This is a genomic window from Micromonospora sp. NPDC000207 (assembly GCF_040300925.1).
In the GTDB taxonomy this organism is placed as follows: domain Bacteria; phylum Actinomycetota; class Actinomycetes; order Mycobacteriales; family Micromonosporaceae; genus Micromonospora.
The window spans coordinates 1-57,671 of the sequence record NZ_JBEPEQ010000010.1 but is presented as its reverse complement, the minus strand read 5'-3'; the positions used below and the strand labels follow the sequence as shown (position 1 = coordinate 57,671).

The following is a 57,671-nucleotide window of genomic DNA, read 5'->3' as shown; positions in this document are numbered from 1 at the left end:
CCGCCGCCGGGGGCGTACCACCCGCGCCCGGACGGCCGGCGTCCCGCGCGGCGGGTCCACCGCCGGGGGCCGCCGGGTGCCGGTGGTCATCGTCGCGGTTCCGACCCGACGGTCACCACCGGCCCGACCTCGGCCCGGTCGACGGTCACAGTGGTGAGCAGCTCCCGGTCGTACCCGACCTGACGCTCGGCACCTGTCAATCGCAGGGACACCGTCCCCGACGTCTCCCCGCTGGACCTGCCGAACCGCAGTTGCACGTCGCCGGGCTCCACGATCCGTCGACCGTCGCGTCCGGTGAAGGAGGCCACGTCGGCGGGCACCCGGAACGTCACGTCCGCCGCCGCGCCCGGCTCCAGCGGCACCCGGGCGTACCCGACGAGCCGGACCACCGGGCGGGTGGTCTGGGCGACCGGGTCGTGCAGGTACAGCTGGACCACCTCGGTACCGGTCCGCAGGCCGGTGTTGCGGACTGTGATCCGTACCGTGGTCTCGCCGTCGACTGGCCAGTCGACAGGCTCGGTCGACGCCCCCTGCACGGCGTCGGGAACCCCTGCGTCGGTCCACTCGAAGGTCGTGTAGCCGAGCCCGTGCCCGAACGGGTACGCCGCCGTGGGGTCCACCGAGGAGACCTCCGACCGGCGGCCCAACGGCGGGGAGAGGTACGTCCCGGGCAGTCCTCCGGCGGTACGGGGCACGCTCACCGGCAGTCGACCGGAGGGGTCCACCGCGCCGGTGAGCACCTCGGCGAGGGCCTGTCCGCCGCGCTGACCGAGGAAGAACGCCTGGACGACAGCGGCGGCACCGTCGAACTCCGGGCCGAGCGCGTACGGCCGCCCGGTCATCAGGACCAGCACCACCGGAGTGCCGGTGGCGAGGACCGCCCGGACCAGGTCGGCCTGCACCCCGGGCAGGCGGAGGTCCTCGGCGTCGCAGCCCTCCCCGGAGGTGCCCCGGCCGAACATGCCCGCCCGGTCGCCGACGGCGAGGAGGCAGACGTCGGCGGCGCTGGCCGCCTCGACAGCCGCGTCGATGCCCGTGGTGTCGTCCCCGGTGACCGCGCACCCCGGTCGGTGCACGAGGTCGGGGAGGAACCGGACGAGTTCGTCGCGCAACGACGGGATCTCCAGGCCCAGCCCGTACTCGGGGTGGACTCCGACGTGGTTGGGGAACGAGTAGCAGCCCAGCAGGGCCGTCGGGTCGTCGGCGACCGGGCCGACCAACGCGACCCGCAGCCCGCAACGCAGCGGCAGCAGCCCGTCGTTGCGCAGCAGCACCACGGACTGACGGGCCAACCGCAGTGCCACGTCCCGGCCGGACTCGTCGTCGAACCGGAGTCGGTCGACGTCGGTCGGCAGCCCCTGCCAGTCCTCGTCGAGCAGGCCCAGCTCGGCCTTCTGGACCAGCACCCGGCGCAGCGCCCTGTCGACCAGCGCCTCGTCGACCCGTCCGGCGCGGACCGCCGCGACCAGACCGGGACCGAAGGCGTCCACGGTGGGCAGCTCGACGTCGATCCCGGCCCGCAGGGCGAGCCGGGCCGCCTCCGTACCGTCGGCGGCCACGCCGTGCACCGTCTGGAGGAACCGGATGGAGAAGTAGTCGGCGACGACGGTGCCGGTGAACCCCCACCGGTCCCGTAACAGGCCGGTGAGCAGCCCCTCGTCGGCGGCGGACGGGAGACCGTCGATCTCGGTGTAGGAGTTCATCACCGAGCGCGCCCCGCCGAGTCGCAGCGCCATCTCGAACGGGGGAAGGATGACGTCGGCGAGTTCCCGGGGACCCATCGACACCGGGGCGAGGTTGCGTCCACCCCGGGAGGTGGAGTACCCGGCGAAGTGCTTGAGGGTGGCGACGATCCCGGCCCGTTCCAGCCCCCGGACGTACGCCGCGCCGGTCGTTCCCACCAGGTACGGGTCCTCGCCGATGGTCTCCTCGGTCCGCCCCCACCGGTAGTCCCGGGTGACGTCGAGGACCGGCGCCAATCCCTGGTGCACTCCGGCGGCCCGCATCGACCTGCCGATCTGCCCGGCCATCTCCTCGACCAGGTCCGGGTCGAAGGCGGCACCCCACCCCAGCGGTGTGGGGTAGACGGTGGCCCGCCAGGCGGCGAAACCGGTCAGGCACTCCTCGTGGACCTGGGCCGGGATGCCGAACCGGTTCGCCGCCACGATCTGCGCCTGGGAGGCCGCCAGCGAGCGGGCGCCCTGCACCGGGTCGACGGGTGCGCTGCCGAAGGGGCGGGTGAGTTGGCCCAACCCGTACCGGATCAACTCGCTCCACTGTGGGGCGTCGTCGCGGAGCATGTCGGCCTGGTGCGGGGCGACCCCCTCGCCCGAGGCGTCGGCGCCGACCCAGACCCCGACGAGTTGGGCGACCTTCTCCTCCAGGGACATCAGCGGAATGAGCGCGTCGGCCCGGTCGGTGGGGGGCAGCTGCGGATCGCGCCAGGCGGCGTCTCCGGACGCCGGACCGGTGTCGACGGGCAACTGACTTCTCATCCGGACCCCTTAGCCTTCGACCGCGTCTGCCCAGGTGGTGGCCGCATCGCCGCCGCCGAGAACAGCCCGAAAGTTTCGGCAACAAGTGCGGTATCTGTTTCGGAAACCTAGGTGTCCGGCCCGAATGTGTCAAGGCCCTCAGATCGACTGTCGACTTTCCCTGTTCACAGCGGATATGCAGTCGACCTCGTACGATGATCACGATTTTCAGGATCTTGGCACCCGGCGCGCGCACCCCCGCGTGCTAAAGTTCCTCGAAACTTTCGCCATGGTCTGGATGAGGCTCCGATGACAGTGCTGCGCCCGCCCACGGCGTCCCCCGCCACTGCCGCCACCATCGCCACCATCGCCGACGAGGTCGGGGTCTCGGTGGCGACGGTCTCGAAGGTCCTCAACGGTCGGTCGGACGTCTCCCCGGAGACCCGGGCCCGGGTCGAGGAGAGCCTGGAACGCAACAGGTACCGGCGACGCAGCCGCCGCCAACCGGCCAGCGCCGGCCAGATCGACCTGGTGTTCCACGAGTTCGACTCCGAGTGGGCCACCGAGATCCTGCGCGGCGTCGAGGCGGTCACCGCCACCGCCGGGATCGGGTTGGCCGTCTCCCAGCTCGGCGGCGCGCACAGCCCCTCCCAGGCGTGGCTGGACGCGGCCCTCGCCCGCCGCCCCCTCGGCGTCCTCTTCGTCCTGTGCCACCTGACCGAGCCCCAGCAGCAGCAACTACAACGGCAGCTGATCCCGTTCGTCGTCGTCGACACCGACAGCGCCACCTCGGCGTCGGTGCCGACAGTCGGCTCGAACAACTGGAACGGCGGGCTCCTCGCCACCCGTCACCTGCTGGAACTCGGCCACCGGCGGGTCGCGATCATCTCCGGACCGCAGGACGTCCTGTGCAGCCGGGCCCGGGCCGCCGGATTCCGGTTCGCCCACGACGAGGCAGGCCTCACCGTCGACCCGACGCTGGTCCGGTACGGAAGCTTCTACGTGGATGCCGGCTACCACCACGGCATGGAGCTGCTCAGCCGACCGGACCGCCCGACCGCCATCTTCGCCGGCTCCGACCTCCAGGCCATGGGGGTCCTGCGGGCCGCACGGCAGCTCGGCCTGCGGGTCCCCGAAGACCTCTCCGTCATCGGGTACGACAACCTGCCCTTCGCCGCCTGGATCGGCCCCGCGCTCACCACAGTCAACCAGCCCCTCCGGGACATGGCCGGGACCGCCGCACAGATGCTGCTCGACCTGGCTCGGGGCACGGAGCTGTCGACCAGCCGGATCGACCTGGTGACCGAGCTGGTCGTCCGGGAGAGCACCGCACCACCGAACCCGCATCCCTGACCGCCCCCGCAGCGAGGCCCGATGCCCCTCTTCGACCTCCCCCTCGACCAGCTCGAACGGTACGTCCCCGCCGTCGCCGAACCCGCCGACTTCGACGTCTTCTGGCAGTCCACCCTCGCCGAGGCCGCCACCCGCCCCGCCCTGGTGGACGTCCGGCCCGCACCGACCGGACTACGACTCGTCGACACCTGGGACGTCACCTTCACCGGGTACGCCGGTGACCCGGTCCGCGCCTGGTACACCCGCCCCCGGGAGGTGGCCACCCCACTGCCCACCGTCGTCGAGTACGTCGGCTACGGGCGGGGTCGGGGCCTGCCCCACGAACGGCTGCTCTGGCCGGTCGCCGGGTACGCGCACCTGCTCATGGACAGTCGGGGTCAGTCCGGCCAGTACGGCCCCGGCGACACCCCCGACCCGTACGGCGCTCCCGGCGGCCCGTCGCCGGTCACCTGGGGGATCCTCGACCCGGACGACTACTACTACCGTCGACTGATCACCGATGCGGTCCGGGCCGTCACCGCCGCCCGTGCGCTGCCCGGCGTGGACGTCCGCCGGGTCGTCGTGACCGGCAACAGTCAGGGCGGGGGTCTCGCCCTCGCGGTGGCCGGACTCGTCGCGGACCTCGCCGCAGTGCTGACCACCGCCCCGTTCCTCTGCCACGTGCAGCGGGCCCTCGACCTCACCGACGCCCCGCCCTACGGGGAGATCGTGCGGTACCTCGCCGTCCAACGGGACGTGGAGACGACGGTACGACGGACCCTCTCCTACGTCGACGGGGTCACCTTCGCCCGACGGGCCGTCGCACCGGCCCACTTCGGCATCGGCCTGCGCGACCCGGTCTGCCCACCGAGCACCGGCTTCGCGGCGTACAACCAGTACGGCGCGGCGAACGGCCGCCCCGTGCCGCCGGAGCGGCGAATCCACACCTATCCGTTCAACGGGCACGAGGGCGGCGAGGCCGTCCACACCCGACGTCAGCTGGACTGGCTGGCCGACACCCTCGCCGGGCGGTGAACCGCCGACGCCCGGCGGCCGGTGGTCTCCCACCGGTGCCGCCGGGCGTCGGAGCAGGTCGAAGCCGACCGGAACGGTCAGTGCCGCCCGGAACGGGTCAGCGGGCGTCGCCGGTGAGGGCGACGAGCGCCTGCGCGGTCCGGAAGTACGGGTTGCGGCCCAGGTCGCCGACGGTGGTGATGTTGAAGGCCTCCTTGAGCAGCTTGGCGTCGCCGTCGCTCACCCCCAGGAGGGCGGCCACCGGGGCGTCGACCAGCTCGGCCACGCTCTTGTCCTGGTACGACTTGTCGACGAGCTTGGTGAAGTCGGCGGTGACGGGCATCGGTACTCCTTTGCAAGACCCGAACGGGACAATCCCCCTCGGATACGGTTGAACTTCACGAATTACATCATCAATGGCCGTCGTAAGTCCACTGTGGAGCGCGGGTGGGCTCAGCCCTCCTCGCCGTCCTCCTCCTCGTCCCCCTCGAAGGCGTCGAAGACCTCGTCGGCGACCATGCCACCGGCGAAGCCCAGGGCCGCGCCACCGGCCACCCCCGCCACCACCGCACCCATCCCGGGTCCCCGACGCTCGTGGTGTTCCTCCTGGTACCCGCCGTGCGGGGCACCGTAGCCGGGCTGGCCGTACGCCGGCTGGCCGTAACCGGGCTGCGCCGGGTAACCGGGCTGGGACGGATAGCCGGGCTGGCCGTAGCCGGGCTGGGACGGATAGCCGGTGGCGGTGCCGTAGCCCCCACCCAGCAGGGACTGACGCTGGTCCAGCGCCTGACGCAGCCAGCCGTCGACCTGGACGGCCCAGTCGGTGCTGTCCGCGTCGGCGTGGGCCACCCGGTACCTGCCGTACGAGTCGTGACCGGGGGTGAAGAGTCCGCCCCGCTTGTCGAACTCCAGGACCACGTCGACGCCGTACTCGTTGGCCACGAAGGTCAGCTCGACCTCGTTGATCCCGTGCGCGTACTGCGGAGCGGCGAAGTACTCGACCTCCTGGTAGAACGGCAGGCTCTGGTGGAGGCCGGAGATGTAGCCGTGTTCCAGGTCGGCGCCCTTGAACTGGAATCCGAGTCGGCCGAACGCCTCCAGGATCCGCTCCTGCACCGGCAGCGGGTGCACCTGCACCGGGTCGAGGTCGCCCTTGTCGACGGCCCCCCGGATCGCGACCTCGGTACGCAGACCCAACGTCATCCCGTGCAGGGGCTGCCCGTACAGGCTGGTGACAGGGGTCTCCCACGGCACCGGGACCTGGAACGGCAGGGCGATGTGCTGCCCCTCGCCCAGGTGGAGGCCACCGGCGACCTGGATCCGGTGGAACTCGACAGCGGCGTCGTGCTCGGTCTCCGCGCCGTCGACCTCGACCCGGGTGACCAGGCCGAGCACGATGTGGTCGATCTCGGCGTCGCTGCTGCCGCCGGTGAGGTTCACCTGCCCGTCGAGCAGCAGACCGGGCCGCGTGTGCGGGTTGGACAGGACCGTGTCGACGCTGGGTGCGCCCACCCCGAACGCACCCAGCATCCGCTTGAAGACCACGTACTTCTCCCTCACCAGCCGGCGTGTCCGCAAGGACCCGACCCGGACGTGAACAGACCTCACCAAAACCCTTGCCAGCAGAGACGATCGTCGTCGTCCTCAGTGGATTCGGGCTTGGCGGGGAAGCTAACACCGCTAACTGAGAGGTTGCTGAGTGCATTCGCTCGACTACTGAGAGGTAACTTGTCGGCACCGGCCGGACAGGGCGGAGCTGTCGAGTCGCAACCACGAGCCCAGGACCGCAATACTCCTGGCATCTGCATGTCGAGAAGCCGATTCAACCTCGCAACAACGAGTCGATAACCTGGCCCGGTGACCACGTACCGGATCAGCGAGGCCGCCGACCTGCTCGGCGTCAGCACCGACACCGTCCGGCGGTGGGTCGACGCCGGACGGCTCCCGGCCGCCCGCGACGACCACGGGCACCGCATCGTCGACGGCGTCGACCTCGCCGCGTTCCTGCGTGCCCAGCGGACCCGCCCCGACGACCGGGCCGAGGAGTCCTCCGCCCGCAACCGGCTACGCGGCATCGTCACCGCGGTCGTCCGGGACTCCGTGATGGCCCAGGTCGACATCCAGGCCGGGCCGTTCCGCATCGTGTCGTTGATGAGCCGGGAGGCCGTCGACGAGCTGGGCCTCGCCGTCGGATCCGTCGCCGTCGCCGTGATCAAGTCGACCACCGTGGTGGTGGAGCGGGCCGCCCCCACCGTCGGCAGCCAGCGAAGGAGCACGTCGTGACGATCCCGAGATTCCCCGTCGCGCCGGTCGCCCTGGCCACTGCGGCGCTGCTCGCCGTCGCCGGATGCGCCACCACCGACCGGCCGGGCGGCGACAGCGACGCCACGACAGTCACCGGCACCGTGACGGTCTTCGCCGCCGCCTCGCTGACCGGCGCGTTCACCACCATCGGTACACAGTTCGAGGCGGCCCACCCCGGGGTCGTCGTCCGGTTCAACTTCGCCGGCAGTTCCGGCCTGGCCACGCAGATCACCGAAGGGGCCCCGGCCGACGTCTTCGCCGCCGCCGACCCGGCCACCATGGTCAGGGTCACCGAGGCGGGCGCCGCCGAAGGCCCGCCCGCCACCTTCGTCAGCAACCAACTGGTCGTCGCCGTCGCCCCGGGCAACCCGAAACGGATCACCGGGCTGGCCGACCTGACCCGACCCGACGTCCAGGTGGCGCTCTGCGCCGAACAGGCCCCCTGCGGGGCGGCGGCCCGGCGGGCCCTGGCCGCCGCCGACGTCGACGTGACCCCGGTGACCCTGGAACGGGACGTCAAGGGGGCGCTGGCCAAGGTCACCCTGGGCGAGGTGGACGCCGCCCTCGTCTACCGCACCGACGTCCGGGCCGCCGAGAGGGTCGACGGGGTCGAGTTCCCCGAATCCGGCGAAGCGATCAACGACTACCCGATCGTCGGTCTCGCCGACGCCCCCAACCCCACCGGGGCGCGGGAGTTCGTCGCGTACGTCCTCTCCGAACCGGGCCGGACGGTCCTCACCCGAGCCGGTTTCCAGACCCCGTGACCACCCCCGCCCCCGTCCACCCCGATCGACGGCGGGTACGCCGACGAGACCGACCCCGGATGCCGGTGGCCCTCCTGGTGCCCGCCGGACTCGGGCTGTTCTTCCTCACTGTGCCGCTGGTCGGGCTGTTGGTGCGCACCCCCTGGTCGACCCTGCCCCACCGACTCACCGAACCGGGCGTCCTCGCCGCGCTCCGCCTGTCGATCCTGGCCGCCACCCTCGCCACAGTGCTCTGCCTGGTGCTCGGCGTCCCCCTGGCCTGGCTGCTGGCCCGGGTCGACTTCCCCGGCCGACGGCTGGTCCGCGCCCTGGTCACAGTGCCGCTGGTCCTCCCGCCGGTGGTCGGCGGTGTGGCCCTCCTGCTGGTCTTCGGCCGCCGAGGGCTGCTCGGCGGGTGGCTCGACCAGACCTTCGGCCTCACCCTGCCCTTCACCACCACGGCGGTGGTGCTCGCCGAGGCGTTCGTCGCGATGCCGTTCCTGGTCATCGCGGTCGAGGGCGCACTGCGCGGGGTCGACACCAGGTACGAGGAGGCCGCCGCGACCCTCGGGGCCGGACGGTGGACCACCTTCACCCGGGTCACCCTGCCCCTGGTCGGCCCCGGGATCGCCGCCGGGGCGGTGCTCGCCTGGGCCCGCGCCCTCGGCGAGTTCGGTGCCACCATCACCTTCGCCGGAAACTATCCGGGCACCACCCAGACCATGCCCCTGGCGGTGTACCTGGCCCTCGAAACCGACCTGGAGGCGGCGATAGTGCTCAGCCTGATCCTGCTCGTCGTCTCGGTGGCGATCCTCGCCGCGCTCCGGGACCGCTGGCTCGGCACCACGTGACCGGCCCGCTGCTCGACGGACACCTCGTCGTCGACCGGGGCGACTTCCGGCTCGACGTACGACTGCACGTCTCCGCCGGGGAGGTGGTCGCCCTGCTCGGCCCCAACGGCGCGGGCAAGACCACCGCGTTACGGGCACTGGCCGGGCTGACCCCGCTGCACGCCGGTCACCTCGTCCTCGACGGCGTCGAACTGGACCGCCCCGGACACCGCCACCCGGTCGGTCCGGAGCACCGCCGCATCGGGGTGGTGTTCCAGGACTACCTCCTCTTCCCGCACCTCGACGTGCTCGACAACGTGGCGTTCGGACCCCGACGGCAGGGACTCGACAGACGGGCCGCCCGTCGTCGGGCCGCCGACTGGCTCGACCGGGTGGGCCTCGCCGACCACGCCCACCGACGGCCCCGGCAGCTCTCCGGGGGGCAGGCCCAGCGGGTCGCCCTGGCCCGGGCGTTGGCAGTCGAACCGACACTGCTCCTGCTCGACGAGCCGCTCGCCGCCCTCGACGCGGGCACCCGACTGGACACCCGGGCCCGACTGCACGGACACCTCGGCGCACACCCCGGCGCGGCAGTGCTGGTCACCCACGACCCCCTCGACGCGTTGGCCCTGGCCGACCGGCTGGTCATCGTGGAACACGGGCGGATCGTCCAGGAGGGCGACGCCACCACCGTCACCACCCGCCCCCGCACCGAGTACGTCGCCAGACTGGTCGGACTCAACCTGCTACGGGCAACGGCCGACGGACACCGGGTCACGGTGCCGTCGGGCCTGACCCTGTCCACCACCGACCGGCTCCACGGCGACGTCTTCGTGGCCTTCCCACCCACCGCCGTGGCCCTCCACCCCGACCGACCCGAACCCGCCGAGAACACCTGGTCGGCCGAGGTGGTCGGGGTGCAACGGCACGGCGACCACCTCCGGGTGGAGCTGACCGGCCCGATCGAGGTGAACGCCGACCTCACCCCACCCGCCGCCGCAGCCCTGAGACTCACCCCCGGCACACACCTCTGGGCAACCCTTCCCCCCACCACCCCCCACACCTACCCGGTGTAAGGAAGGGTCCCTTGTTAACGCTCGCGGTAGAGCCGGGCACCCCTCTCACCGGACGTGCGGCCTCCGGTCCGCGGGCGAACCTCACCGGTCGGTACGGGCTCCAGCCGCGCGCAGCACGGCGACGGTCTCCGGATGCGGGCCGAGGAGTGCCCAGGTCAGTGGGGAACGGCCGAGGCCGTGATCCTCCCGTAGGCCGGGGTCGGCCCCACCGGCCAGCAGTGCCGATACCGTCTCGTGGTGTCCCCAACAGGCAGCGGCGCAGAGTGGCGTGCCCTCCGTACCGTGGCCACTCTCGCGGTCCGGCGACGCACCGGCGGCGAGCAGGAGCCGTACGACAGCGACCTCGTTCTGCACCGCCGCCGCGTAGAGGGCAGTGGTCCCCTCGACGTCCACCGCGTCCGGATCGACACCCGCCCTGAGCAGGTCTGCGACCTGACCGGCCGCGCCGGAACGGGCCGCCTCGACGAGCCGACGCCCGAACTTCCTTCCCCGCCGCCGGTTCACCGATCGATCCCTGCTGACAAGGTGCCCTCCCTAACCCCGGGGGGCGTACATGATGATGGCGACGCCGAGGAGGCAGACGGCGGCACCGGTGAGGTCCCACCGGTCCGGCCGGAACCCGTCCATGACGACGCCCCAGGCCAGCGACCCGGCGACGAAGACCCCGCCGTACGCGGCCAGCACCCGGCCGAAGTTGGGGTCGGGTTGGAAGGTGGCGACGAACCCGTACGCGCCGAGGGCGATCAGTCCACCGGCGATCCACCACAGGCCACGGTTCTCCCGGAAGCCCTGCCACACCAGCCAGGCACCCCCGATCTCGGCGACGGCAGCGAGGGCGAACAGCAGGAGCGAGCGCAGTACTGTCACCTGCCGGACCGTACCGTGTCGGGCGGGTGGCGTCGGTCAGAGCCAGTTGCGGCGCTTGAAGATCAGATAGAGGGTGCCGCAGACCATGCCCATCATCGCCACCGCGAAGGGGTATCCGAACCGCCAGTGCAGTTCGGGCATGAGGTCGAAGTTCATCCCGTAGACGGTGCCGATCAGGGTGGGGGCGAACAGGATCGCCGCCCAGGAGGAGATCTTCTTGATCTCCTCGTTCTGTTCGTAGCTGGCCGCGGTGAGCGCCCGCATCTCCTCGTTCTGCTGCTGGGAGACGAGGGTGGCGTTCACTGTGAGCATGTTCTGCAACAGGTGCCGGAACCCGTCGACCCGCTCCACCACGTGGGTCAGGTGGTCCGCGACGTCCCGGAGTCGGCGTTGGAGTTCGGTGTCGGTGCCGTACTTGGTGTATCCGGCGGCGAGGTTGTCCAGGACGCCGAGGAGGGGGCGGGCGGCCCGCTGGAACTCGATCACCTCGCGGCTGAGTTCGTAGATGCGTCGGCTGACCTTCGGGTCGCCGCCGAACACCTCGGTCTCGATCTCGTCGATGTCGTTCTCCAACCCGGCGACCACCGGGGCGTACCCGTCGACCACCTGGTCGAGGACGGCGTAGAGGACCGCCTCCGGGCCCCGAGCCAGCAGACCCGGGTCGGACTCCATCCGACGTCGCACGGCGGCCAGGTCGGGGGCCTCACCGTGGCGGACGGTGATCACGAAGTCGGGGCCGATGAACAGGTGCAGTTCGCTGAACTCGACGTGCTCGCGGGAGTCGACGTACCGGGCCGCGCGGAGGACCACGAAGAGGGTCTGGCCGTACCGCTCCAGCTTGGGGCGTTGGTGGGCGGTGATCGCGTCCTCGACGGCCAGGTCGTGCAGCTTGAACTCACGGGCCAGCGAGGCGATCTGACCGGCGTCCGGGCGGTAGAGGCCGATCCAGGCCATCGCCCCGTCCTGCTCGTCCAGGCACCGGTACGTCTCGGCGAGGCTCTCCGGGGACGCGTACCGCCGCCCGCCGGTGTAGACGGCGCTGTCGACAAGTCGGCTCTCGGCGGTGGTCCTGACGTTCACCGGTACGGCGGGACGGGGTCGGGGTGCGACGACGGTACCGCTGTTGCCCCACCGTCCGAGGGCGTTGGTGAGGGCGAACGCGCGCAGCTTGGCGGGCATGGGGGACTCCTCGGCCAGGGGTGACGGGATGGTCCGCCCCTGGGCCGACGGCAGGTCAGTCGGGGGTGCTCGCGGGGGCGGCGGTGGTCGTCGAGTTGGTACTCGGAGGTTCGCTACTCATGGCGTGACCACCTCCCCTCGCGTCGTCCCACACACACCGACCCGCACCGATGGCGAGTGCGCCGCGCGAAAGCTTAACCCGCCTTCGCGTCGACTCGTCCACCGCCGTAGCGGAATTCACCTGCCCGTCACAACCACCCCCGTCGCTTGAAGATCAGATAGAGACTGCCGCAGACCAGTGCCATCAGCAGCAGCGCCAACGGGTAGCCCAGTGGCCAGTGCAGTTCGGGCATGAGGTCGAAGTTCATCCCGTAGACGGTGCCGATCAGGGTGGGGGCGAAGAGGATCGCCGCCCAGGCGGAGATCTTCTTGATCTCCTCATTCTGTTCGTAGCTCGCCGCGGTGAGGCTGCGCATCTCCTCGTTCTGCTGTTGGGACACCAGTGTCGAGTTCACGGTCAGGATGTTCTGCAACAGGTGCCGGAACCCGTCGACCCGTTCCACCACCTGGGTCAGGTGGTCGAAGACGTCCCGCAGTCGCTGCCGTACCTCCTCGTCGGCCCCGTCCGGCGCACCCCCGGTGACCAGCCCGTCCAGCATCCCGAGGAGGGGGCGGGCGGCCCGCTGGAACTCGATCACCTCCCGGGTCAGCTGGTAGATGCGGCGGCTGGCGTTGGGGTCGCCGCCGAACACCTCGGTCTCGATCTCGTCGATGTCGTTCTCCAGCCCGGCGACCACCGGGGCGTACCCGTCGACCACCTGGTCGAGCACCGCGTAGAGCACCGCCGCCGGCCCCCGGGCCAGCATCTGCGGGTCGGACTCCAGTCGGCGTCGTACCGCCACCAGGTCGGGGGCCTCACCGTGCCGCATGGTGATGACGAACCGGGGGCCGAGGAAGAGGTGCAGTTCGCTGAACTCGACCACCTCCCGTCTGTCGACGTAGCGGGCGGCCAGGAGGACCACGAACCGGGTGTCTCCGTACCGTTCGAGCTTGGGCCGTTGGTGGGCGTTGACGGCGTCCTCGGCGGCCAGTTCGTGCAGCTGGAACTCCCGGGCCAGCGAGGCGACCTGCACCTCGTCCGGCCGGTAGAGCCCGATCCAGGCCATCGAGCCGTCCCGCTCCTGAAGACACCGGTACGTCTCGGCGAGGCTGGCCGGGGAGGCCTGTCGCCGACCGGAGGTGTAGACGGCGCTGTCGACGAGTCCCCCGGGCTCGGGTGGGTCGGCGAAGAGCGGGTGGGTTCCGTGTTCGTCGAGCCAGCGCCCGAATCCACCGGTCGACGGCTCGGTCATCACCGTCTCCCTCCCGCGAACCACCGGCGAACAGTCCGCGAACCTCCCGCGAACGAGACGGCTGCCACCGGCTCGGCACCCCACCCACCTGCTGATTCTCCCCGCATCGGCGGATCGGGTGGCGACATCCGGCGCATACTCACGGTGACCGGGCCGGTACGACGGGGGCAGCGGATGGGTGCGGGTTCGCGGATCCCGACGGCTCCCCGTCGGCTCCGGTCGCTGCGCGCCTGGCTGCTCACCCCACCGGATGTGGGTCCCGCGCGCCATCCCGGCCCGTTGGCGGCCGCGCCGCAGACCCGCCGTCACCCCTGGTGGCGGGTGATGTGCCTGACCGGGGTGGACTACTTCTCCACCCTGGGATACCAGCCTGGGATCGCGGCGCTGGCCGCCGGGGCGCTCTCCCCGGTGGCCACCCTGGTCCTGGTCCTGGTGACCCTGCTCGGGGCGTTGCCCGTGTACCGGCGGGTGGCGGTGGAGAGCCCGCACGGCGAGGGGTCGATCGCCATGCTGGTCCGGTTGCTCTCGTACTGGCAGGGCAAGCTGTTCGTGCTGGTCCTGCTCGGGTTCGCGGCGACCGACTTCATCATCACCATCACCCTGTCGGCGGCGGACGCCACCGCCCACCTGGACGAGAACCCGTTCTGGCCGACAGCGTTGAAGGGTCACGAAGTGGTGGTGACCCTGGTGCTGGTGGCGCTGCTGGGGGCGGTCTTCCTCATGGGGTTCAGTGAGGCGATCGGGGTCGCAGTGGTCCTGGTCGGGGTGTACCTGACTGTGAACGTCGTGGTGATCGGCGACGCGTTGCGGCGGGTGGCCACCCATCCCGGTGTGTTCGCCGACTGGTCGGCAGCGTTGACCCGGCAGCACGGTGATCCGCTGTTGATGGTCGCGGTGGCGCTCCTGGTCTTCCCCAAGCTGGCGTTGGGGTTGTCGGGCTTCGAGACGGGGGTGGCGGTCATGCCCCACATCCGGGGTACGCCCGGCGAGCCGGAGGCCCGCCCGGTGGGGCGGATCCGGGCGGCCCGTCGGCTGCTCACCACCGCCGCCGTCGTGATGAGCGTCTTCCTGGTGACCAGCAGCGTCGTCACCACCCTCCTGATCCCGGCGGAGGAGTTCCGGCCGGGTGGGGCGGCCAACGGGCGGGCCCTGGCCTACCTGGCGCACGAGAACCTGGGGCAGGTGTTCGGGACCGTCTACGACGTCTCCACCATCGCCATCCTGTGGTTCGCCGGGGCGTCGGCGATGGCCGGGTTGCTGAACCTCGTCCCCCGTTACCTGCCCCGGTACGGGATGGCGCCCACCTGGTCCCGGGCGGTCCGGCCCCTGGTCCTCGTCTTCACGGCGGTGGCCTTCCTGATCACGATCGTCTTCGGTGCCAGCGTCGACGCCCAGGGTGGGGCGTACGCGACAGGGGTGCTGGTCCTGATCACGTCGGCGGCGACGGCGGTGACCCTGTCGGCGCACCGACGTCGGCAGACCGGCCGCCGGTTCGCCTTCGCCCTGATCACTGCGGTCTTCGTCTACACCACCGGGGCGAACGTGGTGCAGCGCCCGGACGGTGTGAAGATCGCTGCGTGTTTCATCACCGGGATGCTGCTGATCTCCCTGCTGTCCCGGTTGTCCCGCGCCTTCGAGCTGCGGGTGGACGCCGTCGACCTGGACCCGGAGGCTCGGCGGATCGTCGACGAGGCCGCCCGTCGGGGGCGGATCCGGCTGGTGGCGCACCCGGTGGCGGACCGGCGGCCCGAGGCGTACCGGGAGAAGACGGCCGAGACCCGGGCGGACCACGAGATTCCCGGCGACGCCGACCTGATCTTCGTCGAGGTACGGGTCACCGACCCGTCGGACTTCGAGACCAGCCTCCCGGTCCGGGGCAGGACGGTCGGGGACGGGACGGTCGGGGACAGGACGGGTGAGGACGGGACGGGTGAGGACGGGACGGTCGGAGCCGGGTACCGGGTGCTGGCGGTGGAGAGCACCTCGGTGCCGAGTGCGTTGGCGGCGCTGCTGCTGCACCTGCGGGACCGGACCGGCCGCCGCCCCCACGTCTACTTCTCCTGGACCGAGCAGGGGCCGCTGGCGAACCTGCTGCGCTACCTGGTCGTCGGCCGGGGCGAGGTGGCGTACGTGACCCGGGAGATCCTGCGTCGCCAGGAGCCGGACCGGTCCCGTCGCCCCCACGTCCACGCCGGCTGACCGGCCCGCCTCCGCCACGCACCCGTCGGCTGACCCGGGTCCGCCTCGGCCGACGACCGGGGCGGGCCGTGGTCAGCCGGTGCCCACCCCGAGGAGTCGGCGGATCCGGCGTCCGATCCGGGCCTGCAAGGGGACCCTGGGGGGCGCGGGCGGTGTGGGGGGCGTCGGAGCGACCCCGTCGGCCGGCACCTTCACCGGCTTCGGCAGCCGGGTGTCGAGGGTCCACCCACAGTTGTGGATCCGGGCCTTGAGCACCCAGGTCCCCTCGGTCCGCCCACCGTTGAGGGTGGCGAAGTCGATCCGGGTGGTGCTGCGGTGGACGAGGTGGAACGCCCCGGGTGGGCCGTCCGGCGCGGGGATCCGCTCGGTGCGTGACTCGACGGGCAGGAAGACCTCCTCGCTGGTCTCCTTGCGGAGGGCGACGAGATCCATCTTCGCCGCGGCGACCTGGGCGGTGGCGTCGGCCCGGTCCGCGTCGACCTCGGGCACCGGGAGGGTCAGCAGGTCCCGGCCCTCGTCGTGGACGAAGGTGACTGGTTGTTCACCGGAGACCAGCCCACCGGAGACCTCGACGGTGAGGACCGTCCCGTCCAGGTCGCGTCGGTCCAGGGTGGCGGTGGCGCGGATGCCCGTCTCCCACTCGGCCAGGGCCCGCAGGTCGCCGAGGCGGCCCTGCTCGGCGAGGTACGCCACCACCCGCTGGCGAGGTGGCAGCCCGGCGGCGACGCCGGGCGCGAAACGGTCCCGGATGATGTTCCGGACCTGGTGGGCAACCTTCTCCGTCCACTCCTCGGGGGCCTCCAGCAGCGCCTTCCCGGCGAGCCTGTTGACCATTTCGTTGCGCAGCCAGCGGCGGTGCAGTTTGTCGCGCAGCGGTCCGGGTCGGGTGTACCTGTCGACGACGTCGAGCGCCTCACGGAGGTTGGTGTAGTAGCCCTCCGGATCGAGCCGGGTGGCGGTGACGTTCCCCGCGTCGGGCCGCCGGAAGTGGTGGTAGCAGGCGTAGTCGGCGAGTACGCAGATCCGGCGGGCGACGAAGTACGACCTGACCACCATGACGTGGTCTTCGAGCCGACGTCGCCCCTCCGGGAAACGGATGTCGTTGTCCAGCAGCATCGACCGTCGGAACAGCTTGTGACAGGTCATGCTGTCGATCAGGGGGGCGTTCTCCAGGGTCGCGTCGAACCGGTTCCTGCGGAACAGCTCCCGGGGCACCCCCCGTCCGTGGCCGACCATCTTGCCGATGACCATGTCGGCGTCGTACTCGTGGGCGCAGGCGTGAAGACGTTCCAGGGCCTCGTCGCCGAACCAGTCGTCGTCGTCGGCGAAGAAGACGTACTCGCCCCGGGCCTGGTCGACGCCGAGGTTGCGGGGGCGCGACGGCCAGCCCGAGTTATCGATGTGCAGGACCCGCATGTTCGGTTCGGTGGCGACCAGCTCGTCGAGGCGGGCCGGGGTCTCGTCGGTGGACCCGTCGTCGACGAACAGGACCTCGAACTGGTCCCGAGGCATGGACTGGCGCTGTAGCGAAATGATCAATTTCTCGATGTACGGCCCGGGGTTGTAGGCCGGCACCACGACACTCACCTTGGGCTCGTTGGCTGTGATGGTCATGCTCTCTTCCTGAGCAGTGGTCGTCCTCACCCAGGAAGACGATCGTCGAAGGCGAACGGTTGCGGTGCCTCACTCAGACTATTCCCGTTTTGACGCGGAATCCGCCTCCCATCCGTCGGTGGGAGTGGCGACCCGCCCCCGCAATGCCGGACGGAACCTTCCTCCCAACCTGATTGATCCGGTCCCGACGGGGAAGTTTTCCCAGCACGGACGGGCAACTTTCTCGCGGAGGGATGAAATGGCTCACAACCAGTTTCAGCAGCAGGATCCCAAGGACCAGTTCCGCTCCCCGGACGAGCAGACCGGCGGGCAGCAGTCCCCGCCGGGCCAGACGGGCAAGATGCCCGACACCCCCGACCACGGGGAGCAGAGCTACCGGGGCAGCGGTCGGCTCACCGGCAAGCGGGCCGTACTCACCGGCGGGGACTCCGGGATCGGCCGGGCGGTCGCCATCGCGTACGCCCGGGAGGGCGCCGACGTCCTCTTCACCTATCTGCCCGAAGAGGAGGAGGACGCCCGGGAGACGGCACGGCTGATCACCGAGGCCGGACGGACGGCGGTGCCGGTGGTCGGTGACATCCGCGACGAGGGGCACTGCCAGGACGTGGTCAAGCGGGCTGTCGCCGAACTCGGCGGCGTGGACATCCTGGTCAACAACGCCGCGTACCAGATGGCCCAGGAGGGCGGCATCCTCGACATCGACACCGAGCAGTTCGACAGGGTGCTCAAGACCAACCTGTACGCGATGTTCTGGCTGACCAAGGCGGCCGTACCGCACATGGGCGAGGGGTCGGTGGTCATCAACACCGCCTCGATCCAGGCGTACCAGCCCTCGTTCCAGCTGTTGGACTACGCCACCACCAAGGCGGGGATCGTCAACTTCACGAAGGCGCTGGCGGAGAACCTGGCGGACCGGGGTATCCGGGTCAACTGCGTGGCACCGGGTCCGATCTGGACCCCGTTGATCCCGGCCACCATGCCGGAGGAGAAGGTCGAGTCGTTCGGCGGCGACACCCCGCTGGGCCGGGCCGGTCAACCGGCGGAACTGGCCCCGGCGTACGTCTTCTTCGCCTCGCAGGAGTCCAGTTACATCACCGGTGAGGTGCTCGGTGTCACAGGCGGCAAGCCGCTCCCCTGACCGACCCCGACGCGGCGGTCGCGGGGTGTCGCATTCCTGACCGACCTGCTGCCGACAGGCATGGATTCCGGCTGGTCAGGGTAATTGATCGACATGGGCACGCTCCATTTTTCCGCACCGATGGTGAAGGCCGTCGAGGTGCACCAGTGGCGACTGACGACCGGGGCGGAGCTTCGTGAACTACGCGCCTCCCTGCACCGCACGCTGACCGGCAACCAGCTCCTCGACGGGGAGAAACTGGACGACGTCCCCGAGCAGATGGCGTTGGTGGCGACCGAACTCGCCACCAACGCCCTGCGGCACGGGCTGCCGCCGACGATCGTCACGCTCTTCAGCGCCGACGAGTGTCTCCTGCTGGACGTGGCCGACCACGACCTGGGCACGGTCCCGGAGTTGGCAGACACCCGCCCTGCCGAATCCGGCGGACGGGGTCTTCTCCTGGCCCGTCAGCTCTCCCTCGACGTGGGCTGGTACGCCACAGCGACCACCAAGCACATCTGGGCGACGTTTCCGCGCCGCGCCGACAGACCGACCCCCTGACCGGTGGGGCCACCCCGGCCATCCGGGGCGGCCCCACCGGGTCACCGGGGGCGGTGCGGTGCGATGGGGTTGGCGAGGGAACCGACAAGTTGCAGGGCGGCCGACGGGTCGGCCAGGTCAACCATCTGCCGGTTGTTGCGCAGCTGGAGCCGGTTGAGGCAGGAGAGCGCGAACTCCTCGGTGAACAGGTCGTAGCGGGTCAGCCGGTCGGCCAGGTGGGGCACCCGGTCCCGGTAGGCGGCGGCGCACTCGGCGACGGTCCGCCAGAACTCGTCCTCGGCGAGCACACCGGCCTCGGTGAGGACCGCGTTGAGGTGCCGCAGGAAGCAGTCGAAGACGTCGGTGAAGATCGACAGCAGCCGCTCCTCCTCCGGGACCCGGACCTGGATCCGGCCGACCAGGGGTGGCAGCTCGACATCGGGGTCGAAGACGACGATCTCCTCGGCGATGTCCTTGAAGATCACCCGCTGCACCACCCCGCCGTCCAGCACCAGGATGACGTTCTCGCCGTGCGGCATGAAGGCCAGGTCGTGGGCGTAGAAGGCGTGCAGGAGCGGAGTCAGGTACGCGTCCAGGTAGCGCCGCAGCCAGTCGGCCGCCGGCAGTCCGGACTCCTCGATCAGCGCCGCCGTCAGGGACCCGCCCGCCCGGTCGGTGTGCAGCAGGGAGGCCATCGTGGCCAGCCGCTGCCCCGGCTCCAGGCCGGGCACCGGGCTCTCCCGCCAGAGCGCCGCCAGCATCTTGCGGTACGGGGAGTACCTGTCGGTGGCCGCCTCGTACTGCCTGTTGCGGTAGCCGACGGCGGCCCGTTCCCGCAGGATGGTCAAACCGGTGGACCGGAACACCTCGTCGGCGGCGATCAGGTCGGCGAGCCAGTCGTTGATCGCCGGGGTGGCCTCCATGTACGCAGCCGAGAGCCCCCGCATGAACCCCATGTTCAGCACCGACAGGGCCGTCTTGACGTAGTCCCGGTGCGGGTTGGTGGCGTTGAAGAAGGTCCGCACCGACTGCTGCGGCAGGTACTCGTCGGGCCCCTCACCGAGACAGACAAGGTGCCGTCGGGCCACCTCACCGGCGAAGGTCACCGACAGCTTGTGGAACCACTGCCAGGGGTGCACCGGGATGAGGTGGTGGTCGTCGAGGTCCAGGCCGAGGTCGGCCAGGGTCCCGGCGAAGTGCTTGAGGGTCTCCTCGCCGAGTTCCTGTCGCAGGAAGGTGGAATGGTCGAGCTCGGTCGAGCAGGTGAAGACCGAGTGGTCACGGTGGGCGGCCAGCCAGATCAGGCGTACCGGCTGGGCGGCCTCCGGCGCGTACCGGTGCTGGTCGTGGCTGCCGTACCCGAGTCGGCCGTTGTTCGCCACGAAGCAGGGGTGCCCCTCGGTCATCCCCGACTCGATGCTCTGGAAGTCGGCCCGCGCCAGGGCCGACGCGTCCACTGCCGGCTTGTGCTGCTTGAACGCCCCACCGGCCAGGGTGGCGCTGATCTCCTCCAGGTAGACCGGGAGGATCTCGTCGGTGAGGCCGAGCGCGCCGCGCAGCTCGGTGCAGAACTCGACGGCGTCCAGCGGCAGTTCGACGCCGTCGCGGTGCCGGGTGAGGCTCGCCAGGTCGATCTGCCAGTGCTCCAGGGCGAGCAGCCGGGCGGTGAACCGGTAGGTGACTGTGGCGTCGTCGCTGCGGACCTCGTACCACCGAGGGCCGAGGTCGGGGTCGGGGTCGGCGGCGGCGACCGGGGTGGGGACGATCAGGCGTTCGTGGGCGAACTCGGCGAGCGCCTTGCGGACCAGGTGCCGGTTCGCGGTGGCCCAGTGTTGGGGGGTCAGGTGGGCGACGGCCTCGACCGGGTTCACGCCGGTACTCCCTTCTGCCCGACGGCGGCCGTGAAGGCCGCCCGGGTGGCGGTACTGAGCAGGGCTTCCTTGGTGGGCAGGGTGACGGTTCCGACGACGGTGAACCCGACGGCGGCGTTGAGGGCCTGGACAGCCTTGTTGTCGACGTCCGGCTCGACCACCACCCGGCGCACCGAGGGGTCGGCGAAGAGCCAGGTCATCACCGTGGTGATCACCGCCCGGGTGAACCCGGGGACCGGCTGGTCGGTCGGGGCGCAGAGGAAGTGCATCCCCACGTCTCCCTCCTGCCTGTCGTAGCGGCCGACCAGCTCCACGTGCGCCGGGTCGTACCGCTCGGCGAGGAAGGTCGGTCGCCCCCGCCACAGCCCGAGGTACGCCTCGTGGTGCGGGTGGTCGGCGATCCGCTGGTACTCGGTGACGACGGCGTCGAGGTCGGCCTCCTGCATCAGCCAGTACGCGGCCTTCGGGTGGGTCACCCACCGGTGCAGCAGCACGGCGTCCCCCACCGGGTCGAGGGTACGCAGTGCGAACTCACCGAGCCGGGGGTCGGTGTGCCGGAACACCGTCGCCCCGGCGGTCACGACGCCTCCCCGGACGGGGCGCCGAACTCCTGGAAGGCGATGTTCTTCTCGATCGGGTAGTGCTCCCGCCCGAGCAGGTCCCGGATGATCGACGAGTTCCGGTACGGCCCCATCCCCAGGTCGGGTGAGGTGACGCTGTGCGTGTGGGTGCCACCGTTCTGGAGGAAGACGCCCCGGCCGGTCTGGTCGACGCTGTAGTTGCGGGCCACGTCGAAGCGGCCGTGCGAGTCGAACCGGAGCCGGTCGGTGATCCCGGCCAGGAACTCGGGAACCTGGTAGTGGTAGCCGGTGGCCAGGACCAGCCCCTCGGTGTCCACTGTGAAGTCACGGCCCTGTTCCACCTGGCGCAGGCCCAGGGTGTACCGGCCGTCGCCGTGGACGGCGCTGGTGACCTCGGTGTTGGTGAGCAGCCGGGTGTCGACGGGCCCGGCGATGCTGCGGGCGTAGAGCAGGTCGTAGATGTCGTTGATCAGATCCGAGTTGATCCCCTTGAACAGGTTCTTCTGTTCGCTCTCCAGCCGGTACCGGGTGGGCTCGGGCAGACCGTGGAAGTAGTCCACGTAGTCCGGCGAGGTCATCTCCAGGGTCAGCTTGGTGTACTCCAGCGGGAAGAACCGGGGCGACCGGGTCACCCAGGTCAGCTGGTAGCCGTGGGCGTCCTGGTCGGTGAGCAGGTCGTGGTAGATCTCCGCAGCGCTCTGCCCGCTCCCGACCACCGTCACGCTGCGCCGGGCCCGCAACGCCTCCCGGTGGGACAGGTACGCCGAGCTGTGCACCACGTCCCCGTCGAGGTCCCGGCAGGACGGCGGCAGGTACGGCGGGGTGCCGGTGCCGAGGACCAGGTGCCGGGCGGTGAACGTGGCCTGTCCACCGGTCGCCGTCACCGTGGCGGTCACCGTGTAGGTCTCGTCGGCGTCGTCGTACCGCACGTCGGTGACCTGGTGGCCGAAGCGCAGGTGCGGGAGCTTCCCGGCCGCCCACCGGCAGTAGTCGTTGTACTCGGTACGCAGCGGGAAGAAGCTCTCCCGGATGTAGTACGGGTACAGCCGACCCTGCTCCTTGAGGTAGGCCAGGAACGAGTAGGGCGAGGTGGGGTCGGCGAGGGTGACCAGGTCGGCCAGGAAGGGGGTCTGGAGGCGGGTTCCGGCAAGCAGCATCCCGGGGTGCCAGTCGAAGTCCGGCCGGGCCTCCAGGAACACCCCGTCGAGGTCGTCGAGGGGTTCGGTGAGACAGGCCAGGCCCAGGTTGTACGGGCCGAGCCCGATGGCGACGAAGTCGTGGGTGGACATGGGGTGCTCCAGACGCGAGGGGCGGGTCATCTCAGACGTGGCAGGTGAGGGTGGCGGCACGCTGCTGTCGGGCGTACCGGCGGGCGTGCCCGGCGAGCAGGTCCAACACGTAGGCGACGTCCGCCCCGGTGGTCTCCGGGTTGAGCACCGTGAACTTGAGGTACTGCCGGCCGTCGACGACGGTCCCGGCGACCATTCCCGCACCGGAGGAGGCGAGGGCCTCCCGGGCGAACCTGTTGGCGGCGTCGGCGAGGTCGTGGTCGGCGTCGTCGACGGGTTCCCCCTCGCCGGTGTCGGGCAGCCACCGGAAGACCACTGTGCTGAGCTGGGAGCGGGTCACCACCTCGAAGCGCGGGTCGGCGTCGAGCATCCGCCACGCCTCGGCGGCCCGGTCCAGCACCTCGTCGAAGAGGTCACCGAGGGCGTCCGGGCCCATGACCCGGAGGGTGAGCCAGAGTTTGAGCGCGTCGAACCGTCGGGTGGTCTGGAGGCTCTTGTCGACCTGGTTGGGGATGCACTCCTGCACTGTCCACGCCGGGTTGAGGTAGTCGGCGTGGTAGGTGGCGTGCCGCAGGGCGGCCCGGTCGCGGACCAGCAGGGCGCTGGCGGAGACCGGCTGGAAGAAGGACTTGTGGTAGTCGACCGTCACCGAGTCGGCCCGCCCGATGCCGTCGAGCAGGTTCCGCCGGGTCCGGGAGACCAGCAACCCGCAGCCGTACGCGGCGTCGACGTGCAGCCGTACGCCGTCGGCGGCGCAGGCGTCGGCGATCGCCGGGAGGGGGTCGATCGAGCCGAAGTCGGTGGTGCCGGCGGTCGCCACCACCGCCATCACCACCAGGCCCTGCTGGTGGCACCTGTCGAGTTCCCGGCGCAGCGCGCTGGGGTCCATCCGGCGGGTGGCGTCGGTGCCGACGGTGATCACCGCGTCCGGGGCGAGTCCGAGCAGGGTGGCCGCCTTCTGGACGCTGAAGTGCCCGGCGGCGGAGGCCAGGATCCGCAGCCGGGGCAGGAGGTCGGCTCGGGTGGCCGGCCCGGGTCGGTCGGCTGCGGCCCGGGCGCAGGCCTCCTCCCGGGCGATCAGCAGGGCCTGGAGGTTCGACTGGGTGCCGCCGCTGGTGAAGACCCCGTCGGCGGTGGGGCCGAAACCGATCCGACCGGCCGTCCAGTCGATCAGGCGACGTTCGATGAGGGTGCCGCCGGCGCTCTGGTCCCAGGTGTCCAGGGAGGAGTTGACGGCGCTGAGGATGGCCTCGCCGAGCAGGGCCGGGAGCACCACCGGGCAGTTGAGGTGGGCCAGGTAGCGGGGGTGGTGGAAGTAGACGGCGTCCCGCAGGTAGAGCTCGTCGAGTTCGTCGAGGGCCGCGGTCGTCTCACCGAGGGGTGCGTCCAGGTCCACGGCGGCGATCTGCGGGGCCAGCTGCGCCGGGGTTATCCCGGTGAAGGGTTTGTCGGTGCCGGCTATCCGTGTGGCGACCCTGTCGACTCCGGCTGCCAGGACCCGCCGGTACTCCGCCACCGTCCCGTCGTTGAAGAGGTGCTCGCGGCCGTCGGCCGGATGGATCGGTGCGTTCTCGACGGGCTCACCGGGATGGCTCATGGCAGGTCCTCCACAATCTACAGTGGACAAACGGTGCCCGGCGCCGTCCCCGGACGCATCGACCGGGCCCTGCTCCGGGCGACACCTCGCGATCGACCGGGGACGACCTGCGATGGCGACTTAGGTTAACCTAACCTAATCACCTGTCAATACTTCTCGCCACTCGAACACACCGGAGCCCACACTGTCTGTCATCGCCGATCGGGTGTTCCGGGACCCCTGGGGCGTCCCCCACCTCCGCGCCGAAGACCACCTCTCACTCGCGTACGCCCAGGGAAGGGCCACTGCGCTGGACCGGGCCTGGCAGCTCGAAGTGGAGCGACACCGCGCCCAGGGCAGTAGCGCAGCGTTCCTCGGCGTCGAGGCCGTGCAATGGGACACATTCGCCAGGCAGGCCCGCCTCGTCGACACCGCCCGCCGGTGTCACGCCGACCTCGACCCGGCCACCGCCGCCTGGGTGGGGGCCTACGTGGACGGCGTGAACGCGGGGCTCGCCGAGGGTGCCGCGCGGGCTCCCGAGTTCGCCGCCACCGGTGTCGTCCCCGGGCGGTGGGAGCCGTGGACCCCCCTGACGCTGTGGTTGTCGCACCACATCCTCTTCGCCGGGTTCCCGAGCAAGCTGTGGCGCGAGGAGGTGGCCCGACACCTCGGCGACGGGGCACTCGACCTCTTCGCCGCCGACGGGCCGGTGAGTGCCGGAAGCAACGGCTGGCTGGTCGCCGCCGGGCGGACCGCCACCGGGGCGGCGCTGATCGCCGGTGACCCGCACCGGCTCAGCGAGGACCCGAACGTCTACCAGCAGGTCCGGCTCGCCTGCCCGGAGTACGACGTCGTCGGCTTCGCCGTGCCCGGCGTCCCCGGGATCGCCCACTTCGGGCACGCCGGATCGGTGGCCTGGGCGATCACCAACGCGATGGCCGACTACCAGGACGTGTACGCCGAACGTCTGCGGCGCGACGGCGACGGCGTCCAGGCCCTCGGCCCGGACGGCTGGGCCGAGGCGCACGTCCACGTCGAGACGATCGAGGTGGCCGACGCCGACCCGGTCCGGATCGAGGTCGTCGAGACGGCACGCGGCCCGGTCGTCGTCGGTGGGCCGGACGGCGTCGTCGACGAACGGCACGGGTCGAACGCCGTCAGCCTCCGCTACCCACCCCGGGTCCGGGGCGACCTGGGCTTCGACGCACTCCCCGCCCTGCTGCGGGCCCGGACCGTCGGCGACGTCGACAGGGCCCTCGACGGCTGGGCCGAACCGGTGAACGTGGTCCTCGCCGCCGACACCGACGGCGGGCTCCTGCACCGGGTCGCCGGGGCGGTACCGGTCCGCCACCCGGACAACCGACGACGGGTCGTCCCGGCCTGGGACGCCGGACACGCCTGGCAGGGCTGGCACACCACGATGGCGCACGCCGAGGTCGACGGGGTCGCGGTGATGGCCAACCAACGCGGGATCGCCACCGGGTACGGCGTGGAGTTCGCCCCGCCGTACCGGGCCGACCGGATCCGGCACCTGCTCGACGCGGGCACCGGGTGGACCGCCGACCGGATGGCGGGGATCCACACCGACACGTACCTCGCCTCGGCGGAGCCCCTGCTCGCCCGGCTCGCCGCCCTCGACGGGCTCGACCCGGCCGCCACCGCCCTGCGGGACCGGCTCCTGCGCTGGGACCGCCGGATGGACGCCGACAGTGCCGACGCCGCCGCGTACGCCGCCGTCCGACACGCCGTGGTACGCCGACTCGCCGCCCGACCCGCGTTCGCCGGGCTGGCCGGGCCGCTGCCGTACCCGGAGATCTTCCGGCCCTGGCTGTCGCTGACCTCCCGGGTCGGGTACGCGCTGGCTCCGCTCCTGGCCGACGACCGCCTGCCCGACCTGGACCGCGACGGTGCCCTGCGGGCGGGGTTGACCGACGCCGCCGCCGACCTGGACCCGACTGTGACGTGGGGGGACGTGCACCTGGTGAACCCGTGGCGGGTGCCGGTGACAGTGGCGGCCGAGCGGTTCCCGGGGATCTCCGGTGACCACGACTGCGTCCTCGCCACCTCAAGCGTCCCCGGGGTGACCGACCACGCCCTGCGGGTGCCGGTGGCCCGGTACGTCTGGGACCTCGGCGACAGGGGGGCCGGCGGGTGGGTGGTGCCGTTCGGGACGTCCGGCGTCCCCGGCGACCCGCACCACCGCGACCAGCTGCCCCGCTGGGTGGCCGGGGACCTGGTCCCGGTGGTCACCGACTGGGCCCGGCTGCACCTCTGCACGGACCTGCCCGGCTTCGGGCGGGTGACGATCAGACCTGTCGACCCGGTCGCCGACCTGGACGTGATCCACTCCTGGGTCGTCCAGGAGCGGGCCCGGTTCTGGGGGATGCGGGACCTGGACCGGGAACGGGTCGGCGAGATCTACGCGTACCTGGACTCGTTGGACACCCACCACGCGTACCTGCTGCACCGGGACGGGGTGCCGGTGGCGTTGTTCCAGACGTACGAGCCGGAGCACGACCCGGTCGGCGAGGCGTACGACGTGCAGCCCGGAGACTTCGGCATCCACCTGCTGATCGGCCCGCCGTCCACCGACGGGGTGGAGCCCGGATTCACCGGCACCCTGCTGCGGGTGTTCCTCGACTTCGTCCTGGCCACCCCCGGCCGGACCCGGATCGTCGCCGAGCCGGACGCCCGTAACGCCAGGGCCGTCGCCCGGTTCGTCGGTGCCGGTTTCGTCCTCGGCCCGCAGATCGACCTACCGGAGAAGCGCGCCCAGCTCGTCTTCCTCGATCCCACCACCCTTCCCGGCTGAGGTCGGCCGGACCCTCTCGTCAGGTCCACCGGCTGTTCCCCACGGCCCCTTCGGTGCTCACCGCACCGAGGGGGCCGTGACTTTTTCCACCCGGCGTTCCCGACGAGAAACCGTCGAGGTTCTTGCCAACGAAAATCGTTTCCATAAGGATGGGGGTGCCTGGGGAGGCGGACGGGAGACGAGATGGGCCATCTGTTGGTCGTGGAGAGCTGGGTGGGCGCGATGAGCGCCCTGCTGCCGAGAGCCGTGCGGGAAGGAGGACACCGCTTCACCTTCCTGACCCGGGACCTGCACCACTACCTGCGCACCACCCCTGCGGGCACGACCCACCCCCTGCTGGCGGCGGAGAACGTGCTCACCACCGAGACCAACGACGTACCGGCGCTGTTGGCCCACGTGTCCCGGCTGCACGAAACCTTCCGGTTCGACGGTGTCCTCACCTCCTGCGACTACTACCTGGGCACCGTCGCCCGGGTCGCCGCCCACCTCCGGCTCCCCGGCGCCGCCCCGGAGGCCGTCGAACGGGCGTACCGCAAGGACCTGGCCCGCGCCGCGCTGCGCCGGGCCGCAGTGCCGGGGCCGGAGTTCGCAGTGGCCCAGGGGTGGGCCGAGACGGTCACCGCCGCCGAGGAGATCGGATATCCGCTCGTCGTCAAGCCCGTCGACCTCTGCGCCGGGATGCACGTGCGGCGGGTCGACGACACCGCCGGACTCAGGGCCGCCTTCGACGCCCTGGCCGACTTCCCGGTCAACGCCCGTCGCCAGCCCCGGGTCCCCCTGATCCTGCTGGAGGAGCTGCTCACCGGCCCGGAGGTGAGCGTCGAGACGGTCACCTCGGCCGGTGTCACCACAGTGGTCGGAGTGACCGGAAAACGGCTCGCCGGGGCACCGTGGTTCGTGGAGAGCGGCCACCTCTTCCCCGCCGACCTGCCACCTGAGGTCGGCCGGGCCGCCGCCGACACCGCCGTCGCGGCCCTCGCCGCCGTCGGCCTCGACCACGGGGTGGCCCACACCGAGCTGCGGTTGACACCGGCCGGTCCCCGGGTCGTGGAGATCAACCCTCGGCCCGCCGGAAACCAGATCACCGAGCTGATCCGCCGGGTCACCGGGATCGACATCCCGATGGCGTACGCGCAGCTCGCCCTCGGCGAACAGCCGGACCTCACCCCCACCGACACCGGGGTACGCAGCGCCGCCATCGCCTTCCTGCTCCCGCCCCGGGCCGGAACGGTCGCGGAGATCACCGGGGTCGACCGGGTGACGGCCGATCCCCGGGTGGTCGACCACTCCCACAAGCCCGCCGGACACCGGACCGACGACGCCAGCAGCAACAACAGCTACCTCGGGCACGTGACCACCGTCGACACCTCCGGCCCGGGTGCCCTCGACGTGGCCGAGGACCTGGTCGCCGGCCTCGACGTCCGGTACGCCGACGAGCTGACCGGGGTCCCCGCGTGACCGCCCCGACCACTGCCGGTACGCCCCGACCCGCCGACCCGACGACGGGTCCGACACCTGCGGGTACGCCGATCGGGCAGAACCCCTACCTGTCGGTGGACGACCTGCGGGCAGCGGTGTCGGCCTGTCGACTCGGCCCCGACCCGACGGCCACCCGGGTCGACGTCGGGTTCGTCACCAGACAGGGCGCCCGGCACGCCGGGCGCAACCGGGCGTACCGCAACGAGGTGCTGAGTCTGCGGGTCGGGGCGGCCGTCGGCTCCTGCGCCGTGGAGCCGGGGGAGCTGCCCGACGACGTCGCGTACGACTGTGTCGGGGCGACCGTCGCCGACCTGCTCACCCACCCGCTCACCCCGGTCCGGGTCGCGGCGCTGGACGCGTACCTGATGGCGGCCCGCCCGCACGGGGAGTCCGGCGCGGAACCGGTGGTCCTGTCCGCCGGGACGTCGCTCGCCAAGTCGACGGCGCGGGCCGCCTCCGTGGTGGACCTCCTCCGGGTCCGGCCGCCGACAACGGTCCTGGTGGTCGGGGTGGTCAACTCCCTGCTCGCCGCGCTGCGCGGGCGAGGGCTGCGCTACCTGCCCTGCGACCGGGTCGGCGGGGTCACCGAGTGGGGCGAGCGGTGTCACAGCGACCCGATGCCGCTGCTCGACGCGGCGGGGGCGCTGCTGGTCTCCGGGATGACGGTGGGAAACGGGACCTTCCAGCCGCTGCTGGAACACGCCCGGGACACCGGCAAGCCCCTCGTCGTCTTCGCCCAGACCGGCAGCGCGGTGCTGCCCCGGTTCCTCGGTGCGGGGGTGACCGGCGTGTCGGCGGAGCCCTACCCGTTCTTCTGGCTCGACGGCGGCCCGACCACACTGCACCGCTACCGGACGGTGCCGGCATGAGCGCCCCGCACCTGCTCACCCTGGTCGGCCGGACCCCGGTGACGTACGTGGAGGCACCGCTGCCGTACCGGCACGGCGGGTTCTGGGCCAAGGTGGAGTGTGCCGGGCCGGGCGGGATGAAGGCCCGTTCGGCGGTGGCCATGCTGACCGCCGCCCGTGCCCGGGGAGAGCTGACCCCGGGTGCCCCGGTGGTCGAGTCGACGAGCGGCACCCTCGGGATCGGGCTCGCCTTCGCCGGGCAGGCCCTCGGCCACCCCGTGCACCTCGTCGTCGACCGGGAGCTGGAACCCTCGATGCGGGCCCTGCTCGGGGCGTACGGGGCCCGGCTGGAGATCGTCGACGCACCCGACCCGGTGGGTGGCTGGCAGCGCGCCCGGCTGGACCGGCTGGCCGCCGTACGGGCCGGGATGCCCGGTTCGTGGTGGCCGAACCAGTACCACAACCCGGACAACGCCCACGGGTACGCGGGCCTCGCCGACGAGGTGGCCGGACAGGTCGACGAGGTGGACGTGCTGGTGTGCAGCGTCGGCACCGGCGGGCACAGCGCCGGGGTGGCCCGGGCGCTTCGCCGCCACTGGCCGCACCTGCGGCTGGTGGGCGTGGACACCGTCGGCTCCACGGTGTTCGGCCAGCCCGCCCGGCCCCGGCTGATGCGAGGGCTGGGCAGCAGCATCCACCCGGGCAACGTCGACCACTCCGCCTTCGACGAGGTGCACTGGGTGGGGCCGGCCGAGGCGGTGGAGAGCTGCCGCCGGTTGGCCCGGTACGCCTTCGTCACGGGCGGGTGGAGCACCGGGGCGACCGCCCGGGTGGCCGCCTGGGTGGCCCGGACCGAGCCGGGGTCCCGGGTCCTGGCGATCTTCCCCGACGGCCCACACCGGTACCTGGGGACGATCTACGACGACGGGTGGTGCGCCCGGCACGGCCTCCTCGGCCCGACCCGGGGACACCCGGTGGAGATCGGGCATCCGTGGTCGGTCGAGGTGACCCGGTGGAGCCGCTGCCGCACCGTCCTCGACCCGCTCCGGTCCACGCCCCGCACTCCCGCCGAACGCAGCGAGGTGGCGGCATGAGCGAGCGCAGCGGGCGGATCATCGACGCTCGGGGGACGGGCGAGCGCAGCGGGCGGATCGCGGTGTGGTGGTCGGGGTATCCGCTGGTACTACGCGAGCCGCTGCGGATCTCCCGGTCCAGCATGGCGCGGCGCGACGCGGTGGCGGTGCACCTGGGACACGCCGGGCACACCGGCCACGGGGAGGTGGTGACGAGCGGTTTCCTCGGGCTGGAGACCGACCGGATCCACTCCCACCTGACCCGGCTGGTCGACCGGGTCGCCGGGTACGACGCCCCGGAGGCGCTCCGCGCCGACCTGCCGACGGTCACCGCCGACCTGCATCCCGGTGTCGCCGCCGCTGTCGACGCCGCAGTGCACGACCTGCTCGGCAAGCTGACCGGGGTGCCGGTGCACCGGCTGGTCGACGCCCCGGAGCCGGGGGCGGTGGGCACCGCGTACACAATCGGGTTGGTCTCTGCGGCCGAGGCGGGGACGGCCGCCGGTCGGCTGGCCGCCGCCGGGTTCGGGGTGTTGAAGGTCAAGGCCGGGGACGCGCACGACCTGGACCGGGTCGCTGCGGTCCGCGCCGCCGCCCCGGACGTCCGGCTCCTGCTCGACCCGAACGGCGGGTGGACACCGGAGGAGGCAGTCCGGCGGCTGGAGGCCCTGGCCCGGCACCGGCTGGACGCTGTCGAGCAGCCGATCGCCGCCGGTCGGGTCGACAGGCTGGCCTGGGTGGCCGCCCGGACCCCGGTCCCGGTGGTCGCCGACGAGGACGCGGCCACCGAGGCCGACGTGCCCCGGCTCGCCGGTGCGGTGGCCGGGGTGAACGTGAAGCTGGCCAAGTGCGGGGGGATCGGGGCCGCCACCCGGATCGTCGCCGCCGCCCACGCCCACGGGATGGACGTCATGCTCGGCTGCCTGGTCGCCAGTTCCCTCGGCATCGCCCCGGCGCTGCACCTCGCCGGGTACGCCCGCTGGGTCGACCTGGACGGCCATCTCCTGCTGGCCGAGGACCCGTGGACCGGCATCGGTGGCCACGACGGGGTCCTGCGCCCGGGGGACGCCCCCGGGCTCGGTGTCACGTCCCGGCTGACCGGTCGGGTCGCCCCGGCGGGGGTGACCCGGTGACAGCGACCTGGCGCACGCTGCGCAGCTTCCCGACGGCGATCCAACTCCTGGTGGTCAACCAGTTCGGGGTGAACGTCGGGTTCTACCTGCTGCTGCCCTTCCTGGCCGGGTACCTCGCCGACGACGTCGGGCTCTCCGCCGCGCTGATCGGGTTGATCCTCGGGGTCCGCAACCTCAGTCAGCAGGGGCTGTTCCTGCTCGGTGGCACCGCCGCCGACCGGCTCGGGTCCCGAGGCGTGATCATCGCCGGTTGTGCGCTGCGTACCGTGGGATTCGGGTTGTTCGCGGTCGGGGTGTCCCTGCCGGTGCTGCTCGCCGCCTCGGTGCTGTCCGGGCTGGCCGGGGCGCTGTTCAACCCGGCGGTCCGGGCCTACCTGGCGCAGGCCGCCCCGGAGCGGCGGGCCGAGGGGTTCGCCCTGTTCAACGTGTTCGCCAGCGCCGGGTCCCTGGTCGGGCCGCTGCTCGGCGGGGCACTACTGCTGATCGACTTCCGGGTTGCCGCCCTCGGCGCGGCCGGGGTGTTCGCCGTGCTCACCGTCGCCCAGGTGCTGGTCCTGCCGCCGCAGCCGAGGGTGGCCAGCGGGCAGAGCGTGCTCGGCGACTGGCGGGAGTGCGTCACCGACCGCCGGTTCATCGCCTTCACCCTCGCCCTGAGCGCCCTGTACGCCTCCCAGAACCAGCTCTACCTGGTGCTGCCGGTGCAGGCCGAGCAGGCCACCGGACATCCGGGGGCGGTCGCTGCGCTCTTCGTGGTCTCCACGGTGGTGACCCTCGCCTGGCAGGTGCCTGTCACCGCCGCTTTGCAGCGGCACCTGGCCCGGGGGCCGGCGATCGCGTTGGGCCTCGCCGTCCTGGGCGGCGGCTTCCTCCTGCCGCTGGTCTCGCTGCCCGGCCCCGCCCCGGTCCGGCTCCTTCCGGTACTGGGGGCCGCGCTGCTGCTCGCGGTCGGGGTGATGATCGCCCAGCCGTTCGTCCTGGAACTCATCCCGGCGTTCGCCAGGGGCGGGTTGACAGGCACCTACTTCGGGTTGTTCTACCTGGTCTCCGGGGTGGTCGCGGCGGTCGGGACGGCGGCCGTGGGCCGGGCCATGGACGACGCGACGACCACCACTGCGGTGCCGGCGGTGGCCTGGCTGCTCTGCGCCGGGCTGGGCCTGGCCTCGGCGGGGTCGGTGTGGCTGCTGCACCGCGCCGGGTGGCTCACCCCCCGCCCGGCCCCGGCCGCACCGGCACCCGCCGTCGCCGGGGAGGTCAGGCAGTGACCGGACCGACGGTCGTCTCGGCGAACCTGCTCACCGACAACCCTGAGCTGTACGAGGCACAGTTCCCCGACCCGGAGCACCGGGCCGCCCGGTTCGTCGCCGACCTGGTCGACAGGTACGCCCCGGGGTCCGGCCGACGGCTGCTCGACGTGGGGTGTGGCACCGGACGCGACGCCGGGCACCTCGCCGGGTCGGGCTGGGCGGTCACCGGCATCGACGTGTCGGAGCGGATGCTCGCGTACGCCCGGGACCGCCACCCGGGCGTCCGGTTCGTCGCCGCCGACATGCGCGGGTACGCCCTCCCCGGCCCCTTCGACGTGATCACCTGCCTGGACAGCGCCCTGCTGTACTGCCACACCAACGCCGACCTGACCGCCTTCCTGGCCCGCTGCCACGCGCACCTGACCCCGGGTGGGCTGCTCGTGGCCGAGATGCGCAACGGGGCGTACTTCCTCGGCGGCGGCACCGACCTGCTCGACGGGGAACGGACCCGGACGGTGCACTGGCGCGGCACGCCGTACACATCGCACACTCTGTTGTGGATCGACCACTGTGAGCAGTTGCTGCGACGGAGGCGGACGTGGACCTGGCCGGGTTGCCCGCAACCCCTGGTGCAGACCTCTGCCTGGCGGCTGCTCTTCCCGATGGAGCTGCGACACCTGCTGGACACCGCCGGCTTCGACGTACCGGCCCTCTTCGACACCCCCGGCCCGCGTACCGACCCGGCGTGGCACGCCGGGGCCGCCGTGGGCACCGGACTCACCGGCGACCGGCTGCACCTGGTGGCCCGCCGCCGCGCCGACGGCGAAACCCGCTGACCGGCCGACCCACCCCTCGCTCCACGGAAGGAACCTCCCATGAATCCCCCCTCGCTGCGTGCCGCCGGGCTGAGCCGACGTGCCCTGCTCGGCGGCGCGGTCGCCCTCTCCACAGCCGCCCTGGCCGGCTGCGGCGGTGAACCGGGTACGCCCGGCACCGGCCCCGGCTCACCTCGGCGCGGCGGCCGACTCCGCGCCGTCTTCGCCGGCGGTGGTGCCAACGAGACCCTCGACCCGCACCTGGCCAACCTGTTCAACGAGGCGTCCCGGGCCAAGGCGGTCTTCGACAAGCTCGCCGACTACGGCTCCGACGTGTCGATCGTGCCCCGGCTGGCGAGCACCTGGGAGCCGAACACCGACCTGACCCGGTGGCGGGTCACCCTCCGGGAGGCGACCTTCCACGACGGCCGTCCGGTCCGGGCCGCCGACGTCCTGCACAGCTACGCCCGGATCACCGACCCGAAGCGGGCGTTCCGGGCCCGGGCCAGCCTGGCCCTGCTGGACCTGCGCACCAGCCGCGCCGTCGACGACCGGCGGATCGAGTTCGCCCTGACCCGCCCGTACGCGGAGTTCCCGAACCTGTTGGCCAGCTTCGGCGCGTACGTGGTGCCCGAGGGGACCGACACCTTCGACAGGCCGGTCGGCTCCGGCCCGTTCCGGTTCGAGTCCTTCCAGCCCGGCCGGTCCCTCCTGCTCAAGCGGTACGAGGACCACTGGGACGGGGCTCCATACCTCGACGAGTTGGAGTACCTGATCGGCAACGAGGAGTCGGCGCGGATCAACGCCCTGCTCGGCGGGCAGGTCGAGTACGCCCACGACATCACCCCCACCTCCGCCCGCACCTACACCGGCGACGACCGGGTCAACGTCGTGGCGATGCCCAACAGCACCATGCAGGGCTTCACCATGAAGGTCGACCGTCCCCCGTTCGACGACCGGGACCTCCGCGAGGCGATGTTCCTGCTGACCGACAGGCAGCAGCTCGTCGACACGGTGCTCTCCGGGGCCGGACAGATCGGCAACGACCTGTACGGCAAGGGCTACCAGCACTACGCCGACGACATCGCCCAGCGCAGCCCGGACCTGGACCGGGCCCGTTTCCTGATCCGCCGGGCCGGCGCTGAGGGACTCCGGGTCAACCTCGACACCGCCGCCGTGGCCAGCGGTTTCGTCGAGGCCGCCAGCACCTTCGCCGAACAGGCCCGGCAGGTCGGGCTGACAGTGGTCCCGACCACCGGGAACAAGGACACCTACTGGCGGGACATCCTCACCAACGGGTCGTTGGCCTCCTACCGGTCCGGGGCGATGCCGATCGAGACGCACATCTCGCAGCGCCTGCTCACCGACAGCACCACGAACGCCACCCGGTGGACCCGGCCCGACTTCGACGCCCTCTACGTCCGCGCCGTCTCCAGCACCGACGAGGGCGTCCGCCGCCAGGCGTACGGGGACATGCAGCGGATGCTGCACGCCGAGGGCGGCTTCCTGATCTGGGGATTCGCCGACTTCCTGGTCGCCACCGCCCCGAGGGTGGGTGGTGTGGCCGCCAACGCCCCCGCCAACACCCTGGACTGGGCCCGCTTCGACAAGGTCTGGTTGGGTTGAGCCTGCACCGGTACGTCGGCCACCGGCTGCTGCTCGGCCTCGGGCAGGTCGTCGGCGTCGCCACAGTCGTCTTCGTGCTGACCGAGGCGCTGCCCGGGGACGCCGCAGTGGTGATCGCCGGGGAGCAGCCCGACCCGGCCCGGATCGCCGCCGTACGGGAGCAGTTGGAGCTGGACCGGCCCGCCGTGCAGCGGTACCTCGACTGGCTCGCCGACCTGCTCCGGGGGGACCTCGGCGTCTCACTGGTGTCCGGGCGGCCGGTGGTCGACGTGCTGACCGGTAACGCCGCCCCCACCGTGCTGCTCGCCGCAGTCACACTTCTGCTGCTCGTACCGGTGGCGGTGGGGGTGGGGATGCTCGCCGCCCGACGCGAGGGCGGCCGACTGGACCGGGCCCTGTCCGCAGTGGTGGTGGGTCTCTACGCGGTACCCGAGTTCGCGCTGGCCGTCCTCCTCGTCGCCCTCTTCGGGGTGCACCTCGGGTGGTTCCCGCCGACCGCCGTCGGCACCGGCGGGAACCTGCTGGCCCAACCGGCGGTACTTGTCCTGCCGCTGGTCGTCCTGCTGGCCCGGCCGATCTGCTCGCTGAGTCGGCTCACCCGGGCCGGGATGATCGAGGCGGCCGGGTCGGCGTACGTGGCGCACGCCAGGAGGCTCGGGGTCCCGGGGCACCGGCTGTGGCTGGGACACGCCCTGCCCAACGCGCTGGCCCCCGTGGTCCAGCAACTCGCCCGGACCACGGACTGGCTGCTCGGCGGGGTGATCGTGGTCGAGGCGGTCTTCGTCATCCCCGGACTGGGCACCGCCCTCGTCGACGCGGTCACCGCCCGGGACGTGCCCACGATCCAGGGGCTCTGTGTGCTGGTCGCCGTGGTCACCGTCGCGGTGAACCTGGTCGCCGACGTGGTGGCGTTCCGGTTGGCACCCCAGACCGGGGCGGTCCGGTGAGGCCCCGGGCGGTGGTCGGCGCGGTGCTGCTCGCCGTACCGCTGCTCGTCGCCCTGGTCGGGCCGGTGGTGGCCGGGGAGCCGGGCGGGCGGGGACGCCCGTTCGTCGGGGACGGCCCACTGGGGACCGACTTCGTCGGCCGGGACGTCCTCACCCAGGTGCTGCTCGGGGGACGGACGGTGGTCGGGGTCGCGGTGGCGGCCACCGCGCTGGCGTACCTGGTCGGCGTGCCGTTGGGCCTCTGGGCCGCGACCACCCGACGACGGTGGCTGGACGAGTTGCTGATGCGCCCCCTGGACCTGATCCTGGCGATACCGGCCCTCCTACTGTTGATCATGCTGTCGGCGACGGTCCCGCGCGGAGCGGTCGCCCTCGTGGTGATCGTCGCGCTGATCGGCCTCCCCGAGGTCGCCCGGATCAGCCGGGCCGCCGCCCTGCCGCTGGCCCACGGCCCGGCCATGGAGGCGATGCGGTCGTACCGGGAGAGCTGGTACCGCCGGGCCGTCGGCTACGTCGGCCGAGGGGTACGCCGAGTGCTGCTCGCCGACGCCGGGGTCCGGTTCATCGGGGCGCTGTACCTGGTGGCCACCGCCAGCTTCCTCGGCATCGGGGTGGCCCCGGACGCCGCCGACTGGGCGGTGATGGTGGACCGGAACCGGGCCGGGCTGGCCCTGCAACCCTGGGCGGTGGTGGCCCCGGCCGCCCTGGTCGTCGCCCTCGCCATCGGCGTCAACCTCACCACCGACCACCTCCTCGCCGCAAGGAAGGCCCGGTGACGGGGGCGGTGGAAGGACCGGTGACGGAGGCGGTGGACGGACCGGGGGGCGCGGTAGCGGCACGGGTGGTGGGGTTGCGGGCCGACGTCGGTGGGCGACGGCTGCTCGACGGGGTCTCGTTCGACCTGCCCGCCGGGCGGATACTCGCCGTCGTCGGGGCCTCCGGCAGCGGCAAGACCACCCTCGGCCGGGCGCTGCTCGGCGAGGCCGGTCCGGGAGTCCGACTGACCGGTACGGTGCAGGTCGCCGGGCGTACCGTCACCACTGCGGAGCCACCGCCGCCGGGCAGCGTCGGGTACGTGCCGCAGCAGCCGGCCGCCGTGCTCAACCCGGTACGCCGGATCGGCCCGGTGCTGCACGAGATCGCCCGCCGCCACCCACCAGTCGACGACGACAGCTGCGGCAAGGACGACGGCGGCGAGGATGACGGCCGAGGTCGGGGCTGGATCGTCGGCCGGTGGGGGGTCCGGCGGGGGCCGGCTCGGGCGGCTGTCCGGGGGGTGCTGGAGCGGGTCTCGCTCCCGGCCGACCGGGGACTGCTGCGCCGCTTCCCGCACCAACTCTCCGGCGGCCAACAGCAACGGCTGGTCATCGCCCATGCGCTGTTGGCCGGGGCCCGGCTCCTCGTCGCCGACGAGCCCACCACCGGTCAGGACAACCTCACCCGCCAGGACGTCGCTGCCGAGCTTGCCGCCCTGGCATCCCGGGAGGGACTGGCCGTGGTGCTGCTCAGCCACGACCTGCACCTGGTTCGGGCGGTCGCCGACGACCTGCTCGTCCTGCACCGGGGCGTACCTGTCGAGTCGGGACCGACCGGGAAGGTGTTCGCCGTACCCCGGCATCCCTGGACCCGACGCCTGGTGGCCACGACCGGGCCGACCGACGCGCCGGGACACCTTCGCACCGCAGCCGAGACCCGACAGCGCGAGACCCGACAGCGCGAGGAGAGACCGCGCGAGGAGAGACCGCGCGAGGACGCAGACCGCGAGGACGCACACCGCGAGGAGCGGGCCGGTGGTCGACGGTTGCTCGACGTGCGCGGACTGGTGGCCGGACACGGTCCGAACACCGTCCTGCGGGTGGTGGACGTCCAGGTGGCGGCCGGGGAATGTCTCGCTCTGGTCGGCCGCTCGGGCAGCGGTAAGACAACTCTCGCCCGTTGTGTCGCCGGGCTGCACCGGCCGCGCGCCGGAACCGTCGCGTTGGGGGGTCGACCGCTCGCCGCCACTGTGGACGACCGCAGCCTCACCGACCTCGCCTCGGTGCAGTACGTCTTCCAGGACGCCCGGGCCGGTTTCGATCCCTGGCGGACGGTCCTCGACCAGGTGGCCCGCCCGGCGGTACGGCTGCACGGCCACCCTGTCGACGTGGCCCGCGCGGCGGCCCGTGCCGCCCTGGACCGGGTGGGCCTGGCCGGGAACCTGGTGACGCGTAACCCGGGGCGGCTCTCCGGTGGGGAACTGCACCGGGCTGCGCTGGCCCGCGCGCTGCTCGCCGGGCCCCGGCTGCTGGTCTGCGACGAGATCACCGCCGGGCTGGACGGGGTGACCCGGGATCGGATCCTCGACCTGGTCGACGAGGTACGCCACGCGGACGGGTTGGCCCTGCTGGTGATCAGCCACGACCGTGACGTGGTGGCCCGACTGGCCGACCGGGTGGCGGTCCTGCACGACTGTCACATCGTCGAGGAGGGTCCGGCGGCCACCCTGCTCACCTCGGCTCGGCACTGGTTGACCCGGTCGTTGCTACCCGACGACGTCACGCCAGACCGCACGCCACAGGACGCCGTCGCGCCCGGTCCGCCGGGAGACGCCGTCACGCCCGATCGCACAGGAAAGCCGATTGCACAGGAAAGAGTCAGTTCGGATGATCAGTGACATCCTCGGCGGGTATCAGGTCCAGCTCGCCGGACAGCACCATCTCGACGGCGCCCGGGGCGTCATGCTCGACACCTTTTATCACGTCTTCGGTCACGGGTACCGTCCCGAGTGGCACTTCGACGTGATCGACCTCGATGGGACGTACCTGCGGCCGGACCGGCACGCCCTCTTCGTGGCGACCCTGGGCGACCGGGTGGTGGGCACCACGGCGGTCCGTGCCGCCGGGCCGAAGAGCCCGCCGCATCCGGAGTTCCTGGCGCGACGCTATCCGGACGCCACTACCGCCCAGCTCTTCCGGGTGTACGTGGATCCGGCGCACCGCCGTCGGGGCCTGGCCCGTGCCCTGGTGGAGCTGGCGGTGGCCTTCGTCGCCGACCAGCCCGGGTACCGGGACCTCTACCTGCACACCGACACCGGTACGCCCGACGCGGAGGCGTTCTGGCGGTCAATGGCCCGACCGGTCCACGACGCCCGGGACGGCACCTGCCGGACCGTCCACTTCGAGATCCCCCTGCCGGGTCGGGACGGCACCGGTCGGGCACCGGACCTGTTCGCCGCCGCAGCCGCAGCAGGCTGAGCCGGTGACAGGCAACGCGGCGACCGGCACGGACCGAGCCGGGGACTGGGAACGCGGCGACCGGCACGGACCGAGCCGGTGACCGGGTCGACGGGGTGGTCGGCAGAGGCCGCCCCGTCGACCCGGGCGGTTCAGCCGGCGGTGGTGCCGTCTGCCGCTGCGGTGAGCAGGTCGTCGATCTGTCCGATCCCGGCGGCCAGGCCCTCCTCCATGCCCATGGCGACGAGCTGTTCGAGCTGCTCGGTGCTGGCGAAGTGGCTGACCAGGGTCATCCGGGTGCCGGTGTCGATCTTCTCCAGGGTGACCACGGCGCGGGTCGGGGTGTCGGTGGGCAGCGGTTCGCCGTCCTGTCCGGCGAACCCGTCGTCGAACGCCAACCGGGTCGGCGGGTCGATGACGGTGAACGTCCACCAGCCGTACGACTTCTCGCCGTCCGGGCCGGTCATGTGGTAGCGGACCGCGCCGCCGACTGTGAACTCGTGCCGGTCGACGGTGGCGGGCCATCCGGGCGGACCCCACCACCGTTGCAGCTGACGCGGGTCCTGCCAGACCTGCCAGACACGGTCGACGGGGGCGGGGAACTCGGAGACGACGGTGAGCGTCAGCGCCGCCTCGTCGCGGTGGGTGCTGGTCACAGGCATTGGTGGTTCACCTTCCTGGGTCTTCGGTCACAAGCTGGTCGATGGCGTGGATCCGGTCTCGCCACACCTGCTCGTACGCGGCGAGGAGGCGGGAGGCCCGGCGGAGCGCCGTCACGTTTCCGTACCCGATCTGTTCTCTACCACGTCTCTCCTTGGTGACGAGGGTGCCCGTTCGTTGGTCGCCGCCGCTCCACTTCGCAACCACCCCACCCATCGGCGAACAATTGCCAAACATGTGCAGCAGGACCGGGACACCGCTGGACACCACGCTGGATCGGTAACTAGCGTGCCCATCATGACCCCTTACGTACTGGATGCTCGGGCCTGGCAGGAGAGCTGGGACCGGCAGCAGGAAGCCTTCATGCCGGACCGGGAACACCGCCTCGACGCCCTGCTCGACGCGGTGGAGGCAGTCGTCGACTCCCCCACTCCTCAACTGCTCGACCTGGCCGGCGGCACCGGGTCGATCAGCCTGCGCGCCCTGGACCGGTTCCCCGAGGCCCGGCCCACACTCCTCGACCTAGACCCGGTCCTGCTCACCATCGCAGAGGCGTCCCTGGCCGACCGGGCCACCATCGTCACCGCCGACCTGCGGGACCCGGAGTGGGCGGACAACCTGCCGCAGACCGGATACGACGCGGTCTGCACCGCCACCGCCCTGCACTGGCTTCCCGCCGACCGGTTGACCACCCTGTACGCCGAGATCCGGGCGGTCCTGCGTCCGGGCGGGATCTTCGTCAACGTCGACCACATGCCCGACGACGGGCTGCCCGGCCTCACCGAGCGGCTCACCGGTCAGGCGCGTGACCGGCGTGACGCCCGGTACCGGGCCGGCGCGGTGCTCTCCTGGGACGACTGGTGGAAGCAGGTCGAGACCGATCCGACCCTCGCCCCACCTGCCGAGAAGCGCCGACAGATCTACCCGGGCGGCCACAACCAGGACTGGCTGCCGCCGGTGAGCTGGCACCTGGACGCCCTGCGTACGGCGGGCTTCTCCGAGGTCGGCACGGTCTGGCGGGGCGGGGCCGACGCCGCCGTCGCGGCCCTGCGCTGACCCTCACCGCCGGTCGACACCACCGACCCGCCAGCGGTCGGCACCCACCGACCCCACCGACGGTCGGCACCCACCGACCTCGGTGACGGTCGGCACGCCCGCCCCGGTCAGCTGCCCCTGGGGATCGGGTCGTCGTACTGGCCGGAGGGGCCGGTGTGCGACCGGCCGGAGACCATCGGCCAGGCGTTGGGGGCGCAGCCGTGCAGGCCGAGCGTCTGCTGCTGCATCACCGGTGCGGGGCCGCCCGCGCGCGGGCACAGCTCGTGTCCGCGCCCGAGGCGGTGCCCCACCTCGTGGTTGACCAGGTACTGCCGGTAGGTCTCCTGGTCGCCGTCGAAGTGTGGGACCCCGTTGACCCACCGGGCCACGTTGAGCACCACGTCGTCGCCGTTGCGGCAGGAGGTGTAGAGGTCGGAGAGGTCCCCGCAGAGTTGGCTGCGGGTGACCGGGGTGGAGAGCCGGACGGTGAAGTCGGCGTCGCCGTCCGGACCGACCCGTTGCAGCCGCCACCGGCCGTCGGCGGTCCAGCCCCGCTCGTCGGCGAGGATCGCGGCGACCTCCCGGCCGAACCGTTCCACGTCGAGGTTCTCGATTCCCTTCTCGACCGCAACCCGGTACCGCAGGAGTCGGCCGCCGTCGCCGGCGACCGCGCCCCGGGCGGTGGCGGTGTGGAACCGGCCGGTGCCCCGGCGGGGGAAGGTGACTGCGGGCTCCGGTGGCGGGGTCGTCGCAGCCGCCGACGGAACGGGGACGGCCGTCACCGGGTCGGTGGGTGGGGGTGGTGCCTGCGCCCGGACCGGTCCGGGGGTGGTCACGCCGTCGAGCAGGAGGGCGTCGAACCCGCCGTTGCCCGCCGTCCAGACGCCGCCGCCGATCAGCACCACCGCCGCGACCAGCGCCACCGGCAACGCCCCGACGCCCCTGGACCGACGACGGTGCGAGCGGGGCAGAGCCCGGTCGCTGTCGGTACGCCTGCCCGCCATGAGTCCCCGCCCTCGTCCACACCGCCGATGACCTGGGGTACGGATTCGGGACGGGTTCGGTTGCCCGGCAACCGTTCTCCTCGCCACACCTCACCCGTGAACCCACGACACGAAGCTGTCTCACGCCTGCGTCGCGGGTGGACGCTACACGGGAAGCGGGGCGGTCACCGGAGCGGGCACGGGGACGACGACACGTCGGGCCGACCACTCGACAGTGGTCGGCCCGACGGCGTACGAAATATGTCAGCTCTTGAAAGCGTCCTTGATCTTTTCGCCGGCCTGCTTGAGCTTGGCACCGGCCTGGTCGCTACGGCCTTCGGCTTCGAGGCGCTCGTTGTCGGTGACCCGGCCGGCCCCCTCCTTGAGCTTGCCCGAGGCGTTCTGACCCGTGTTCTCCACCTTGTCGTCGAAACCCATCGGAAGACCTCCTCGCTGTCAGGCTCTCTACGTCTCGCTTGCTCTGTTCCTTACCCTCCCGCGCGACCGCAAACCCCGATCTGCGATGTGACCAGCGACAAACCTGCGGGCCTCAGCCGGTGGCGGCGGCGAACCGGCGCAGGCGGAGGCTGTTGGCCACCACGAAGACCGAGGAGAAGGCCATCGCGGCTCCGGCGATCATCGGGTTGAGCAGACCGGCGGCGGCCAACGGAATCGCGGCGACGTTGTAGGCGAACGCCCAGAACAGGTTCCCCTTGATGATCCGCAGGGTGCGTCGGGCCAGCCGGATCGCGTCGGGGGCGGCCAGCAGGTCCCCCCGGACCAGGGTCAGGTCGCTGGCCTCGATCGCCACGTCGGTGCCGGTGCCCATCGCCAGTCCCAGGTCGGCCTGGGCGAGGGCGGCGGCGTCGTTGACCCCGTCCCCGACCATCGCCACCACCCGGCCCTCCCGCTGGAGGCGTTCGACCACCGCGACCTTCTCCGCCGGCAGCACATCGGCGATCACCTCGTCGATGCCGACCTCGGCGGCGACCACCCGGGCGACAGTGGCGTTGTCCCCGGTGAGCAGGACCGGTCGCAGGCCGAGGGCGCGGAGCCGGGCCACTGCGGCCCGGCTGGTGGGCTTGACCGCGTCGGCCACCACCAGCACTCCCCGGGCCTGCCCGTCCCAGGCGACGAGCACCGCCGTCCGCCCCGCACCGGCCGCCCCGGTCGCCGCCCCGGAGACCGCCGCCGGTACGTCGACGTCCCGCTCGTGCAGCAGTCGGAGCCGACCGACCAGCACGGTACGGCCCTCGACGGTCCCGGTCACGCCGAGCCCTTCGACGTTGGCGAAGCCGGTGACCTCCGGTACCGGACCCTCCTGCGTCGCGGCGGCGGCGACGGCCCGACCGATCGGGTGTTCGGAGCCGGCCTCCAGCGCCCCGGCCACCCGGAGCAGTTCGGCCCGGTCCTGCCCGGCGGCGGGCACCACGTCGACCACCGACATCCGGCCGGTGGTGACGGTGCCGGTCTTGTCGAGCACGATCGTGTCCACCTGTCGGGTGGACTCCAACACCTGGGGTCCCTTGATCAGGATCCCGAGTTGGGCTCCCCGGCCGGTGCCGACGAGCAGGGCGGTCGGCGTGGCGAGCCCGAGCGCACAGGGACAGGCGATGATCAGTACGGCCACCGCCGCGGTGAACGCCGCCGCCGGTCCGGCACCGGCCCCCCACCACCAGCCGAGAGTGCCGACGGCGAGGGCGATCACGACGGGTACGAAGTTCCCGGAGATCCGGTCGGCGAGTCGCTGCACTGCGGCCTTGCCGCTCTGCGCCTGCTCCACGAGGCGGGCCATCTGGGCCAGTCGGGTCTGGGCGCCGACCCGGGTGGCGGTGACCACCAGTCGCCCTCCCGCGTTGACAGTCGCCCCGACCACTGCGTCACCCGGCCCGACCTCCACCGGCACCGACTCACCGGTGAGCAGGCTCGCATCGACGGCGGAGGTGCCGGCGGCCACCACTCCGTCGGTGGCGATCTTCTCGCCGGGACGCACCACGAACCGGTCTCCGACGACGAGTCGGTCGGCCGGGATCCGGCTCTCCACCCCGTCACGGAGCACCGCCACGTCCCGGGCGCCCAGCTCCAGCAGCGACCGCAGGGCCGCCCCGGCGGTGCGCTTGGCCCGAGCCTCGAACCAGCGTCCGGCCAGGACGAGGGCGGTGATCCCGGCAGCCGCCTCCAGGTAGATGTGCCCGGACCCGTCGGTCCGGCTGACCACGAGGCTGAACGGGTGGGTCATGCCGGGCTCCCCGGCGGTGCCGAGGAAGAGCGCCCAGAGCGACCACCCGAACGCGGCGAGGGTGCCGAGGGAGACCAGGGTGTCCATGGTCGCCGCGCCGTGTCGGAGGTTGACCCAGGCGGCCCGGTGGAACGGCAGCCCGCCCCAGACCACCACCGGGGCGGCCAGGGTGAGGGAGAGCCACTGCCAGTAGGTGAACTGGAGGGCCGGGACCATCGCCAGGACCACCACCGGCACGGAGAGCACCACCGAGACCCAGAACCGGGTCCGCAGGGTACGCAGTTCGTCGACCGGCTCGGCGGGGGCCGGGGCGTCGGCCGGGGCGGGTGGGGGCGGCAGGGCGGCGGTGTAGCCGGTCTTCTCCACAGTGGCGATCAGCTCCTGCGGGGTGACGCCGTCGGGGTAGTCGACGGTCGCCTTCTCGGTGGCGTAGTTGACCGTCGCGCTCACCCCGTCCATCCGGTTGAGCTTCTTCTCCACCCGGGCGGCGCAGGAGGCGCAGGTCATCCCGCCGATGGCCAGCTCGATCCGGTGCGGCGCGGTCTGCCGGGGGTCGTTTGTGGTAGTCATCGCGGCTCCTGTCAGTCGTGCCGGTGACCGGGGGACCCGTGCCCGTCGTCGGGCTCGGCGGGTGCCGCCGTCGTCGGTGGGCCGTCGGTGACCGACCCACTCGGTGCCGGTCCGTCCGGGTGCGGCGCGATCACCGTGAACTCCGCGGTGCGGACGGTCCCGCCGTGCCGGAAGTCGAGGTACAGCCGGTAGGTCCCGGGAGACGGGGCCGCGACGTGGAAGGTCACGTCGGGACCGGCGGCGGTCCGTCCGTCACCGGGGGCGCCCTCCGGGTGCGCGTGCAGGTACGCCAGGTCACCCTGGCGCAGCGTCACCAGATGACCGTACGCCCCGAGGTAGGGCTCCAGGTCGGTGACGGGTACGCCGTCCCTGCTCACTGTGAGGGTGAGCCGGGAGTCGTGGCCGGGCCGGAGCCCCCCGTCGAGGGTGACGTCGTACCCGTCGACGACGACGGTACGGGTGGGCGGGGGCAGCGGGGTCGGGGTGACCGGACCGGACACCGTCACGTCCACCCCGAGGGTGAGCGGGTCCGCTCCGGTGGGTTGGAAGTCGGCGAACGCCCGCCAGGTGCCGGGGTCGCCCATCGGGGTGGGGAGCCGCCAGGTCCCGTCCTCCGACAGCCGGGGGTGGACGTGCCGGAATCCGCTGAGGTCGCGCCGGGCCACGATCAGGTGCATGGGCCGGTCGTGGTTCACGTCGTACCTGGTGACGGCGTCTCCGTCCGGCCCGGTGATCCGGAAGGCGAACTCCCCCGGCGGGGCGGTGACCGGTTCGAGGGTGTAGCCCTGCTCGGAGACGAGCAGCCCACCCGGTGTCCCGCCGACCGGGCCGCCGTGGCCGTCGTGGCCGCCACCGGGGTCGTCGTGGCCGCCGTGCGGGTGTTCGACAGCGACCGGCGGGCCGATCGGCCCGACCAGGTGACCGACGCCGTACGCGGCACCGAACACCCCCACCAGACCGAGGACGAACCCGGTCATCCTGCCCACCGTCCGCATCCCTCTCCCCTTCCCACCCGTCCCGCCCGACCTGGTACTCGGGTCGACCCGACACCCGCCCGTATCAACCGAGCCCTGAGCCCGAGCCCTGAGCCCGTCCCGGTGCCGGTCGGTCAGGCGTCGACAAGTTCGTAGCCGGCTTCGTCGACGGCGGCGCGCACTGCCGCCGGGTCGAGGGGGTGACTGCTGGTGACGGCGACCTCACCGGTGGCCAGGTCGACCTGGACGTCGTCGACCCCGTCGAGCGCGCCGACCTCGTCGCTGACCGACTTGACGCAGTGTCCGCAGGTCATGCCCTGCACCCGGTAGGTGTTGGTGACCATGTCCGTTCTCCTCTCGACAGGCTTTCCGTGTGCCTCCGGCAGCCTACTCTACTCATACCCCGTAGGGGTATTACCGTAATCGTCCCATACCCGTCGGGGGTAGGCGTACGCTGGCTTCATGACCACTCCTGCACCCGGCACCTCCCGGGGGTACACCGCCAGCAAGGACCAGCTCCTCGCCCGGCTGCGCCGGGTCGAGGGCCAGGTCAGGGGAATCGAGAAGATGGTGGACGAGGACCGCTACTGCATCGACGTCCTCACCCAGATCTCCGCCATCCAGGCGGCCCTGGACAAGGTGGCCCTGGGCCTGCTCGACGGACACACCCGGCACTGCATGCACGAGGGGGCCGCCGAGGGCCGCGCCGAGGACATGGCCACCGAGATGATGGCCGCCGTCGGTCGCCTGATGAAGCGCGGCTGACCCCGCCGCCACTCCACCGCCGACCTCGCCCGCCACTTCACCGCCGGGCCCGCCCGCCACGCACCGCCGGCATCGCCCGCCACGCACCGCCGGCCCCGTACCACCCCTTCACGCCCGCCGCCCGCCCACCCGGGGCCGGCGTGTGGCGACCTCCACCACCAGCCCCGACCCGCCCCCGCGACCACATCCGGTGACTACCATTCCCGGTTGGACCTCCGGGCACCCCACATTCCGGTCACCCTGAGTGATCAAGGGGTATCCGACTGCGCCGTTGCGGGCATTTTCACGGGCGGGGTGAACCGACCGGCGTACGCACACGTAATCCGCCGTGGATCGTTTGGAGAGTCGCAATGGGCGCCGACCACACAAGTCACGCCCCGTCCGCCCCACCCCGGGTCCGACGGGTCCTCGTCGCGACGGTGGTTCCCCTCTTCGTAGCCACCCTCGTCGCCGCCCTGCTGCTCTGGCCGGAGCGGACGCCGACGGCGGACGGAGGTGAGGACGTACCCCGCTACCAGGGGACCGTCACCCGGGTGTTGACGGTGCCCTGCCCGCCCGTCGAACCGGGACCGGAGGGCACCCCGGAACGGGCCGACCGGCCCTGCGGAACGGTGACCGTCCGGGCAGACAGCGGCCCGGACGCCGGGCAGGAGGTCGAGACCCCGATCCCGGACGGCCCGGGTGCCCCCCGGGTGGCGGTGGGCGACGAGATCATCCTGGTCGAGCTGGTCGACCCGGCCGACCCGGAGACCAGCAGCTACAACATCGCCGAGCACCAACGCGGCAAGCCCCTGGTCTGGCTGGTGGTCCTCTTCGCCGCCGCGATCGTGGCGTTCGGCCGCTGGCGGGGCCTGGCCGCCCTGGGCGGGCTGGCGGCGAGCTTCGCCATCCTGCTCACCTTCGTGGTGCCGGGGATCAGCGCCGGCCGGTCCCCCCTGCTGATCGCCGTTGTCGGATCAGCACTGATCATGTTCATCGTGCTGTATCTCACCCACGGGATCAGCGCCCAGACCTCGGTGGCGGTCCTGGGCACCCTGGGCAGTCTGGTGCTCACCGGACTGCTCGCCGCCGCCGCCACCGCCGCCACCCACCTGACCGGGTTCGGTGACGAGGACGCCACCACCCTGTCGATGTTCCAGTCCGACGTCGACCTGCACGGACTGCTGCTGGCCGGGATCGTGATCGGGTCCCTGGGCGTCCTGGACGACGTCACGGTCACCCAGGCCGCCACGGTGACCGAGGTGGGCAACGCCAACCCGAAGCTGACAGCACTCCAGCTCTACAAGGCGGGGACCCGGGTCGGGCGGGCCCACATCGCGTCGGTGGTCAACACGATCGTGCTGGCGTACGCGGGTGCCTCACTGCCCCTGATGCTCCTGCTGGTCGCCGACTCCCGGCCCACCGGCCAGGTCCTGACCAGTGAATTCCTCGCCCAGGAGATCGTCCGCAGCGTCGTCGCCACGCTCGGACTGGTCGCCGCCGTGCCCCTGACCACCGCCCTGGCCGCCGTGGTCACCGCCGCCGGACGCCGTACCCCCGAGAAGAAGGCGGCGCGGCCCGACGCCAACCCCCGACCCCGACCCCCCGCTCAGCGCGACGACGCCCTCGAAGCCCTGAGCGACCCCCGGGCCGGGAGTCAGTCCCCCGACGCCCCCGCAGGGTGGCGCAATCGAGAAGGAGGTTCCGACCCCGCATGGTGACACTCCTCAGTGTGACCGCCGATGCTTCCCAGAATGAGAAGCTCATCACTGGTCACCCGCCGCTACGGCGAAAATACGCGTTAAGTCGGCTTCCGGACGTAGCTCCCGGAGTCGACTCTCGGGTAACCTCGCTGCCGGTCACCGCCGAAGGCGCGCACCGGCGCCAGCGGGACCGCCGCCCAATCGCCGCGAGGCGAATCGGGGACCCAGGTACGTGGGGTGAATCCGCGCAAGCGGTAGGGGCCACTTCCGTCCCGAACCCGTCAGCTAACCCGGTCGGCGGCCGACGGAAGGGACGACTGTGACGGCACCCCTACGCCGCTGGCTGACGCCGGTGGTGGCCGTGATCACCGCGCTGGCCATCTTCTCCGGGTCAGCGCCGGCCATGGCCCAGCCTCGGCCCTCGGGGCACGAGGACGGTGACTCGAAGCTCCTCAACGATGTCATCGAGACGACCAACCGCAACTTCACCCAGGCACAGAACAAGCTTGAGAAGTCCAAGAAGCGGCAGCTCCAGCTCGACCTGGAGGTCCGTCGGGCGCAGAGCGAGCTGGACCGGTTGGCCCCCCAGGTGGGGCAGATCGCCGCCCAGTCGTACCGCAGCGGGCGGATCGGCGCGATGGCGATGCTCCTTGACAGCGACCAGCCCGACTCGTTCGTCAAGCGCGCCCAGGCGCTCGACGAGCTGAACATGGTCAACGCCCGGAAGCTGGCCGAGGTCCAGGAGGTCAAGGACGAGGCTGCCGAGGCCAAGGAGCAGCTCGACGCCGAGGTCACCGAGCAGCAGAAGCAGCACGCGCTGATGGCCAAGCAGAAGCGGGACGCCGAGAAGTCACTCGCCCTGGTCGGCGGCACCGGCCTGACCGGCGGCCTGGTGGTGGCCGAGTCACCGGTGGCGAAGGTCGCACCGGGTCGGGACTCCAACGGCAACTGGCGTCCGCAGGGTTGCACCGAGAACGACCCCACCACCTCCGGCTGCATCACCCCCCGCACCCTCCACATGTACAAGGAGGTCAAGCGGGCCGGGTTCGACAGGTTCGTCGGTTGTTACCGCCCCGGTGGCCCGTGGGAGCACCCCAAGGGCCGGGCCTGCGACTGGTCCCTCCAGAACCGCGGGTTCTCCCCCTGGCACAACAACGACACCCGGATGTACGGCAACAACCTGACCGCGTTCCTGGTCCGTAACGCCGACCGGCTGGGCGTCTACTACGTCATCTGGAACCGGCAGATCTGGTTCCCGGCGACGGGCTGGAGTTCCTACAGCGGCCCGTCCAACCACACCGACCACGTCCACGTCTCGCTGCTCTAGCCGGGGCTTGGCACGAACCGGGCCGCTCCCCTTCCTTCGGGGGGCGGCCCGTTCGTCGTCGCAGGCACAGACCGGTTCGCCGTGAGGGGCGCGCGGCCCGGTTCGTGTTCCGGGGCGAAAGACCGGTCAGAGGGTACGCGGAACCGCCGCCACCGTCCGGACCCGACCGGCGTTGAGCTGGTACGACATCCCCACCACGGCACACCGTCCGGCAGCGATCTCACCGGCCAGGACCGCCGAGTCGCCTACCAGTTCGTTGACCGTCTGGGCGATGTGGACGTCGATGATCCCCGCCGGGTCCACGATGCCCTGGGCGGCGGCGTGCCGGAGGCTGGGCAGGACGGCGTCGACCACCGCCCCGAGGTGCCCGGCCGGACGCAGCCCTCCGGCAGCCACCGCACCGGCCGCCGCGACAGCCCCGCACGAATCGTGCCCGAGCACCACCACCAGGGGGGTGTGCAGCACCGTCACCGCGTACTCGACGCTGCCCAGCACCTCGGGGCCGGTGGTGTGCCCGGCGGTCCGGACCACGAAGAGGTCCCCCAGGCCACGGTCGAAGATGATCTCGGCGGCCAGGCGGGAGTCGGAGCACCCCACGATCACGGCGAAGGGGTGCTGCTCACCGGCGACCGCCGCCCGGTGGCCGGCGTCCTGGTTGGGGTGGCGGGGTGTCCCGTCGACGAACCGCTCGTTGCCTGCCTGAAGCTCGGCGAACGCCTCCTGGGGAGTCTCCGGCTGACGCAAGTCCCACCTGCCCTTGAACGAACTACCTGGTCAAACCCCCACATCAGGGGACAGGGTCCGGCCCTCACCGTCACACGCAGCGTGAGACACGTCAAGCTACAAGTGATCTACGTTTCTTCCCGCCCGACCGGGTCCCGGGATGCGGGAAAGCCGGTCGGGCCTGAACCGGAGGCTCCTCCCGACCGTCGTCAGGTCGCCCGATCCCCTACCGAGGAGGAGACCACGATGCCCCCGACGAAAGACCCCCGGAAGAGACTTGAGGACGCCCTGTTCATCGAGGACAAGTTCATTGTCTCGAACCTGACCTCGGAACAGGCGGCCGACATCGCGAACACCGTTTCGAGGGATCTCGAACGGGCGGAGAGAGAGCGTGATGCTTTCGCCGACACACCCGCGTGGGAGCTGAACAGGCCGGACCCGAATCACCACAAATCCCCCAACCAAGAGATTCTCAGCAACAAGGTGTGCGACATCATCGAGTTGCGGAAATACAACATGCCGAACAACCCCTGGAGGGCGGAGGACGCCGAGGCGCGAAAGCAGGAAGTCGGGCGGAACGCCAGGGACCGACTTGAGGCCGCCCTTCCGCCAACGCACCAAACCATGGTGGCGGACCTGACCCCGAGTGAGGCCACGAAGCTCCAAGCGGCCGTCATCGACCAGTTCCGCGAAACGAGTCAGGGTCACCGCACCCACAACACCGAGGAGGTCGGGAGAAGGCTCGTCGCCGACCTCACCACCGACAGGATGAAGGCGTTGGGACTACCGATTCCGACGAACCCTGCGGCCACCTGGTCGACGGCCCTCCGGCACCCGGCGGGGTCGACCGTGGTCCAGAGCAGGACGGCTGATGTCGCGTCCCTCGGATCCGGTGGCGATCGACCCGCTGCCGCCCGTTCGACGCCGACCCGACCGCCAACCGACCGTTCCCCTTCCCCGGTGCCCCGGGGCCGCTCTCGCTAGGGCTTCGACCGGGAGACGCCGACCATCCGCCGGCTCGCCGTCCACCGATGAGCCGCCGTGCCGTCTCACCGGCGAACTGGGGCCGGTGTGGAGGGCACCCTCGGGTAGGCGACGGGAGGAGGCTGCGCCGAGGGACCCCCCGACTGCGGCGAGGCCCCCGGAGACGTCAGAGCCGCGACAAGGGCGATCTCCCAAGGCTCGTAGTTGGTGCTGGGCGCCGCTTCGCCTGCCACCGTGAGGGCGTCGGGCGACACCTGAGGCGACACTTCCAGGTAACGGGCACGAGCCTCTGAGCCTTCGGGAAACACGTGGGAGGACCAGCCCGGCAGCGACGAGAGAACCCGGGCCTCCTCCACAGAAACCTTGACAGCACCGCGTCTAAGACTCATCAGACGGGCGTAGGTGTCTTCGTGGCCGAGAGACTTGGCCAGTTTCCGCCCGATGGGTAGCTCGGATTTGAGCCGGCCGCAGTAGTCGCTGATTCTTCCCGCCCACTCCTGGCCACCACGACGTTTCCCCTGCCGTACGGAAACTAGTGAAGGGCCCGACAACGCCGCCTCGTACTGAACACGAAACTCCGAACCCTCAGGAAACACGAAAGAAGACCACCCAGGCAACGACGACAGAACCCGGGCCTCCTCCACAGAAACCCTGACAGCACCGCGCTTGAGACTTGAAAGACGCTTGTAGGTGTCTACGTGGCCGACAGACTCGGCCCGCGTCCGGCTGTTGGGTAGCTCAGGTTGGATCCGGTCGTGATAGTCGCTGATCCTCCCCGCCCACTCCTGACCACCACGTACTAGACGGTTTCCCTGCCGTACGGAAACTGGTAAAGGGCCCGACAACGCCGCCTCGTACTGAGCACGAAACTCCGAACCCTCAGGAAACACGAAAGAAGACCACCCAGGCAACGACGACAGAACCCGGGCCTCCTCCACAGAAACCCTGACAGCACCGATTCTGAGTTTTGCCAGACGCTGGTACGTGCCTTCATGGCCGAAAGACTTGGCCAGCTTCTCGCTTTTGGGCAACTCAGGTTGGATCCGGTCGTGATAGTCGCTGATCCTCCCCGCCCACTCCTGACCACCACGTACTAGACGGTTTCCCTGCCGTACGGAAACTGGTAAAGGGCCCGACAACGCCGCCTCGTACTGAACACGAAACTCCGAACCCTCAGGAAACACGAAAGAAGACCACCCAGGCAACGACGACAAAGCCCGGGCCTCCTCCACAGAAACCCTGACCTCACCCCGCTTGAGACGTGAAAGACGCTTGTAGGTGTCTACGTGGCCGACAGACTCGGCCCGTGTCCGGCTGTTGGGTAGCTTAGGTTGGACCTGGTCGTGGTACTCGCTGATCTTCGCCGCCCACCTCTGGTGGAGCGTGATCGCCGGTCCGGCGGCGGCTTCAGTCGCAGACTCCTCTCCCTCGCGTCGCCGGCCCTCCGCGTCCTCGACGACGGGTGCCGCAGGCACGCTGAACAACTCGTCCAGCTGCCTGTCCTCGAACGCGAATTCACCCAACCCCACACCCGATAAATACCCAGCCGCGTCCCCCCAACTAGGGTCATCCGGACCCGGAAAATCCACCGCAGCATCGTCAGAGAAACCCGCCACGACGCCGGGCGATGGCACAACCCACCGGTCTGTCATATCTACTCCCTCCCGGACTGCTAGGTCTTCATTACGAATACCATCCGGTCCGGTTCAACTCCGGCAGAGGGCTACCCGGAGGGCTTCGGCGAGGCGGGTGAGAACGGGTTCCGCGTCGTTCCCGAGGCGACGGGAAACGGCTGCGCCGAGGGAACCCACGACTGCGGCGAGGCCCCCGGGGACGTCAGGGCTGCGACAGGGGCGATCGCCCGAGGGTCGCAGTAGGTACTGGGCTCCGTTTCGCCTGCCACCGCTAAGCCGCCGGGCGACACCTTGGACAGCACCGCCAGGTAACGGGTACGAGCCTTTGAGTCTTCGGGAAACACGAAGGAGGACCAGTCAGGCAGCGAGGAGAGAACCCGGGCCTCCTCCCTAGAAATCATGACCGCACCACACCTGAGACGTGAAAGGCGCTTGAAGGTGTCTGCATGGCCGACAGACTTGGCCTGTACTTCACTTTCCGGTAGAGCAGGCTGAATTCGGGCGCGGTAATCGGTGATCTTCGCCGTCCACCTCTGGTTGCGCGTGGTCGCCGGTCCGGCGGTGGCTTCAGTCGCAGATCCCTCACCGTGATGCCGCGGCCCTTCTGCCTCCTCGGAGCGGAACACCGCGTCCAGCCACTCCGCCTCAGATGAGATTTGACCTGACCCCGCACCCGGCAAATGCTCAATAATGTCCGCCCAGGAGCCGTCATCCGAAACCGGCCACTCCGCCGCACTCTCGTCAGGTGCACCCACAGTGGAGCTGGGCAGCTGCACATCCGATCGGTCCGTCATGTCTGCTCTCCTCCCGGACGACTCAGCTTCAATACGAACACCAGCCGGGCCGGTTCAACTCCGTCAGAGAGCTATCCGGAGGGTTTCGGCGAGACGGGTGAGTTCCGGGTCGGGGCGGGACGCCCGGCGAAGCAGCGTACGCAGGGTGGCGAGGGCGGTGGGACGATGGCGTACCTCGGTGGGGGCGGTCCGGTCGGCGAGCAGGAGCGCCCGTGCGGCCTCGGGAAGGTCGTTGCGGCGCAGGCACCCCCGGGCCACGTCGACCAGGTACGCCGCCCTCCGTTCCACAGTCAGCCGGGCGAAGGCCACGGTGTCGAGGAGTTCCCGGTGTGACCGGAGCGGATCGCGGTCCCGGTCGAGGGCGAGGGCGGTGGTGACCCGGGCCAGCCCGACCGCCGTCGGACCGAAGCTCGTCCGGCAGTGGTGGTCGTCGCCGAGTCGGGCGGCGACGGCGGCGGCCTGGTCCAGCAGGTCGACGGTTCCCGGATGGTCACCACTGGCGGCGGCGGCCCGCGCGGCCTGCACCAGCAGGGATCCGTACCCGCAGTGCCGCTCTGCTGGGGCTGTCTGCGGATCGGGTGGGCCGATCCGGTGTGCCACGGCGACCGCGACCTCAAGGGCGTGCCGGGGCCGGTCCAGTGCCCGCAGGACCCGGGTCAGCGTGACGGCGGCCGACGTAGGGTCGGCGGTCCGGCGGCCGATCGTCATGGCCCGGTCGGCGGCCAACCAGGAGGTGGCCAGCTCGCCCAACTTGCACAGCACCGCCGAGACCAGTTGGGTGACCTGCCCCAGCAGGTGGACCGCGACCGGGTCGTCCGGGTGGGCCGCTCGGGTCAGTTGTGCCTGGCAGAGCAGCCCCGGAAGGATCCGCACCAGTAGCCGGTAGTCGGCGTGCCCGTACGCCGACCAGGCGTGCTCCACCCCCGCCCGGATCCGGTCCGGTGTCGGGCCGGTCCCGTCGGCCCCGGCCAGGGCGGCGTCGAACCGGAACAGGGCCGCCCGCAACGGGTCCAGCTCGGCACCGGTGAGCGGGCCGTCGGACGGGTCGGCCCGCGCGACGGGTGCCGCCGGGCCGGTGCCGAGCAGGAGGTCCACGTCGATCCGGAGCGCCCGGGCGACCTCCCGCAGGGTGGAGAGCCTGTCCAACCGGCGGACACCCCGCTCCACCTTGTCGACCCAGCTCTTCGACATGCCCAGCGCGTCGGCGAGGGTCTGCTGCGACCATCCCCGCCGACCACGCCAGTACGCCACCCGCCGCCCGACCGGCAGGTCACCGCTCACAGCGGTATCCCCGCCGCTGTCCGTACGTCAGCAGTGGGGCCTGCCTGGTCAACGGGGTGAGCCGGATCGTCGGCCCGTCGTTCCACCGGTGCCGCCCCAGGTCATCGGGGGCGCCCCGCTGTCGGCCCACCTCGGGGGCGTCCCGTCGCCAACGGTCTTCGGGGGTGCCCCGCTGTCGGGCGGCCTCGGCCAGGATCCGGCGCTTCGCGGCCTCGTACTCGGCCTCCTGCATCGCCCGCCACCTGTCGTCCGACCGCCTCGTGTGGCGGCCTCGACACCAGTTGCGGAATCTCGTCCACATGAATTGACCACCCTCTTCTTCTTTGGCTGCGCATGGGGTTATGGTGAGACGACTTCCTGGTTCCTCGGCGCACCCACGCCAAGATCTGCCAATCACCCGGAATTCGAAAGCGTCTCACTTTCTTGGAGGCTGCCACGGCCGGACGGGAGCTTTCCCACCTGCGGCGACACGGACAGCGTCGCCGAGGTGGCGACGTGCCGGACAGCGGTACACCGTTGGCACACAGACCAGGAAACGGAGTCGAGGGTGACCATGGAAAAGGTCGGGGACATTCTCCGGAGGCACCGCAATGCCCGCCATTTGTCTCTTCGACAGCTCGCGAGCGCCGTCAACTTCACCTACACCCACATCTCCCAGGTCGAGAACGGAACGAAGCGCCCGTCGGCGCAGTTCGTCGAGGCCTGCGACCGAGCCCTACAGGCCGACGGCGCGCTGATCGCGGCGTACGTCAACCAGGAAGGAGATCCGGACATGCGTAGACGCACGGTGTTGTGGTCGATGAGCACCCTGGCTGCCGTATCGGCGGCCGGTTCCTCGGAGGGGTTGGAGGCCCTCCGGCAGATGTTGAGCGACGCGGTCCGGGCCGGGCACGACGAGTGGGACCAGATCGTCGCCGACTACGGGGTGGCGAACTACCGGCTCTCCGCCGAGGAGCTGACGGACCACCTGCGGATCGACCTGGCCGTCCTGCACGGCCTCCTCGCCTCGTCGACCGAACCGGCCCGGTCCCGCCTGTTGCAGGCCGCCGCCCGGCTCTCCCTCCTCGTCGCACTGAAGACGACCTCCACGGGTCAGGCGATGCTCACCCGCCGGTGGTGGTCGACGGCCAACCGCCTCGCCGACGAGTCGCAGGACCCGGAGACGATGACACTGGTCCGGGGCTGGGAGGTGGTGGACGGCTGCTACGGCGGCCGGACCCCGGAGCAGCTGGTGGCCCTCTCCGACCGGGTCCTGCCGATCCTCACCACCGAGCCCACGGTGGCGAACTGCAAGGTTCTGTCCGGGCGTGCCCAGGCCCTGTCGGCGGCCGGTCGGCACGCTGAGGCGGTGGCGACCGTCGAACAGCTCGCCGACCTCACCGAAAGGCTCCCCGCCTCGGTCCTCGGCAACGACGAGTCCCTCTGGGGGTGGGCCGAGCACCGGCTCCGGCACACCCAGTCCTGGGTCTACTCCCACAGCGGGGACCTCGCCCGCGCCGAGGCCGTCCAGGACCGGGCCGCCCAGCTCTACCCGCAGTCACACCGCCGACTCCGGGCCCAGGTCGAGCTGCACCGGGCCGCCTGCCTGGTCCGGACGGGGCACCTCACCGACGGGCTGCGTCACGCCACCGCCACCCTCGACGGCCTCCCCCGGCAACACCACAACGAGTTGGTACGCCGAGTCACCCGCCAGGTCACCGAGGCGGTCCCCGCCACCGAACGCACCCGCGCCGACTACGACGACCTCCACCAACGCCTCAACGCCTGACCCCCGATCCGACCACCGGCCGACGACCGGGGTGACCGATCCCACGCCACCCCGGTCGGGTCTCGTGCGCCCGGCCGATGAACCAACCCCGCCCGCCGTACGTCGTCACCGACATGGCCAACCATCGAACTCCGGAGCAGTGGGCGGTCCTGAGGAACGCCCTTGAGAATCACCTGCGTGACCCGGAAGCATGGGACGTAGCGATACCATGTCGACTGCCGGAAACCGGCGACCTCAACACGAACTCGGCTTTCAACAATTCTCGACCACCGGGTAAATTTCCGAAGAAATGCCCGGAGGAACTTCGACAACTTCTCAGGAGCTACTGGGAGCACCAGGACCACAGATTCAAGACCGAAGTGAAGTGGGGGGCTCTCAGCGCCGCACTCACCGATCGGTTCGGTGATCTGGGAAACTGGGGTAATCCCCTGCCTGACGAGTACCAAACCAACGACGGAGTCCTCGTCCACCCCCGCGCCGCGATCGACGGCTTCATGCACCGCGGGTCCTACCCGACCAGCTGTCCACAAGGACTTGCCGACCTCGTCACGACAGGCGTGGAGCTCGGAGTAATCGACACGGCACGACAACTGCCTACCTCACGGTGGCGCAATCTCGTCGGCGAGGAGGCCCTCGTCGACATGGCCACCGCACCGTCGTTCGCCCCTCCCCAGGCAGTCTCCCCTTCGACGACCTCCTATCCCGTCGAGCCCGATCAGCAGTGGTCGGCCGCCACCCTGAGGTCCCCAGCCGCCCCCGGCCCTTCCGGCCCTCCCGGCCCTCCCCGAGCCACCCCCGGCCCCCCTTGGGCCACTCCCGGCCCTCCCCGGGCCACTTCCGCCAACGCATCCAGTCAGGCAAGCAACTACCCGTGGGCCGACGCCACCGCCAGTCGACAGCATCGCCACCGACCCGGGTGACCACCACCATCGGATGATCGGAAACTGCTGGAAGGCCGAACAGCAGTGACCCGGTTACTGGAGACCGCAGGTCAGACAGCAGGAGGAGCTCCCACCGCTCCCGCCCCTCCGACACCCCGCCCCTCCGACACCCCGCCCCTCCGACACCCCGCCCCTCCGACACCCCGCCCCTCCGACACCCCGCC

Annotated in this window: 51 protein-coding genes, 1 pseudogene and 1 riboswitch (1 of these 53 running past the window's edge); of the genes and pseudogenes, 28 read left to right on the top strand and 24 right to left on the bottom strand. The window is 71.5% G+C overall.

Annotated features, from left to right (window positions below):
* Positions 1–90, bottom strand: the beginning of a protein-coding gene (locus ABT336_RS04830) for an ABC transporter permease (protein WP_350895159.1). Its footprint begins 897 nt before the window's first position; only the first 90 of its 987 coding nucleotides appear in the window; its start codon is at positions 88–90; its stop codon lies off the left edge, out of view.
* On the bottom strand, positions 87–2,495 hold the full coding sequence (locus ABT336_RS04825; RefSeq protein ID WP_350895158.1) for a beta-xylosidase/alpha-l-arabinosidase: 2,409 nt from the start codon (positions 2,493–2,495) through the stop codon (positions 87–89). Before ABT336_RS04825 ends, ABT336_RS04830 begins: the two co-directional genes overlap by 4 nt.
* Before the next feature lie 288 nt (positions 2,496–2,783).
* On the opposite strand from ABT336_RS04825, the gene ABT336_RS04820 reads away from it, so the two are divergent.
* Both ABT336_RS04820 and ABT336_RS04815 read left to right on the top strand, forming a co-directional pair.
* Complete coding sequence (locus ABT336_RS04820) at positions 2,784–3,827, top strand: LacI family DNA-binding transcriptional regulator (protein ID WP_350895157.1); 1,044 nt, start codon at positions 2,784–2,786, stop codon at positions 3,825–3,827.
* A gap of 21 nt (positions 3,828–3,848) precedes the next feature.
* Positions 3,849–4,841, top strand: a complete 993-nt coding sequence (locus tag ABT336_RS04815) for an acetylxylan esterase (RefSeq protein WP_350895156.1) — start codon at positions 3,849–3,851, stop codon at positions 4,839–4,841.
* A 97-nt stretch (positions 4,842–4,938) separates the two neighbouring features.
* On the opposite strand, the gene ABT336_RS04810 is transcribed toward ABT336_RS04815, so the two are convergent.
* Complete coding sequence (locus ABT336_RS04810; protein ID WP_350895155.1) at positions 4,939–5,163, bottom strand: hypothetical protein; 225 nt, start codon at positions 5,161–5,163, stop codon at positions 4,939–4,941.
* A 110-nt stretch (positions 5,164–5,273) separates the two neighbouring features.
* On the bottom strand, positions 5,274–6,365 hold the full coding sequence (locus ABT336_RS04805) for a sporulation protein (RefSeq protein WP_350895174.1): 1,092 nt from the start codon (positions 6,363–6,365) through the stop codon (positions 5,274–5,276).
* 312 nt (positions 6,366–6,677) lie between these two features.
* On the opposite strand from ABT336_RS04805, the gene ABT336_RS04800 reads away from it, so the two are divergent.
* From ABT336_RS04800 to ABT336_RS04785, 4 genes are read left to right on the top strand one after another with little or no spacing between them, the layout of a single operon-like run.
* Positions 6,678–7,103 carry a TOBE domain-containing protein gene (locus ABT336_RS04800; RefSeq protein ID WP_350895154.1) on the top strand — a complete coding sequence of 142 codons (426 nt, stop codon included), beginning with the start codon at positions 6,678–6,680 and terminating at the stop codon, positions 7,101–7,103.
* Between the two features lie 2 nt (positions 7,104–7,105).
* A complete protein-coding gene (gene modA, locus ABT336_RS04795) occupies positions 7,106–7,888 on the top strand; it encodes a molybdate ABC transporter substrate-binding protein (protein ID WP_502891105.1) in 783 nt (260 codons plus the stop codon).
* A 59-nt stretch (positions 7,889–7,947) separates the two neighbouring features.
* On the top strand, positions 7,948–8,718 hold the full coding sequence (locus ABT336_RS04790; protein WP_350895153.1) for an ABC transporter permease: 771 nt from the start codon (positions 7,948–7,950) through the stop codon (positions 8,716–8,718).
* A complete protein-coding gene (locus ABT336_RS04785) occupies positions 8,715–9,773 on the top strand; it encodes an ABC transporter ATP-binding protein (protein WP_350895152.1) in 1,059 nt (352 codons plus the stop codon). Before ABT336_RS04790 ends, ABT336_RS04785 begins: the two co-directional genes overlap by 4 nt.
* 81 nt (positions 9,774–9,854) lie before the next feature.
* Here the strand turns inward: ABT336_RS04785 and ABT336_RS04780 are convergent, their stop codons facing one another.
* From ABT336_RS04780 to ABT336_RS04765, 4 genes are all read right to left on the bottom strand, one after another.
* Complete coding sequence (locus tag ABT336_RS04780; RefSeq protein WP_350895151.1) at positions 9,855–10,277, bottom strand: ankyrin repeat domain-containing protein; 423 nt, start codon at positions 10,275–10,277, stop codon at positions 9,855–9,857.
* Positions 10,278–10,307: 30 nt separating this feature from the next.
* On the bottom strand, positions 10,308–10,640 hold the full coding sequence (locus ABT336_RS04775; protein ID WP_350895150.1) for a YnfA family protein: 333 nt from the start codon (positions 10,638–10,640) through the stop codon (positions 10,308–10,310).
* Between the two features lie 36 nt (positions 10,641–10,676).
* Positions 10,677–11,819 carry a magnesium and cobalt transport protein CorA gene (locus tag ABT336_RS04770; protein ID WP_350895149.1) on the bottom strand — a complete coding sequence of 381 codons (1,143 nt, stop codon included), beginning with the start codon at positions 11,817–11,819 and terminating at the stop codon, positions 10,677–10,679.
* 248 nt (positions 11,820–12,067) lie between these two features.
* Entirely contained in the window at positions 12,068–13,171 is a 1,104-nt protein-coding gene (locus ABT336_RS04765; protein ID WP_350895148.1) for a magnesium and cobalt transport protein CorA, read from the bottom strand.
* Positions 13,172–13,315: 144 nt separating this feature from the next.
* Between ABT336_RS04765 and ABT336_RS04760 the strand changes: the two genes are divergently transcribed.
* Positions 13,316–15,370: an APC family permease gene (locus ABT336_RS04760; protein WP_350895147.1), complete on the top strand. Its 2,055-nt coding sequence runs from the start codon at positions 13,316–13,318 to the stop codon at positions 15,368–15,370.
* 72 nt (positions 15,371–15,442) lie between these two features.
* On the opposite strand, the gene ABT336_RS04755 is transcribed toward ABT336_RS04760, so the two are convergent.
* Positions 15,443–16,984, bottom strand: a complete 1,542-nt coding sequence (locus tag ABT336_RS04755; protein WP_350895146.1) for a glycosyltransferase family 2 protein — start codon at positions 16,982–16,984, stop codon at positions 15,443–15,445.
* 238 nt (positions 16,985–17,222) lie between these two features.
* Here ABT336_RS04755 and ABT336_RS04750 point away from each other — a divergent pair, with 238 nt between their 5' ends.
* Together ABT336_RS04750 and ABT336_RS04745 are read left to right on the top strand one after the other, a co-directional pair.
* The gene (locus ABT336_RS04750; protein ID WP_350895145.1) at positions 17,223–18,122 is read left to right on the top strand and encodes an SDR family oxidoreductase; all 900 of its coding nucleotides are present in this window, start codon (positions 17,223–17,225) and stop codon (positions 18,120–18,122) included.
* Between the two features lie 120 nt (positions 18,123–18,242).
* Positions 18,243–18,662, top strand: a complete 420-nt coding sequence (locus ABT336_RS04745; RefSeq protein ID WP_350895144.1) for an ATP-binding protein — start codon at positions 18,243–18,245, stop codon at positions 18,660–18,662.
* Positions 18,663–18,703: 41 nt separating this feature from the next.
* On the opposite strand, the gene ABT336_RS04740 is transcribed toward ABT336_RS04745, so the two are convergent.
* Genes ABT336_RS04740 through ABT336_RS04725 form a run of 4 tightly spaced genes read right to left on the bottom strand, consistent with a single transcriptional unit; the run spans position 18,704 to position 23,979 of the window.
* Entirely contained in the window at positions 18,704–20,512 is a 1,809-nt protein-coding gene (locus tag ABT336_RS04740; RefSeq protein WP_350895143.1) for an IucA/IucC family protein, read from the bottom strand.
* Positions 20,509–21,093, bottom strand: coding sequence for a GNAT family N-acetyltransferase (locus tag ABT336_RS04735; RefSeq protein WP_350895142.1), 585 nt, complete (start codon positions 21,091–21,093; stop codon positions 20,509–20,511). The genes ABT336_RS04740 and ABT336_RS04735 overlap by 4 nt, the downstream gene beginning before the upstream one ends.
* A complete protein-coding gene (locus tag ABT336_RS04730; protein ID WP_350895141.1) occupies positions 21,090–22,382 on the bottom strand; it encodes a lysine N(6)-hydroxylase/L-ornithine N(5)-oxygenase family protein in 1,293 nt (430 codons plus the stop codon). The genes ABT336_RS04735 and ABT336_RS04730 overlap by 4 nt, the downstream gene beginning before the upstream one ends.
* Before the next feature lie 31 nt (positions 22,383–22,413).
* Positions 22,414–23,979, bottom strand: a complete 1,566-nt coding sequence (locus ABT336_RS04725) for a pyridoxal phosphate-dependent decarboxylase family protein (protein ID WP_350895140.1) — start codon at positions 23,977–23,979, stop codon at positions 22,414–22,416.
* A 193-nt stretch (positions 23,980–24,172) separates the two neighbouring features.
* Here ABT336_RS04725 and ABT336_RS04720 point away from each other — a divergent pair.
* The 13 genes and pseudogenes from ABT336_RS04720 to ABT336_RS04660 form a co-directional block, all read left to right on the top strand.
* Positions 24,173–26,224: pseudogene (locus ABT336_RS04720) on the top strand (penicillin acylase family protein); the annotation flags it as partial.
* The gene (locus ABT336_RS04715) at positions 26,222–26,770 is read left to right on the top strand and encodes a GNAT family N-acetyltransferase (RefSeq protein WP_350895172.1); all 549 of its coding nucleotides are present in this window, start codon (positions 26,222–26,224) and stop codon (positions 26,768–26,770) included. The pseudogene ABT336_RS04720 and the gene ABT336_RS04715, both read left to right, overlap by 3 nt.
* A gap of 183 nt (positions 26,771–26,953) precedes the next feature.
* Positions 26,954–28,228: an ATP-grasp domain-containing protein gene (locus ABT336_RS04710; RefSeq protein ID WP_350895139.1), complete on the top strand. Its 1,275-nt coding sequence runs from the start codon at positions 26,954–26,956 to the stop codon at positions 28,226–28,228.
* Positions 28,225–29,118 (top strand): hypothetical protein, encoded by an 894-nt coding sequence (locus ABT336_RS04705; RefSeq protein WP_350895138.1) that lies wholly within the window; start codon positions 28,225–28,227, stop codon positions 29,116–29,118. Before ABT336_RS04710 ends, ABT336_RS04705 begins: the two co-directional genes overlap by 4 nt.
* Positions 29,115–30,191: a PLP-dependent cysteine synthase family protein gene (locus ABT336_RS04700; protein WP_350895137.1), complete on the top strand. Its 1,077-nt coding sequence runs from the start codon at positions 29,115–29,117 to the stop codon at positions 30,189–30,191. The genes ABT336_RS04705 and ABT336_RS04700 overlap by 4 nt, the downstream gene beginning before the upstream one ends.
* Positions 30,188–31,303 (top strand): enolase C-terminal domain-like protein, encoded by a 1,116-nt coding sequence (locus ABT336_RS04695; protein ID WP_350895136.1) that lies wholly within the window; start codon positions 30,188–30,190, stop codon positions 31,301–31,303. The genes ABT336_RS04700 and ABT336_RS04695 overlap by 4 nt, the downstream gene beginning before the upstream one ends.
* Positions 31,300–32,565 carry an MFS transporter gene (locus ABT336_RS04690; RefSeq protein WP_350895135.1) on the top strand — a complete coding sequence of 422 codons (1,266 nt, stop codon included), beginning with the start codon at positions 31,300–31,302 and terminating at the stop codon, positions 32,563–32,565. The genes ABT336_RS04695 and ABT336_RS04690 overlap by 4 nt, the downstream gene beginning before the upstream one ends.
* Positions 32,562–33,383: a class I SAM-dependent methyltransferase gene (locus ABT336_RS04685; protein ID WP_350895134.1), complete on the top strand. Its 822-nt coding sequence runs from the start codon at positions 32,562–32,564 to the stop codon at positions 33,381–33,383. The genes ABT336_RS04690 and ABT336_RS04685 overlap by 4 nt, the downstream gene beginning before the upstream one ends.
* A 39-nt stretch (positions 33,384–33,422) precedes the next feature.
* Complete coding sequence (locus tag ABT336_RS04680; RefSeq protein WP_350895133.1) at positions 33,423–34,988, top strand: ABC transporter substrate-binding protein; 1,566 nt, start codon at positions 33,423–33,425, stop codon at positions 34,986–34,988.
* Entirely contained in the window at positions 34,985–35,935 is a 951-nt protein-coding gene (locus ABT336_RS04675) for an ABC transporter permease (protein ID WP_350895132.1), read from the top strand. Before ABT336_RS04680 ends, ABT336_RS04675 begins: the two co-directional genes overlap by 4 nt.
* Positions 35,932–36,711, top strand: a complete 780-nt coding sequence (locus ABT336_RS04670) for an ABC transporter permease subunit (RefSeq protein ID WP_350895131.1) — start codon at positions 35,932–35,934, stop codon at positions 36,709–36,711. Before ABT336_RS04675 ends, ABT336_RS04670 begins: the two co-directional genes overlap by 4 nt.
* Positions 36,708–38,588, top strand: coding sequence for an ABC transporter ATP-binding protein (locus ABT336_RS04665; RefSeq protein ID WP_350895130.1), 1,881 nt, complete (start codon positions 36,708–36,710; stop codon positions 38,586–38,588). Before ABT336_RS04670 ends, ABT336_RS04665 begins: the two co-directional genes overlap by 4 nt.
* Positions 38,578–39,168, top strand: a complete 591-nt coding sequence (locus tag ABT336_RS04660; protein WP_350895129.1) for a GNAT family N-acetyltransferase — start codon at positions 38,578–38,580, stop codon at positions 39,166–39,168. Before ABT336_RS04665 ends, ABT336_RS04660 begins: the two co-directional genes overlap by 11 nt.
* A 131-nt stretch (positions 39,169–39,299) precedes the next feature.
* On the opposite strand, the gene ABT336_RS04655 is transcribed toward ABT336_RS04660, so the two are convergent.
* Together ABT336_RS04655 and ABT336_RS04650 are read right to left on the bottom strand one after the other, a co-directional pair.
* Positions 39,300–39,809: an SRPBCC family protein gene (locus ABT336_RS04655; protein ID WP_350895128.1), complete on the bottom strand. Its 510-nt coding sequence runs from the start codon at positions 39,807–39,809 to the stop codon at positions 39,300–39,302.
* A gap of 7 nt (positions 39,810–39,816) precedes the next feature.
* Positions 39,817–40,023 (bottom strand): hypothetical protein, encoded by a 207-nt coding sequence (locus ABT336_RS04650; protein ID WP_350895127.1) that lies wholly within the window; start codon positions 40,021–40,023, stop codon positions 39,817–39,819.
* Positions 40,024–40,104: 81 nt separating this feature from the next.
* Here ABT336_RS04650 and ABT336_RS04645 point away from each other — a divergent pair, with 81 nt between their 5' ends.
* Complete coding sequence (locus tag ABT336_RS04645) at positions 40,105–40,863, top strand: class I SAM-dependent methyltransferase (RefSeq protein WP_350895126.1); 759 nt, start codon at positions 40,105–40,107, stop codon at positions 40,861–40,863.
* 107 nt (positions 40,864–40,970) lie between these two features.
* On the opposite strand, the gene ABT336_RS04640 is transcribed toward ABT336_RS04645, so the two are convergent.
* From ABT336_RS04640 to ABT336_RS04620, 5 genes are all read right to left on the bottom strand, one after another.
* Positions 40,971–41,846 (bottom strand): DUF3152 domain-containing protein, encoded by an 876-nt coding sequence (locus ABT336_RS04640; protein WP_350895125.1) that lies wholly within the window; start codon positions 41,844–41,846, stop codon positions 40,971–40,973.
* Positions 41,847–42,089: 243 nt separating this feature from the next.
* Positions 42,090–42,263, bottom strand: coding sequence for a CsbD family protein (locus ABT336_RS04635; RefSeq protein ID WP_350895124.1), 174 nt, complete (start codon positions 42,261–42,263; stop codon positions 42,090–42,092).
* A 112-nt stretch (positions 42,264–42,375) separates the two neighbouring features.
* Positions 42,376–44,634: a heavy metal translocating P-type ATPase gene (locus ABT336_RS04630; RefSeq protein WP_350895123.1), complete on the bottom strand. Its 2,259-nt coding sequence runs from the start codon at positions 44,632–44,634 to the stop codon at positions 42,376–42,378.
* 11 nt (positions 44,635–44,645) lie between these two features.
* Positions 44,646–45,629, bottom strand: coding sequence for a DUF8832 domain-containing protein (locus ABT336_RS04625; RefSeq protein ID WP_350895122.1), 984 nt, complete (start codon positions 45,627–45,629; stop codon positions 44,646–44,648).
* A gap of 113 nt (positions 45,630–45,742) precedes the next feature.
* On the bottom strand, positions 45,743–45,952 hold the full coding sequence (locus tag ABT336_RS04620; RefSeq protein WP_350895121.1) for a heavy-metal-associated domain-containing protein: 210 nt from the start codon (positions 45,950–45,952) through the stop codon (positions 45,743–45,745).
* Positions 45,953–46,070: 118 nt separating this feature from the next.
* On the opposite strand from ABT336_RS04620, the gene ABT336_RS04615 reads away from it, so the two are divergent.
* The 3 genes from ABT336_RS04615 to ABT336_RS04605 all read left to right on the top strand — a co-directional run bounded on the left by ABT336_RS04615 (position 46,071) and on the right by ABT336_RS04605 (position 49,382).
* Positions 46,071–46,373 carry a metal-sensitive transcriptional regulator gene (locus tag ABT336_RS04615; RefSeq protein WP_350895120.1) on the top strand — a complete coding sequence of 101 codons (303 nt, stop codon included), beginning with the start codon at positions 46,071–46,073 and terminating at the stop codon, positions 46,371–46,373.
* A 350-nt stretch (positions 46,374–46,723) separates the two neighbouring features.
* Complete coding sequence (locus tag ABT336_RS04610; RefSeq protein WP_350895119.1) at positions 46,724–48,073, top strand: YibE/F family protein; 1,350 nt, start codon at positions 46,724–46,726, stop codon at positions 48,071–48,073.
* 166 nt (positions 48,074–48,239) lie between these two features.
* Positions 48,240–48,370, top strand: a riboswitch (cyclic di-AMP (ydaO/yuaA leader).
* A gap of 4 nt (positions 48,371–48,374) precedes the next feature.
* A complete protein-coding gene (locus tag ABT336_RS04605; RefSeq protein WP_350895118.1) occupies positions 48,375–49,382 on the top strand; it encodes a coiled-coil domain-containing protein in 1,008 nt (335 codons plus the stop codon).
* Between the two features lie 126 nt (positions 49,383–49,508).
* Here ABT336_RS04605 and ABT336_RS04600 read toward each other — a convergent pair whose 3' ends face one another.
* Positions 49,509–50,126 carry a carbonic anhydrase gene (locus ABT336_RS04600; protein WP_350895117.1) on the bottom strand — a complete coding sequence of 206 codons (618 nt, stop codon included), beginning with the start codon at positions 50,124–50,126 and terminating at the stop codon, positions 49,509–49,511.
* A gap of 81 nt (positions 50,127–50,207) precedes the next feature.
* On the opposite strand from ABT336_RS04600, the gene ABT336_RS04595 reads away from it, so the two are divergent.
* Positions 50,208–51,089, top strand: coding sequence for a hypothetical protein (locus ABT336_RS04595; protein WP_350895116.1), 882 nt, complete (start codon positions 50,208–50,210; stop codon positions 51,087–51,089).
* Positions 51,090–51,154: 65 nt separating this feature from the next.
* On the opposite strand, the gene ABT336_RS04590 is transcribed toward ABT336_RS04595, so the two are convergent.
* The 3 genes from ABT336_RS04590 to ABT336_RS04580 all read right to left on the bottom strand — a co-directional run bounded on the left by ABT336_RS04590 (position 51,155) and on the right by ABT336_RS04580 (position 55,030).
* A complete protein-coding gene (locus ABT336_RS04590) occupies positions 51,155–52,612 on the bottom strand; it encodes a hypothetical protein (RefSeq protein WP_350895115.1) in 1,458 nt (485 codons plus the stop codon).
* A 968-nt stretch (positions 52,613–53,580) separates the two neighbouring features.
* Positions 53,581–54,798 (bottom strand): helix-turn-helix domain-containing protein, encoded by a 1,218-nt coding sequence (locus tag ABT336_RS04585; protein WP_350895114.1) that lies wholly within the window; start codon positions 54,796–54,798, stop codon positions 53,581–53,583.
* Positions 54,788–55,030, bottom strand: coding sequence for a hypothetical protein (locus ABT336_RS04580; RefSeq protein WP_350895113.1), 243 nt, complete (start codon positions 55,028–55,030; stop codon positions 54,788–54,790). The genes ABT336_RS04585 and ABT336_RS04580 overlap by 11 nt, the downstream gene beginning before the upstream one ends.
* Positions 55,031–55,351: 321 nt before the next feature.
* Between ABT336_RS04580 and ABT336_RS04575 the strand changes: the two genes are divergently transcribed.
* Positions 55,352–56,566 (top strand): helix-turn-helix domain-containing protein, encoded by a 1,215-nt coding sequence (locus ABT336_RS04575; protein WP_350895171.1) that lies wholly within the window; start codon positions 55,352–55,354, stop codon positions 56,564–56,566.
* Positions 56,567–57,671 lie beyond the last annotated feature (1,105 nt).

Coding starts and splice junctions, on each gene's coding strand:
- ABT336_RS04825 (WP_350895158.1), bottom strand. CDS start 2,495: ATGAGAAGTCAGTTGCCCGTCGACACCGGTCCGGCGTCCGGAGACGCC.
- ABT336_RS04820 (WP_350895157.1), top strand. CDS start 2,784: ATGACAGTGCTGCGCCCGCCCACGGCGTCCCCCGCCACTGCCGCCACC.
- ABT336_RS04815 (WP_350895156.1), top strand. CDS start 3,849: ATGCCCCTCTTCGACCTCCCCCTCGACCAGCTCGAACGGTACGTCCCC.
- ABT336_RS04810 (WP_350895155.1), bottom strand. CDS start 5,163: ATGCCCGTCACCGCCGACTTCACCAAGCTCGTCGACAAGTCGTACCAG.
- ABT336_RS04790 (WP_350895153.1), top strand. CDS start 7,948: ATGCCGGTGGCCCTCCTGGTGCCCGCCGGACTCGGGCTGTTCTTCCTC.
- ABT336_RS04770 (WP_350895149.1), bottom strand. CDS start 11,819: ATGCCCGCCAAGCTGCGCGCGTTCGCCCTCACCAACGCCCTCGGACGG.
- ABT336_RS04765 (WP_350895148.1), bottom strand. CDS start 13,171: ATGACCGAGCCGTCGACCGGTGGATTCGGGCGCTGGCTCGACGAACAC.
- ABT336_RS04755 (WP_350895146.1), bottom strand. CDS start 16,984: ATGACCATCACAGCCAACGAGCCCAAGGTGAGTGTCGTGGTGCCGGCC.
- ABT336_RS04750 (WP_350895145.1), top strand. CDS start 17,223: ATGGCTCACAACCAGTTTCAGCAGCAGGATCCCAAGGACCAGTTCCGC.
- ABT336_RS04745 (WP_350895144.1), top strand. CDS start 18,243: ATGGTGAAGGCCGTCGAGGTGCACCAGTGGCGACTGACGACCGGGGCG.
- ABT336_RS04730 (WP_350895141.1), bottom strand. CDS start 22,382: ATGTCCACCCACGACTTCGTCGCCATCGGGCTCGGCCCGTACAACCTG.
- ABT336_RS04725 (WP_350895140.1), bottom strand. CDS start 23,979: ATGAGCCATCCCGGTGAGCCCGTCGAGAACGCACCGATCCATCCGGCC.
- ABT336_RS04710 (WP_350895139.1), top strand. CDS start 26,954: ATGGGCCATCTGTTGGTCGTGGAGAGCTGGGTGGGCGCGATGAGCGCC.
- ABT336_RS04700 (WP_350895137.1), top strand. CDS start 29,115: ATGAGCGCCCCGCACCTGCTCACCCTGGTCGGCCGGACCCCGGTGACG.
- ABT336_RS04695 (WP_350895136.1), top strand. CDS start 30,188: ATGAGCGAGCGCAGCGGGCGGATCATCGACGCTCGGGGGACGGGCGAG.
- ABT336_RS04680 (WP_350895133.1), top strand. CDS start 33,423: ATGAATCCCCCCTCGCTGCGTGCCGCCGGGCTGAGCCGACGTGCCCTG.
- ABT336_RS04660 (WP_350895129.1), top strand. CDS start 38,578: ATGATCAGTGACATCCTCGGCGGGTATCAGGTCCAGCTCGCCGGACAG.
- ABT336_RS04655 (WP_350895128.1), bottom strand. CDS start 39,809: ATGCCTGTGACCAGCACCCACCGCGACGAGGCGGCGCTGACGCTCACC.
- ABT336_RS04650 (WP_350895127.1), bottom strand. CDS start 40,023: ATGGGTGGGGTGGTTGCGAAGTGGAGCGGCGGCGACCAACGAACGGGC.
- ABT336_RS04645 (WP_350895126.1), top strand. CDS start 40,105: ATGACCCCTTACGTACTGGATGCTCGGGCCTGGCAGGAGAGCTGGGAC.
- ABT336_RS04640 (WP_350895125.1), bottom strand. CDS start 41,846: ATGGCGGGCAGGCGTACCGACAGCGACCGGGCTCTGCCCCGCTCGCAC.
- ABT336_RS04635 (WP_350895124.1), bottom strand. CDS start 42,263: ATGGGTTTCGACGACAAGGTGGAGAACACGGGTCAGAACGCCTCGGGC.
- ABT336_RS04630 (WP_350895123.1), bottom strand. CDS start 44,634: ATGACTACCACAAACGACCCCCGGCAGACCGCGCCGCACCGGATCGAG.
- ABT336_RS04625 (WP_350895122.1), bottom strand. CDS start 45,629: ATGCGGACGGTGGGCAGGATGACCGGGTTCGTCCTCGGTCTGGTGGGG.
- ABT336_RS04620 (WP_350895121.1), bottom strand. CDS start 45,952: ATGGTCACCAACACCTACCGGGTGCAGGGCATGACCTGCGGACACTGC.
- ABT336_RS04615 (WP_350895120.1), top strand. CDS start 46,071: ATGACCACTCCTGCACCCGGCACCTCCCGGGGGTACACCGCCAGCAAG.
- ABT336_RS04610 (WP_350895119.1), top strand. CDS start 46,724: ATGGGCGCCGACCACACAAGTCACGCCCCGTCCGCCCCACCCCGGGTC.
- ABT336_RS04580 (WP_350895113.1), bottom strand. CDS start 55,030: ATGCAGGAGGCCGAGTACGAGGCCGCGAAGCGCCGGATCCTGGCCGAG.
- ABT336_RS04575 (WP_350895171.1), top strand. CDS start 55,352: ATGGAAAAGGTCGGGGACATTCTCCGGAGGCACCGCAATGCCCGCCAT.